This window comes from Streptomyces ortus (assembly GCF_026341275.1).
In the GTDB taxonomy this organism is placed as follows: Bacteria; Actinomycetota; Actinomycetes; order Streptomycetales; family Streptomycetaceae; genus Streptomyces; species Streptomyces ortus.
In genome coordinates this window covers 5,102,517-5,160,187 of the sequence record NZ_JAIFZO010000002.1, presented here as the reverse complement: position 1 = coordinate 5,160,187, position 57,671 = coordinate 5,102,517, and the positions used below count along the sequence as shown (strand labels likewise).

At 70.8% G+C, this 57,671-nt stretch carries 45 protein-coding genes and 1 rRNA gene (1 of these 46 only partly in view); 18 read left to right on the top strand and 28 right to left on the bottom strand.

Annotation, left to right across the window (positions count from 1 at the left end):
• Both K3769_RS26245 and K3769_RS26240 read right to left on the bottom strand, forming a co-directional pair.
• Nucleotides 1-1,367 (bottom strand): 16S ribosomal RNA (locus K3769_RS26245) (it extends 161 nt beyond the left edge of the window).
• A gap of 584 nt (nt 1,368-1,951) precedes the next feature.
• Nucleotides 1,952-2,959, bottom strand: a complete 1,008-nt coding sequence (locus K3769_RS26240) for a stage II sporulation protein M (protein WP_267028756.1) — start codon at nt 2,957-2,959, stop codon at nt 1,952-1,954.
• A 138-nt stretch (nt 2,960-3,097) separates the two neighbouring features.
• On the opposite strand from K3769_RS26240, the gene K3769_RS26235 reads away from it, so the two are divergent.
• Nucleotides 3,098-4,042 (top strand): RDD family protein, encoded by a 945-nt coding sequence (locus K3769_RS26235; RefSeq protein WP_267028755.1) that lies wholly within the window; start codon nt 3,098-3,100, stop codon nt 4,040-4,042.
• A gap of 29 nt (nt 4,043-4,071) precedes the next feature.
• Here K3769_RS26235 and K3769_RS26230 read toward each other — a convergent pair whose 3' ends face one another.
• From K3769_RS26230 to K3769_RS26190, 9 genes are all read right to left on the bottom strand, one after another.
• Nucleotides 4,072-4,728 carry a hypothetical protein gene (locus K3769_RS26230; RefSeq protein ID WP_267028754.1) on the bottom strand — a complete coding sequence of 219 codons (657 nt, stop codon included), beginning with the start codon at nt 4,726-4,728 and terminating at the stop codon, nt 4,072-4,074.
• 81 nt (nt 4,729-4,809) lie between these two features.
• Nucleotides 4,810-6,267, bottom strand: a complete 1,458-nt coding sequence (ahcY, locus tag K3769_RS26225; protein ID WP_267028753.1) for an adenosylhomocysteinase — start codon at nt 6,265-6,267, stop codon at nt 4,810-4,812.
• Nucleotides 6,268-6,640: 373 nt separating this feature from the next.
• Nucleotides 6,641-7,618 carry a cation diffusion facilitator family transporter gene (locus K3769_RS26220; protein ID WP_267028752.1) on the bottom strand — a complete coding sequence of 326 codons (978 nt, stop codon included), beginning with the start codon at nt 7,616-7,618 and terminating at the stop codon, nt 6,641-6,643.
• 189 nt (nt 7,619-7,807) lie between these two features.
• Nucleotides 7,808-8,959, bottom strand: a complete 1,152-nt coding sequence (manA, locus tag K3769_RS26215) for a mannose-6-phosphate isomerase, class I (protein ID WP_267028751.1) — start codon at nt 8,957-8,959, stop codon at nt 7,808-7,810.
• 103 nt (nt 8,960-9,062) lie between these two features.
• Nucleotides 9,063-10,190 carry an SIS domain-containing protein gene (locus tag K3769_RS26210; protein WP_267028750.1) on the bottom strand — a complete coding sequence of 376 codons (1,128 nt, stop codon included), beginning with the start codon at nt 10,188-10,190 and terminating at the stop codon, nt 9,063-9,065.
• An 88-nt stretch (nt 10,191-10,278) separates the two neighbouring features.
• Nucleotides 10,279-10,509 (bottom strand): Trm112 family protein, encoded by a 231-nt coding sequence (locus K3769_RS26205; protein WP_267028749.1) that lies wholly within the window; start codon nt 10,507-10,509, stop codon nt 10,279-10,281.
• Nucleotides 10,510-10,715: 206 nt separating this feature from the next.
• On the bottom strand, nt 10,716-12,194 hold the full coding sequence (locus K3769_RS26200) for a phosphomannomutase/phosphoglucomutase (protein WP_267028748.1): 1,479 nt from the start codon (nt 12,192-12,194) through the stop codon (nt 10,716-10,718).
• A gap of 171 nt (nt 12,195-12,365) precedes the next feature.
• Complete coding sequence (locus tag K3769_RS26195) at nt 12,366-13,982, bottom strand: L-lactate permease (RefSeq protein WP_267028747.1); 1,617 nt, start codon at nt 13,980-13,982, stop codon at nt 12,366-12,368.
• Between the two features lie 252 nt (nt 13,983-14,234).
• Entirely contained in the window at nt 14,235-14,615 is a 381-nt protein-coding gene (locus K3769_RS26190) for a DUF3499 domain-containing protein (RefSeq protein ID WP_267031551.1), read from the bottom strand.
• Nucleotides 14,616-14,980: 365 nt separating this feature from the next.
• Between K3769_RS26190 and K3769_RS26185 the strand changes: the two genes are divergently transcribed.
• Nucleotides 14,981-15,433, top strand: a complete 453-nt coding sequence (locus tag K3769_RS26185) for a metallopeptidase family protein (protein WP_267031550.1) — start codon at nt 14,981-14,983, stop codon at nt 15,431-15,433.
• 105 nt (nt 15,434-15,538) lie between these two features.
• Here the strand turns inward: K3769_RS26185 and K3769_RS26180 are convergent, their stop codons facing one another.
• From K3769_RS26180 to K3769_RS26170, 3 genes are all read right to left on the bottom strand, one after another.
• Nucleotides 15,539-17,071, bottom strand: a complete 1,533-nt coding sequence (locus tag K3769_RS26180; RefSeq protein WP_267028746.1) for a DUF5719 family protein — start codon at nt 17,069-17,071, stop codon at nt 15,539-15,541.
• On the bottom strand, nt 17,068-20,898 hold the full coding sequence (locus K3769_RS26175) for a glycosyltransferase (protein ID WP_267028745.1): 3,831 nt from the start codon (nt 20,896-20,898) through the stop codon (nt 17,068-17,070). Before K3769_RS26175 ends, K3769_RS26180 begins: the two co-directional genes overlap by 4 nt.
• 258 nt (nt 20,899-21,156) lie before the next feature.
• Nucleotides 21,157-21,420: a WhiB family transcriptional regulator gene (locus tag K3769_RS26170; protein WP_107022476.1), complete on the bottom strand. Its 264-nt coding sequence runs from the start codon at nt 21,418-21,420 to the stop codon at nt 21,157-21,159.
• Nucleotides 21,421-22,170: 750 nt separating this feature from the next.
• On the opposite strand from K3769_RS26170, the gene K3769_RS26165 reads away from it, so the two are divergent.
• The 4 genes from K3769_RS26165 to K3769_RS26150 all read left to right on the top strand — a co-directional run bounded on the left by K3769_RS26165 (nt 22,171) and on the right by K3769_RS26150 (nt 26,308).
• Entirely contained in the window at nt 22,171-22,695 is a 525-nt protein-coding gene (locus K3769_RS26165; RefSeq protein WP_267028744.1) for a cysteine dioxygenase, read from the top strand.
• Between the two features lie 126 nt (nt 22,696-22,821).
• Nucleotides 22,822-23,781 carry a 2-phospho-L-lactate transferase gene (gene cofD / locus K3769_RS26160; protein ID WP_267028743.1) on the top strand — a complete coding sequence of 320 codons (960 nt, stop codon included), beginning with the start codon at nt 22,822-22,824 and terminating at the stop codon, nt 23,779-23,781.
• The gene (locus K3769_RS26155; RefSeq protein ID WP_267028742.1) at nt 23,778-25,178 is read left to right on the top strand and encodes a coenzyme F420-0:L-glutamate ligase; all 1,401 of its coding nucleotides are present in this window, start codon (nt 23,778-23,780) and stop codon (nt 25,176-25,178) included. The genes cofD and K3769_RS26155 overlap by 4 nt, the downstream gene beginning before the upstream one ends.
• 113 nt (nt 25,179-25,291) lie before the next feature.
• A complete protein-coding gene (locus tag K3769_RS26150) occupies nt 25,292-26,308 on the top strand; it encodes a DNA-3-methyladenine glycosylase family protein (protein WP_267028741.1) in 1,017 nt (338 codons plus the stop codon).
• Nucleotides 26,309-26,434: 126 nt separating this feature from the next.
• Here K3769_RS26150 and manB read toward each other — a convergent pair whose 3' ends face one another.
• Both manB and K3769_RS26140 read right to left on the bottom strand, forming a co-directional pair.
• Nucleotides 26,435-27,517, bottom strand: coding sequence for a mannose-1-phosphate guanylyltransferase (gene manB / locus K3769_RS26145; RefSeq protein ID WP_267028740.1), 1,083 nt, complete (start codon nt 27,515-27,517; stop codon nt 26,435-26,437).
• A 165-nt stretch (nt 27,518-27,682) separates the two neighbouring features.
• Nucleotides 27,683-29,236 carry a peptidoglycan recognition protein family protein gene (locus K3769_RS26140; RefSeq protein ID WP_267028739.1) on the bottom strand — a complete coding sequence of 518 codons (1,554 nt, stop codon included), beginning with the start codon at nt 29,234-29,236 and terminating at the stop codon, nt 27,683-27,685.
• A 110-nt stretch (nt 29,237-29,346) separates the two neighbouring features.
• Here K3769_RS26140 and K3769_RS26135 point away from each other — a divergent pair, with 110 nt between their 5' ends.
• The 4 genes from K3769_RS26135 (at nt 29,347) to K3769_RS26120 (ending at nt 35,405) form a co-directional block, all read left to right on the top strand.
• Nucleotides 29,347-30,102, top strand: coding sequence for a TIGR03089 family protein (locus tag K3769_RS26135; RefSeq protein WP_267028738.1), 756 nt, complete (start codon nt 29,347-29,349; stop codon nt 30,100-30,102).
• A 229-nt stretch (nt 30,103-30,331) separates the two neighbouring features.
• Nucleotides 30,332-31,594: an LCP family protein gene (locus tag K3769_RS26130; protein WP_267031549.1), complete on the top strand. Its 1,263-nt coding sequence runs from the start codon at nt 30,332-30,334 to the stop codon at nt 31,592-31,594.
• Between the two features lie 260 nt (nt 31,595-31,854).
• Complete coding sequence (locus K3769_RS26125; RefSeq protein ID WP_267028737.1) at nt 31,855-33,600, top strand: LCP family protein; 1,746 nt, start codon at nt 31,855-31,857, stop codon at nt 33,598-33,600.
• Nucleotides 33,601-33,674: 74 nt separating this feature from the next.
• Nucleotides 33,675-35,405: an LCP family protein gene (locus K3769_RS26120; RefSeq protein WP_267028736.1), complete on the top strand. Its 1,731-nt coding sequence runs from the start codon at nt 33,675-33,677 to the stop codon at nt 35,403-35,405.
• Nucleotides 35,406-35,495: 90 nt separating this feature from the next.
• Here the strand turns inward: K3769_RS26120 and K3769_RS26115 are convergent, their stop codons facing one another.
• Nucleotides 35,496-36,524, bottom strand: a complete 1,029-nt coding sequence (locus K3769_RS26115) for a glycosyltransferase family 2 protein (protein ID WP_267028735.1) — start codon at nt 36,522-36,524, stop codon at nt 35,496-35,498.
• A 127-nt stretch (nt 36,525-36,651) separates the two neighbouring features.
• On the opposite strand from K3769_RS26115, the gene K3769_RS26110 reads away from it, so the two are divergent.
• A complete protein-coding gene (locus K3769_RS26110; protein ID WP_282566252.1) occupies nt 36,652-38,106 on the top strand; it encodes an LCP family protein in 1,455 nt (484 codons plus the stop codon).
• 245 nt (nt 38,107-38,351) lie between these two features.
• On the opposite strand, the gene K3769_RS26105 is transcribed toward K3769_RS26110, so the two are convergent.
• Nucleotides 38,352-38,897 carry an acyl-CoA thioesterase gene (locus K3769_RS26105; RefSeq protein WP_267028733.1) on the bottom strand — a complete coding sequence of 182 codons (546 nt, stop codon included), beginning with the start codon at nt 38,895-38,897 and terminating at the stop codon, nt 38,352-38,354.
• A gap of 119 nt (nt 38,898-39,016) precedes the next feature.
• Between K3769_RS26105 and K3769_RS26100 the strand changes: the two genes are divergently transcribed.
• Nucleotides 39,017-40,282, top strand: a complete 1,266-nt coding sequence (locus K3769_RS26100; protein WP_267028732.1) for an LCP family protein — start codon at nt 39,017-39,019, stop codon at nt 40,280-40,282.
• Nucleotides 40,283-40,360: 78 nt separating this feature from the next.
• Here the strand turns inward: K3769_RS26100 and K3769_RS26095 are convergent, their stop codons facing one another.
• Nucleotides 40,361-41,518 carry an acyl-CoA dehydrogenase gene (locus K3769_RS26095; protein ID WP_267028731.1) on the bottom strand — a complete coding sequence of 386 codons (1,158 nt, stop codon included), beginning with the start codon at nt 41,516-41,518 and terminating at the stop codon, nt 40,361-40,363.
• Nucleotides 41,519-41,705: 187 nt separating this feature from the next.
• On the opposite strand from K3769_RS26095, the gene K3769_RS26090 reads away from it, so the two are divergent.
• A complete protein-coding gene (locus K3769_RS26090) occupies nt 41,706-43,049 on the top strand; it encodes a UDP-glucose dehydrogenase family protein (protein WP_267028730.1) in 1,344 nt (447 codons plus the stop codon).
• Between the two features lie 58 nt (nt 43,050-43,107).
• Nucleotides 43,108-43,473 (top strand): VOC family protein, encoded by a 366-nt coding sequence (locus K3769_RS26085; RefSeq protein WP_267028729.1) that lies wholly within the window; start codon nt 43,108-43,110, stop codon nt 43,471-43,473.
• A 15-nt stretch (nt 43,474-43,488) separates the two neighbouring features.
• Here K3769_RS26085 and K3769_RS26080 read toward each other — a convergent pair whose 3' ends face one another.
• The 5 genes from K3769_RS26080 to K3769_RS26060 all read right to left on the bottom strand — a co-directional run bounded on the left by K3769_RS26080 (nt 43,489) and on the right by K3769_RS26060 (nt 49,110).
• Nucleotides 43,489-44,628 (bottom strand): dipeptidase, encoded by a 1,140-nt coding sequence (locus tag K3769_RS26080; protein WP_267028728.1) that lies wholly within the window; start codon nt 44,626-44,628, stop codon nt 43,489-43,491.
• 220 nt (nt 44,629-44,848) lie between these two features.
• Complete coding sequence (locus K3769_RS26075) at nt 44,849-46,075, bottom strand: RNA polymerase sigma factor (protein WP_267031548.1); 1,227 nt, start codon at nt 46,073-46,075, stop codon at nt 44,849-44,851.
• Between the two features lie 209 nt (nt 46,076-46,284).
• The gene (locus K3769_RS26070) at nt 46,285-46,641 is read right to left on the bottom strand and encodes a YciI family protein (protein WP_267028727.1); all 357 of its coding nucleotides are present in this window, start codon (nt 46,639-46,641) and stop codon (nt 46,285-46,287) included.
• 145 nt (nt 46,642-46,786) lie between these two features.
• Nucleotides 46,787-47,779: an LCP family protein gene (locus K3769_RS26065; RefSeq protein ID WP_267031547.1), complete on the bottom strand. Its 993-nt coding sequence runs from the start codon at nt 47,777-47,779 to the stop codon at nt 46,787-46,789.
• 299 nt (nt 47,780-48,078) lie between these two features.
• Entirely contained in the window at nt 48,079-49,110 is a 1,032-nt protein-coding gene (locus tag K3769_RS26060; RefSeq protein ID WP_267028726.1) for a LacI family DNA-binding transcriptional regulator, read from the bottom strand.
• 206 nt (nt 49,111-49,316) lie between these two features.
• Here K3769_RS26060 and K3769_RS26055 point away from each other — a divergent pair, with 206 nt between their 5' ends.
• The 4 genes from K3769_RS26055 (at nt 49,317) to K3769_RS26040 (ending at nt 54,889) form a co-directional block, all read left to right on the top strand.
• Nucleotides 49,317-50,705 carry an ABC transporter substrate-binding protein gene (locus tag K3769_RS26055; protein WP_267028725.1) on the top strand — a complete coding sequence of 463 codons (1,389 nt, stop codon included), beginning with the start codon at nt 49,317-49,319 and terminating at the stop codon, nt 50,703-50,705.
• A 125-nt stretch (nt 50,706-50,830) separates the two neighbouring features.
• The gene (locus tag K3769_RS26050; protein WP_372515170.1) at nt 50,831-51,646 is read left to right on the top strand and encodes a carbohydrate ABC transporter permease; all 816 of its coding nucleotides are present in this window, start codon (nt 50,831-50,833) and stop codon (nt 51,644-51,646) included.
• A gap of 4 nt (nt 51,647-51,650) precedes the next feature.
• Nucleotides 51,651-52,565, top strand: coding sequence for a carbohydrate ABC transporter permease (locus tag K3769_RS26045; RefSeq protein WP_372515034.1), 915 nt, complete (start codon nt 51,651-51,653; stop codon nt 52,563-52,565).
• 26 nt (nt 52,566-52,591) lie between these two features.
• Nucleotides 52,592-54,889, top strand: coding sequence for a beta-xylosidase/alpha-l-arabinosidase (locus K3769_RS26040; protein ID WP_267028724.1), 2,298 nt, complete (start codon nt 52,592-52,594; stop codon nt 54,887-54,889).
• A 110-nt stretch (nt 54,890-54,999) separates the two neighbouring features.
• Here the strand turns inward: K3769_RS26040 and K3769_RS26035 are convergent, their stop codons facing one another.
• The 4 genes from K3769_RS26035 to tsaB are packed head-to-tail and all read right to left on the bottom strand — an operon-like array spanning nt 55,000 to nt 57,545.
• Nucleotides 55,000-55,254, bottom strand: a complete 255-nt coding sequence (locus tag K3769_RS26035) for a hypothetical protein (RefSeq protein WP_267028723.1) — start codon at nt 55,252-55,254, stop codon at nt 55,000-55,002.
• A complete protein-coding gene (tsaD, locus tag K3769_RS26030; protein WP_267028722.1) occupies nt 55,251-56,378 on the bottom strand; it encodes a tRNA (adenosine(37)-N6)-threonylcarbamoyltransferase complex transferase subunit TsaD in 1,128 nt (375 codons plus the stop codon). Before tsaD ends, K3769_RS26035 begins: the two co-directional genes overlap by 4 nt.
• The gene (rimI, locus tag K3769_RS26025; RefSeq protein WP_267031544.1) at nt 56,371-56,865 is read right to left on the bottom strand and encodes a ribosomal protein S18-alanine N-acetyltransferase; all 495 of its coding nucleotides are present in this window, start codon (nt 56,863-56,865) and stop codon (nt 56,371-56,373) included. Before rimI ends, tsaD begins: the two co-directional genes overlap by 8 nt.
• 20 nt (nt 56,866-56,885) lie before the next feature.
• Nucleotides 56,886-57,545: a tRNA (adenosine(37)-N6)-threonylcarbamoyltransferase complex dimerization subunit type 1 TsaB gene (gene tsaB / locus K3769_RS26020; RefSeq protein ID WP_267028721.1), complete on the bottom strand. Its 660-nt coding sequence runs from the start codon at nt 57,543-57,545 to the stop codon at nt 56,886-56,888.
• Between the last annotated feature and the right edge of the window lie 126 nt (nt 57,546-57,671).

Sequence of the window (57,671 nt, the reverse complement as noted above, 5' to 3'; positions counted from 1 at the left end):
CCGGGAACGTATTCACCGCAGCAATGCTGATCTGCGATTACTAGCAACTCCGACTTCATGGGGTCGAGTTGCAGACCCCAATCCGAACTGAGACAGGCTTTTTGAGATTCGCTCCACCTTGCGGTATCGCAGCTCATTGTACCTGCCATTGTAGCACGTGTGCAGCCCAAGACATAAGGGGCATGATGACTTGACGTCGTCCCCACCTTCCTCCGAGTTGACCCCGGCAGTCTCCTGTGAGTCCCCATCACCCCGAAGGGCATGCTGGCAACACAGAACAAGGGTTGCGCTCGTTGCGGGACTTAACCCAACATCTCACGACACGAGCTGACGACAGCCATGCACCACCTGTCACCCGACCACAAGGGGGGCACCATCTCTGATGCTTTCCGGGCGATGTCAAGCCTTGGTAAGGTTCTTCGCGTTGCGTCGAATTAAGCCACATGCTCCGCTGCTTGTGCGGGCCCCCGTCAATTCCTTTGAGTTTTAGCCTTGCGGCCGTACTCCCCAGGCGGGGAACTTAATGCGTTAGCTGCGGCACCGACGACGTGGAATGTCGCCAACACCTAGTTCCCACCGTTTACGGCGTGGACTACCAGGGTATCTAATCCTGTTCGCTCCCCACGCTTTCGCTCCTCAGCGTCAGTAATGGCCCAGAGATCCGCCTTCGCCACCGGTGTTCCTCCTGATATCTGCGCATTTCACCGCTACACCAGGAATTCCGATCTCCCCTACCACACTCTAGTCTGCCCGTATCGAATGCAGACCCGGGGTTAAGCCCCGGGCTTTCACATCCGACGCGACAGACCGCCTACGAGCTCTTTACGCCCAATAATTCCGGACAACGCTTGCGCCCTACGTATTACCGCGGCTGCTGGCACGTAGTTAGCCGGCGCTTCTTCTGCAGGTACCGTCACTTTCGCTTCTTCCCTGCTGAAAGAGGTTTACAACCCGAAGGCCGTCATCCCTCACGCGGCGTCGCTGCATCAGGCTTTCGCCCATTGTGCAATATTCCCCACTGCTGCCTCCCGTAGGAGTCTGGGCCGTGTCTCAGTCCCAGTGTGGCCGGTCGCCCTCTCAGGCCGGCTACCCGTCGTCGCCTTGGTGAGCCACTACCTCACCAACAAGCTGATAGGCCGCAGGCTCATCCTTCACCGCCGGAGCTTTCAACCCCCACAGATGCCTGCAGAAGTATCATCCGGTATTAGACCCCGTTTCCAGGGCTTGTCCCAGAGTGAAGGGCAGATTGCCCACGTGTTACTCACCCGTTCGCCACTAATCCCCACCGAAATGGTTCATCGTTCGACTTGCATGTGTTAAGCACGCCGCCAGCGTTCGTCCTGAGCCAGGATCAAACTCTCCGTGAATGCTTACCGGTAATCCGGTTCACATCATGAGAGCGGAACGACCAACCGGAATAAGGAAGGCCGTTCACAGCGTCCTCGCTGATGCGCCTGCCGTGCTTGCGCCCGGCAGGACTTTTTCAAAGGAACCTCCACCCACCACCCTGCGGTGATGGACGGGGTATCAACATATCTGGCGTTGATTTTTGGCACGCTGTTGAGTTCTCAAGGAACGGACGCTTCCTTTGTACTCACCCTCTCGGGCTTTCCTCCGGGCTTTTCCCTTCGGTCTTGCGTTTCCGACTCTATCAGACCGTTTCCGGTCCCGATTTCCTCGGTGCTTTCAAGGTTTTCGCTTTCGCGTTTCCCTTTCTGGCGAGTCCGACTTTATCAGAAGTTTTCGACCAGCCTGACCGGCCGCTCATTTTCTGAATTATCGGGAGGTGCTCCACCGAAATCGAATTCCAGGGAGCTGACAGATGCTAACTGCCACCGCCGAGCTTGTCCAGCTCTAGGCAACTGTTCGAATCTACCTCCCCACACGTCCCGTGTCAACGGTTTTTGTGGGGCGAAGAGGAGACTAGCAGCCTGATCGGGGTGCCTGCACATCAGGCCGCGGTCGGTACCGAGGCACTGCGCTCGGCCTCCTCCAGGTCGCCCGTCTCTCCGGCCCGCACCGCACGGCCGCCCAGGATGTAGACGTAAGCGAGGAAGAGCAGTTCGGCGGCTATGCCTATGCCGATGCGGGCCCAGGTCGGGAGGCCGGAGGGGGTGACGAAGCCTTCGATGGCGCCGGAGACGAAGAGGACCAGGGCGAGGCCTATCGCCATGCCGAGGGCGGCCCGGCCTTCCTCGGCGAGGGCCGCACGACGGGTTCGCGGACCCGGGTCGATGACGGTCCAGCCGAGGCGCAGTCCCGTGCCGGCCGCCACGAAGACCGCGGTCAGCTCCAGGAGGCCGTGCGGGAGTATCAGGCCGAGGAAGGTGTCGAGTCGGCCCGCCGAGGACATCAGGCCGATGCCGACACCCACGTTGAGCATGTTCTGGAAGAGGATCCAGACGACCGGCAGGCACAGGAAGGCGCCGAGTACCAGGCACATCGCGGCCGCCTGGGCGTTGTTCGTCCATACCTGGGCGGCGAAGGACGCCGCCGGGTGACTTGAGTAGTACGTCTCGTACTGGCCGCCGGGGCGTGTGAGCTCCCGTAGTTCGGCGGGGGCCGCGATCGACGTCTGGACCTCGGGGTGCGTGCCGATCCACCAGCCCAGGAGGACCGCGAGGGCGGTGGACAGGAGCGCGGTCGGGACCCACCAGTGGCGTGATCGGTAGACCGCCGCGGGGAAGCCTTCGGTAAGGAAGCGGGTGACGTCTCGCCAGGAAGCACGGCGGGTGCCTGTCACGGCACTGCGCGCGCGGGCCACCAGCTGGCTGAGTCGGCCGGTGAGCTGGGGGTCCGGGGCGCTGGACTGGATCAGGGAGAGATGGGTCGCCGTGCGCTGGTAGAGGGCGACGAGTTCGTCAGCCTCGGCTCCGGTGAGACGGCGTCTGCGGCGGAGGAGCGTGTCGAGCCGGTCCCACTCCGCCCGGTGGGCGGAAACGAAGACATCGAGGTCCATCGGGTCGGCTGCTCCTCGGCTGCTCGTCCTGTACTTGTCTAGTACTCGTCGTGTGGTCAGCTTGTCGCACTGCGGCGCGATGTGCCTCAGCTTGGCAGACTGCCTGTTCTCAGGGCGGTTCGGGGAAGGACGGCGGGCGTGAGTGAGCTTGTGACGGGCGAGGCGGTGGCGCTGGAGTTGCGCCCCGCGAAGCTGCCGAGCCGGGTACTGGCCGTGGTGCTCGACCTGGTGGTGGCGGTGACCGCCTATGTGGTCGTGATGATCGCCCTGGCCCTGTCCACGGCCTCGCTGGACGAGGCGGCGCAGACGGCCGCGGCGATCGCCGCGTTCCTGCTTCTGCTGGTGGGCGGGCCGATCGCCGTGGAGACGCTCAGTCACGGGCGTTCACTGGGGAAGCTGGCGTGCGGGCTGCGCGTGGTGCGGGACGACGGCGGGCCCATCCGGTTCCGGCACGCGCTGGTGCGTGGGGCGGTCGGTGTGGTCGAGATCCTGATGACGTTCGGGGTCGTGGCGTGCATCGCGTCGCTCGTGTCGGCACGGGGGAGGCGGCTCGGTGACGTGTTCGCCGGAACCCTCGTCGTACGGGAGCGGATTCCCACCGGGCGTACGTCCTTCGTCCCTCCTCCGCCGCCCTGGCTGTCGGGGCGGTTCTCCGGTCTTGACCTGTCCGGAATTCCCGACGCGCTGTGGCTGGCCGTACGGCAGTACCTGACGCGGATGCAGCAGCTGGACCCGCAGGTCGGGTGGGCGATGGCGGAGCGGCTCGCGAACGATGTCGCCGAGCGCACGGGGACTCCGGCGCCGCCCGGTGTGCCGCCGGCGGCGTTTCTGGCGGCCGTGATGCAGGAGCGACAGGCGCGGGAAGCGCGGCGGGCGTTCGCCGGCGGGGCTGCCCGCGGTGGCTCTGCCGGGGTACCGGGCGGGGGCGCGCCGAACATGCCGTACGGCACGGCGCCGAGCGTGCCCTACGGCCCCAGTCAGGTTCAGGGACCTGCCGAGGCCCCCGCGAACGTGCCGGTTCGTCCGGTCCCGCAGGAGGCCGAGGCGGAGCGGCCCTCCAGCGGATTCGCCCCGCCCGCCTGAGCGACGGACGAGTTCGCCCGGCTTCGGCGTCAGGCGAAGACCGACGGCGGTGATTCGAGGTCTTCGAGCTCGATGCCGGGGGCCGAGAGCACCACGTCGCCGGAGAGGTGCACGGTGTGCTGTTCACCGGTGTCCAGGGCTGTGACCTGGTATTCCTCCACGGTCAGGGGGCCGTTGTCAGTGGCGTGTGCTTCTCTCGTCATCAGGGCCCAGGACTGGTCGAGGGTGCGCGGGGCGAGGACCGGGTCCGTGAAGGCGACGAGGCGTACACGGGTGGCGGAGGCATCGGGGGTGAGGCGCAGCAGACGTGCGGTGGCGACGAGGAAGGCGGGGGACGAGCCGGTGAAGGCGTGGGCGCGGACATTGCCTTCGGTGGCGTGATCTCCCGTGGGGTCGGTGCGGACCCAGGTGACGCCGTCGAGGGCGGCGGCGCGGACCTGCCAGCCCGACGCGTGGAGTTCGAGGCGGATGGGCCGGCCGCGGTCGTCGAGGGCGAGATCGACGGAACCGGCGGGCGTGCCTGTCCGGGTGGCACCCTCGGACGGGGTGCCGGACGAGGTGCCGGAAGGGGTGGTCAGTTGGGAGACATAGCGCCAGCCGGAGGGGCCGGGCGCGCAGTGGAATCGTTCTTCGGCGAGGGGGGTGTGGTCGTGCGGGTCATGGAGCGAATATCGGCCGCGGGGCATGGTGGCTCGGGTCCTCGTAGGGGGCAGGCCCCCGCCGGTGAGGGCGGGGGCCTGCTGACAACCGTGACGTGAGCGCCGGGCTCAGTAGCGGTAGTGGTCCGACTTGTACGGGCCGTCGACCTCGACACCGATGTACGAGGCCTGCTCGGGGCGGAGCGTCGTGAGCTTCACGCCGAGCGCGTCCAGGTGGAGGCGCGCGACCTTCTCGTCGAGGTGCTTGGGCAGCACGTAGACGTCCGTCGGGTACTCCTCGGGCTTGGTGAACAGCTCGATCTGGGCCAGCGTCTGGTCCGCGAACGAGTTGGACATCACGAACGACGGGTGGCCGGTCGCGTTGCCCAGGTTCAGCAGGCGGCCCTCGGAGAGGACGATGAGCACCTTGCCGTCGGGGAACGTCCAGGTGTGGACCTGCGGCTTGACCTCGTCCTTGACGATGCCCGGGATCTGCGCGAGGCCGGCCATGTCGATCTCGTTGTCGAAGTGGCCGATGTTGCCCACGATCGCCTGGTGCTTCATCTTGGCCATGTCCGCGGCCATGATGATGTCCTTGTTACCGGTCGTGGTGACGAAGATGTCGGCCTTGTCGACGACCTCGTCCAGGGTGGTGACCTGGTAGCCGTCCATCGCCGCCTGCAGGGCGCAGATCGGGTCGATCTCGGTGATGATCACGCGGGCGCCCTGACCGCGCAGGGACTCCGCGCAGCCCTTGCCCACGTCGCCGTAGCCGCAGACGACGGCGGTCTTGCCGCCGATCAGGACGTCGGTGGCGCGGTTGATGCCGTCGATCAGGGAGTGGCGGCAGCCGTACTTGTTGTCGAACTTCGACTTGGTGACGGCGTCGTTCACGTTGATCGCCGGGAACAGGAGGGTGCCGTCGCGGTGCATCTCGTAGAGACGGTGGACGCCGGTCGTGGTCTCCTCGGTCACGCCGCGGATCTCCGAGGCGAGCTGGGTCCACTTCTGCGAGCCGCCGGAGATCGTGCGGTTGAGGAGCTCCAGGATGACGCGGTGCTCGTCGTTCTCGGCGGTGTCGACGGACGGGACCTTGCCGTCCTTCTCGTACTGGACGCCGTTGTGGACGAGCATCGTGGCGTCGCCGCCGTCGTCCAGGATCATGTTCGGGCCGCCGGTGGGGGTGTTCGGCCAGGTCAGCGCCTGCTCCGTGCACCACCAGTACTCCTCCAGGGTCTCGCCCTTCCAGGCGAAGACCGGGATGCCCTGGGGGTTGTCGGGCGTGCCGTTCGGGCCGACCGCGATGGCGGCGGCCGCGTGGTCCTGGGTGGAGAAGATGTTGCAGGAGGCCCAGCGGACCTCGGCGCCCAGGGCGGCCAGGGTCTCGATGAGTACGGCGGTCTGCACGGTCATGTGCAGGGAGCCGGTGACGCGGGCGCCGGCGAGGGGCTGCGCCTCGGCGTACTCCTTGCGGATCGACATCAGGCCGGGCATCTCGTGCTCGGCGAGGGTGATCTCCTTGCGGCCGAAGTCGGCCAGGGAAAGGTCGGCGACCTTGAAGTCCTGTCGGTTGTCGACAGTGGTCATGCGAGCTGCTCCTCGGGTTGGGGCGAGGTCGGATTCGGCTGGTCTGCGCGGCGGCGGGCACGGTGAGCGCCCCACGGGGCACACGAATGCCCGGTGCCTTGCGCAGCGCAGTCCGTCGGAGGCCCTCTCTCCCTCGGCCGGCCCGTGGGGCCGCCCGACCGCCATCAGCAGCGACGTCTGGCTCGGTTTCGAATCTACACCGATCGGCGCAGTGGGCCCCAGTCCGCCTGCGAACAGATCGAGCGGATTTCGAGTGTCCGACGGGTCGGGGGCGGCGGTGCCGGCCCGTGCTCGTGCCCCGTGGTCGGACGTGACCGGGGCCCGCCGAATGGTTCGGCGGGCCCCGGTCACGTGTTCGGCGTTCGTACGGAGGTCAGTGTTCGGCGGTCGGGGCCGGGCCGCCCGGGGCGGCCTCCGGGTCGGCGCCCTTCCGGGCCTCGGACTCGTTGTAGATGTCGGGTTCGAGGTAGATGACGCGGGCGATCGGGACGGCCTCGCGGATGCGGGACTCGGCGGCGTTGATCGCCGAGGCGACCTCGGCGGCCGTGTCGTCGTGCTCCACGGCGATCTTGGCGGCGACCAGCAGTTCCTCGGGGCCGAGGTGGAGCGTGCGCATGTGGATGATGCCGGTGACCGTGTCGCCGTCGACGATCGCGGTCTCGATCTTCCGGACCGCCTCGATGCCGGCGGCCTCGCCCAGGAGCAGCGACTTGGTCTCGACGGCCAGGACGATCGCGATGACGATGAGCAGGATGCCGATGCAGAGGGTGCCGATGCCGTCCCAGACGCCGTCACCGGTGGCCAGGGCGATGCCCACACCGCCGAGCGCGAGGACCAGGCCGACCAGTGCGCCCAGGTCCTCCAGGAGGACGACCGGCAGCTCGGGCGCTTTGGCGTGGCGTACGAAGTCCTTCCAGGACTGCTTGCCGCGCGTCTGGTTGGACTCCTTGATGGCCGTCCGGAAGGAGAAGGACTCGGCGATGATCGCGAAGACGAGGACGCCCACCGGCCAGTACCAGTGCTCGATCTCGTGCGGGTGCTTGATCTTCTCGTAGCCCTCGTAGATCGCGAACATGCCGCCGACCGAGAAGAGGACGATCGAGACGAGGAAGGCGTAGATGTAGCGCTCGCGGCCGTAGCCGAAGGGGTGCTGCGGGGTCGCCTCGCGCTTGGCCTTCTTGCCGCCGAGGAGCAGCAGTCCCTGGTTGCCGGAGTCGGCGAGCGAGTGCACGGACTCGGCGAGCATCGATGACGAACCGCTGAAGAGGAACGCCACGAACTTCGCTGCCGCGATCGCGAGGTTGGCGGCGAGTGCCGCCACGATCGCCTTGGTTCCGCCTGACGCGCTCATGTGTTCCCGATGTCCCTTCGTCTGCCACTCGTCTGCCACCGGCCTGGCATTCGTCTGTCACCCGGCTGCCCCGGTCGGCCGCCGTCAGGCCGCCGATCCGCGCTTTGCCCGCCCTTTGCGATGGGCCATTGTTGCAGCACGGACGGGACGCGGAACGCCAGGTCGTCACAGTGCTTCCCGCAGTTTCCGTCAGACGACGACCGTGGCCCGGAAGATCGTCCCGTTTCCGGAGACTTCCACCTTTTCGCCGGCGGGTACGAACACGGATCCACCCGGCACGAGCGTGAGGTCGCCCGCCTGTACGGAGCCCGCGGTGCACAGCAGGATCTGCGGGGTGCCGCGGGTGAGGTCGCGGCCGGGGGCGCCCGCCGGAAGGACGTACCGGGAGAGGCGGAACTCATCGATGGGGGTTTCGTAGACCTCCTCGCCGTCCGGGGAGGCCTCGGGGCGCAGTACGCCCGGGTCGCCCGCCTCGAAGCGGACGATACGCAGGAGTTCGGGTACGTCGACGTGCTTGGGGGTGAGTCCGCAGCGCAGCACGTTGTCGCTGTTGGCCATGATCTCGACGCCGAGGCCGTTCAGATACGCGTGCGGCACACCGGCGCCGAGGAACAGGGCCTCACCGGGCTGCAGCTGTACGTAATTGAGCAGCATGGCGGCGATGACACCCGGGTCGCCGGGGTAGTGGTGGGCGATCGAGGCGTACGGAGCGTGGGCGCCGCCGAGCCGGGCGCAGGCAGCGGCGGCCTCGGTGACCGTGGTGGCCATCAGCTCGCGGTCGGCAGTAAGTACTGCGGTCAGCACCTCGCGCAGCGCGGCCTCTTCGGGGCGCGCGTGCAGCAGGTCGACGTACGGCTTGAGGGAGTCGACCTCCAGGGCCGAGAGCAGCTCGGCCGCCTCCAGGGGGGCGCGGAAGCCGCACAGGCCGTCGAACTCCGTGAGCGCGCAGATCAGTTCGGGCTTGTGGTTGGCGTCCTTGTAGTTGCGGTGCGGCGCGTCGACCGGGACACCGCGGCGCTCCTCGTCCTCGTACCCCTCCCTGGCCTGGGTCAGGTCGGGGTGCACCTGGAGGGAGAGGGGGGCGCCCGCGGCGAGGATCTTCAGCAGGAACGGGAGGCGCGGGCCGAATGCCGCGACCGCCTCGGTGCCCAGTTCCCGCTCGGGGGCCGCGGCGATCACCTCGGTGAGGGGGCCGCGGGGGGTGCGTGAGGGTGCGCCGGGGTGGGCGCCCATCCACATCTCGGCCTGCGGTTCGCCGGTCGGCTCGGTGCCGAGGAGGCGCGGGATGGCCGTGGTGGAGCCCCAGGCGTAGGGGCGGACGGTGTTGTCGAGGCGGTCCATGCTCTGTCTTCTTCTCCGTACGTGCGCTGGTACGCGTACGCGTGGCGGTACGCGTGCTGACCGGCGGGGGCTGCGGACGCCGGTCAGGCGGCGGGGCTCCGGGTCAGGCCGTCGAGGCGAGCGCCAGGTAGACGGCGGCGAAATCCGTGACGGCGATCAGTTCGGCGAGTGTTTCCAGGTCGCCGCCCTCCTCCGGTTCGAGTTCGCTGATCGCCGTGTCGTGGCTGAGGGCCAGCTCGCGGGCGGCCGGGGCGGCGGTTCGGCCGCCGGCCGGGCGGTCGCGCAGCAGGACCACGCGCGCGTGGACGACCTGCGCCTCCTCGACCCGGTCGCGGAAGAAGTCGTCGGGGTCCGCGCCCGCCGCCAGGGTGCCCGCGAGGAGGACGCTGTGCGCGGCCAGCGCCTCGGGCAGCTCGGCGGTGAGGGCGGGGCGGCCCGCGAGTTCGGCCAGGGCCGCGACGAAGCGGCGGCCCGCGGGGCCCGCGGAGTCGCCCTCGGTCCAGATCACCGGCAGTGCCTCGGCGAGCTCGGACGCGAGCGTCTTGGCGGGGTTGCTGTACGTCGCGATGGCCGGGCCGCAGCGCTCGGCGACCTGGTCGAGACGGTCGGCGACCCTCTCCAGGACGTCGGGCGGCGCGGACAGCATGCCGGTGCGGTCGAGCAGTGCGAGCAGCGGGGTGAGCAGCGCCCAGAGGGAGCCCGGGGCCGAGGCGGCGGCGGGGGCCTGCGGCTCGTATGGGGCGGTCGCCATCGGTACGGAGAGGCCGTGCGCGCCGGCGACCGCGTCCGTGAGCGGGGTGCGGGGCGGGCAGACGGCGACGACGGTGAGGCCGCGCCGGTAGGCCTGCTCGACGAGGAGGGAGAGGCCGGGTTCGCTGCCGTCCGGGGTGGCGATCAGGAGCAGGTCCACGGGGCCGGCCCAGCCCGGCAGTTCCCAGAGCAGGGCGCCCGCGGCGGGGGCCACACCGCGGGGGGTGAGCCGGGTGACGGGACAGGCGGCGCCGGCGAGCGTGCCGAGCAGGTCGGCGACGCAGGTGGCGGCGAGGCCGGGGCCCGCGGTCAGGATGGCGCGCGGGCGGCCGTCGGGCTTCAGCTCGCCGATTCCGGCCTCGGTGGCGTGCCGGACGGCGGTGCGTACGCGGGCGCCCGCCTCGGCGGCGCCGAGGAGCAGGTCCCGCCGGTCCGCGCGGGCCAGCGCCTCCGGGTCGTCGAGGAGTGAATCGTCGAACATGGTGGGCAGCCTCCGGACGACGTACGGCGGGCGGGGTCGCTACTGCGGGTCGCTTTCGCGGGGTCGCTTCTTTGTGTGCGGTGGGTGGTTACGCGGGGCGGCGGGCCTCGTCGACCAGGAGGACCGGGATGTCGTCTCGGACGGGGTAGGCCAGGCCGCAGTCCTGGCCTGTGCAGAGCAGTTCTTGCTGCTGCTCCGCGGCGGAGGTCTCCGTGGAGGAATGCTCCTTGGAGGAGGTCTCCTTGGACGAGGTCTCCTTCAGGGGGGCGTGGCAGGCCGGGCAGGCGAGGATTTCCAGGAGGCCGGCTTCTAGCGGCATGTCGGGGTCCTTCGTCGTGAGGGTGATCTTGTGGTGAGGGGGTGGTGCGGTGATGCGGCCTGGTCAGGGTACCGCCGGTGGGGGTGGGTGTCCGAGGCTGTTCTCGCCCCCGCCGCCCCTTCCCTTTCCCGTCCACGCATGGGGCTGCCCCTCGCCCCCCTGATCGCGCTGCGCTCGTCCTCAAACGCCGGACGGGCTGAAGTGGTTCAGCCCATCCGGGGTTTGAGGACCGGGGTTCGGGGCGGAGCCCGAGATTCAGGCTCTGATGATTTCAGGGTTTCGTCTCGGACTCTCGTCATCGTCTGTTCGTCCCTTGCCTCTGCGTTCAGGCGTAGGAGCGGTTCCGTGTTGGAGGGGCGGACGTTGAACCACCAGTCGGCGGCCGTGACCGTGAGGCCGTCGAGTTCGTCGAGGGTGACCCCCTCGCGCCCCTCGTACGCCGCCCGGATCGCGGCGAGGCGGGCCCCCTGGTCGTCGACCGTGGAGTTGATCTCGCCCGAGCCGGCATAGCGGTCGTACTGGGCGACCAGGGCGGAGAGGGTGCCCTCCTGGCCGCCGAGGGCCGCCAGGACGTGGAGGGCGGCGAGCATGCCGGTGTCCGCGTTCCAGAAGTCCTTGAAGTAGTAGTGCGCGGAGTGCTCGCCGCCGAAGATCGCCCCGGAGGCGGCCATCTCGGCCTTGATGAAGGAGTGGCCCACACGCGTGCGTACCGGTGTGCCGCCGTTCTCCCGGACGACCTCCGGGACCGACCAGGAGGTGATCAGGTTGTGGATGACCGTGCCCTTGCCGCCGTACCTGGCCAGCTCCCGGGCGGCGACCAGGGCCGTGATCGCCGACGGGGAGACCGGCTCGCCGCGCTCGTCGACGACGAAGCAGCGGTCCGCGTCCCCGTCGAAGGCGATGCCGAGGTCGGCCCCCTCCTCGCGGACGCGCTTCTGGAGGTCGACGATGTTCGCCGGGTCCAGCGGGTTCGCCTCGTGGTTCGGGAACGTGCCGTCCAGCTCGAAGTACATCGGCACGAGGGTCAGGGGCAGGCCGGCGAAGACCGTCGGGACCGTGTGGCCGCCCATGCCGTTGCCCGCGTCCACCACGACCTTCAGGGGGCGGATCGAGGTCAGGTCGACAAGGCCGCGCAGGTGCGCCGCGTAGTCCTGCAGCGTGTCGCGCCGGACCACCGTGCCCGGCGTCGCGTCCGAGATCGGGGCCTGTGCGGTCGCGGCCTGTGCGGTCGGGGCTTGTGCGGTCGGGGCTTGTGCGGTCGGGGCTTCCGCTTTCGCGTCGAGCCAGGACTCGACCAGTTCGCGGATCTCCGTGAGGCCGGTGTCCTGGCCGACGGGGGCCGCGCCCGCCCGGCACATCTTGATGCCGTTGTACCGGGCCGGGTTGTGCGAGGCCGTGAACATCGCGCCCGCGAGGCCGAACGCCCCCGACGCGTAGTAGAGCTGGTCCGTGGAGCAGAGACCGATCTCGGTGACGTCGACGCCGCGCGCCGCCGCCCCGCGTGCGAAGGCCCGGGACAGTCCCGGTGACGAGGGGCGCATGTCGTGGCCGGTCACGATCGCGTCCGCCCCCGTCACCTGTACGAAGGCGGCACCGAACAGCTCGGCCAGCGTCTCGTCCCACTGGTCCGGGACCACCCCGCGTACGTCGTACGCCTTCACGAGCTGCGACAGATCAGCGGTCACGGCCAGCCTTCCTTGAGCCTTGAGTCCTCGACGGAGTTCTCGACGGAGTTCTCGACAGAGTTCTCGATTGAGTCCTCGGTGGAGTCCTCGACTGAGGTCCCAAAAGTACCCGTACGCTCACACGGTTCTCAGCCGGACCTCGGGCGGACGCCGGGCAGACGTCTGACGGGCCTACGGAAGCATCCATTCCAGCACCGGTGAGCTCTGGCCGACGACGATCAGGCACATGACCAGCAGGAGTCCGAGGCTCCACGGGAGCACCTTGCGCAGCAGGTCGCCCTCCCGGCCCGCGAGCCCGACCGCCGCGCAGGCGATGGTGAGGTTCTGCGGCGAGATCATCTTGCCCAGGACTCCGCCCGAGCTGTTGGCCGCCGCGAGGAGTTCCGGGGACAGGCCCGACTCCCTCGCCGCGGTCACCTGGAGGGCGCCGAAGAGCGCGTTGGCGGAGGTGTCCGAGCCGGAGACGGCCACTCCGAACCAGCCGAGGACGGGTGACAGGAAGGCGAGGCCGGCGCCAGCCGCCGCCACGAAGTGGCCGATCGTGGCCGCCTGCCCGGACAGGTTCATGACGTAGGCGAGCGCCAGGACGGAGGTGACGGTGAGGATCGCGAACCGCAACTCGTGCACGGTGGCCACCCACTCCTTGAGCGCCACGCGCGCGTGCACCCCGAGAACGGCCGCCGTGCACACTCCGGCGAGCAGCACGAGCGTGCCTCCGGTGGACACGATCGGCCAGGTGAAGACGTTGCCGCCGACCGGGTCGCCGTCCGGGTTCACGACGTTCAGGAAGGGCCAGTCGAAGACCCGGGTCGCCTTCGCCAACTGGTCCTTGACGGGCGGGATCTGGGCGATGGAGAAGATCACCACGATCAGTACGTACGGGGCGTACGCGCGCAGTACCTCGCGGCGCGGGTCCTCCTCGTCCAGGTCCTCGCTGCGGGTGCCCGTCAGGACCGCGGCCCGTACGGGTTCGGCGGCGGGCCTGCGCGCGTGCGGCACCGCCATCAGCGCGCCCGCGCCGGCCAGCGCGGCCCCGATGTCGGCGAGTTGCGCGGAGACGTAGTTGGAGGCGGCGAACTGGGCGACGGCGAAGGCGACTCCGCAGGCCAACGCGGGTACCCAGGTCTCGCGCAGGCCGCGTCGGCCGTCCACCAGGAAGACGAGCACCAGGGGCACCACCAGGGCGAGCAACGGGGTCTGGCGGCCCACCACGGAGGCGACGGTGTCCAGGGGCAGGTCGGTCACCTGGGCGAGCGTCACGACCGGTGTGCCCATCGCTCCGAAGGCGACCGGCGCGGTGTTGGCGACCAGTGCGACCACCGCGGCGCGAACGGGGTCGAAGCCGAGCGCGACGAGCATCACCGAGCAGATGGCGACGGGCGCGCCGAAGCCCGCGAGCGCCTCCAGGAGCGCGCCGAAGCAGAACGCGACGACGAGCGCCTGGATGCGCGGATCGTCGGAGAGCCTTCCGAAGGAGCGGCGCAGGATGTCGAAGTGCCGGGTACGAACGGTCATCCGGTAGACCCAGAGGGCGTTGACGACGATCCACAGGATGGGGAAGAGGCCGAACACCGCTCCCTGGACGGCGCTGGAGAGGGTCTGGCCCACCGGCATGCCGTACGCAAGCGTGGCGACCAGGGCCGCCGCCGCGAGACCGATGAGGCCGGCCAGGTGCGCCTTCATGCGGACCCCGCCGAGCAGGACGAGGACGAGAACCAGGGGCAGGGTCGCGACGAGCGCGGACAGGCCGAGCGAGTCGGCCAAGGGCTCAAGTTCCTGGACGTACACGGAGCCTCCCCCGATTCCGCCATGCGGAAATCAATTTCTCACGGGTCGGGAAAATGGTCGTGTCCGCGACAAGCGCACGTCAATGGTCGTGCACCACCGGGCGAAACATGCACCGAAAACACACGGACCTCAAGCGACACAGGCGACACAGGCGACACAGGCGGCACGGGCGACACACGCGGCGCGGAGGGCGCGGAGGGCGCGGAGGGCGCGGAGGGCTTAGGGGCCAATTGCCCCTCTGAAAGAGAGGGTTCAGGACTCCGGTGACCGCAGGACCCGCAGGTGGCCGCGGCGGGCGACCTCCATCGGGTCGGCGCTGCGGGCGTTGCTGCCGCCCCCGCGGGTGGGCCGCTCCTGCGGGCGGGCCGCCTCGCGGACCGCGTTGGCGAGCGCTTCCAGGTCGTCACCACTGGGGCGGGAGGGGGCGGAGGCGTCGGCGAGCCGGACGACCTCCCAGCCACGCGGCGCGGTGAGGCGCTCGGAGTGCTCGGCGCACAGGTCGTAGCAGTGGGGTTCGGCGTAGGTGGCGAGCGGGCCGAGGACCGCGGTCGAGTCGGCGTAGACGTACGTCAGCGTCGCTACGGCGGGACGGCCGCAAGCGGTGCGCGAACAGCGACGTACAGGGCTCACGATGTTGGACGGTACCGCACTCTTGAGCGGGCCGCGACGACTCCTCCCCGCCTCACTCCCCCGTGTCGTGCTGTGACGCCTGACACAGGGGGTGTCCGGCGTGCCTGTTCGACCTGCTGGTACGGGTGTTGACGAGGTGACGGACAGACCCGGACGCGGTCCGGATACCGCTTAAAAGATGTCAATTCCCGTTATTCGTTCGATCCCTGAGGAAACGGAAACCAGCCCGATGTTGGCTGGAATGCACATCCTGCGCCATGCCGCGTGCGGGGTCCCCGGCGGCGTACGCGGCGGCGGTCCGTAGCCGCAGGCGGGACGCGTGCCGTGTGCGGGCGGTGGCAGGGCGCGGGGACTACTCTTCGTCAGTGATGGACAACCCGGTACCTCCCCCCGCCGCCGAACCCAGGCCCCGTCGTCGTGATCGACACGGGCGCGGGATGCGTGGCCCCGTGGCACCACCGCAGGTGCCCCTCTCGGCCAGTCGCGCCGAGGTGTTCGCGGATCTGGTGCAGGACTCCGTGGAACGGCTGGAGCGGCGGTGGCCGCAGCTCTCCGACATCGAGTTCATGGTGCTGGAGGTGCCCCGGTTCGAGCCGGCCGGTGACGAGGGCTGGGGCGACGAGACCGTTCCGCTGGGCGGCATCACTCCGGCGCACGAGGACCGCCCCGCGCGGGTCATCGTCTACCGGCGCCCCGTCGAGATCCGTACGAAGAGCCGCGACGAGCGGGCCGCGCTGGTGCACGAGGTCGTGGTGGAACAGGTCGCCGAGGTGCTGGGCCTGACACCGGAGACCGTCGATCCCAGGTACGGGGAGGACTGAAGCTCCGGACGGGCCGCGGTCCGGCTGGCCGGGGTCCGGCCGTCCGCGGTTCGGCCGTCCGCGGTCCGGCGGTCCAGGGCTTCCTGTCCGGGCGCCGGTGCCGCCCTACTTCTGCAGCACCGACAGGTCCTGCTCGGCGTCCGGTACCTTCACCGTCCCCCGGTCGTCCGGGAGGGTCTGCACGGTGAACATGGGCACGCCCCCCTCGGCCGCTTCGAGCATGCGCGACGCGTGGACGGGCCCGCCGGACAGCGGCTCCACCGTGAGCGCGTAGGTGCCCTTGAGACCGGCGGGCACGGGCAGGTCGACGTTCTGCGTGGTGCCGGCCTTGAGCGTGTACGTCTTCGAGGCGGCCGTGCCGCCGTCGCTGCCCGCGGAGGCCGTGACCTTGACCTTCGCGCCGCGGCCGGGGGCGACCAGGGAGAGCGTGGAGCCCTTGGCACGGTTGTCGGCGGCCGTCGCACGCGCGCCCACCGGGGCCGTGGCCGGGATGAACGCCGTCTCCTGCTTGTCGCCCTTGCCGCGGACGACTCTCAGGGCCGCGACGACGGGGGTGGACTTCCCGGTCGGCGTCAGCAGCAGGGAACCGGCCTCGCCGCGCGTGACGTCGCCGAGGTCGACGGCGGCCGTCATACCGGCCTTCACGTGCAGCGTCTCGTGCCCGGCGGGGGTGATCGTGCCGGTCGGCGAGGCGAGCCGCACCTTCAGGTCGGCGTCGGCCTCACCGGGCACGAACGCGACCAGCCGTACGGAGGTGGCGTCCTTCGGAATGCCCGGCAGGACGAGGCTGCCCGCCGGACCGGCCGAGGGGGCGAGCCAGTCGCCGCCGAGCGCGTCGTCCAGAGCCTGGACGGCGGCGGCCACCCGACCGCTGCGGACCGTGACGTGCACGGTGAGGTTGGTCTCCGGCTCGTCGATGAGGGTCGACAGGAGCACCGTCTCGCTGGAGTGCGGCGGGATCTTGATGCCCTCGCCGACCGTCGACTTCAGGACGCCGTCCTTGCCGTACAACTCGATGTCGGCGACGGCGGCGGAGTCGTCGGGGTTGGTGAGGTGCGCGTAGTCCGTGCGCTCCTTGGCGGTGCTGGCGCCCGGGAACCAGAAGTCGGTGTCCGGGGCCGAGCAGCTGGTGCCGAGCAGGCCGCGGCCGGTGCCCGCCTCGACCTGGGTGGTCTGCTGGACGGCCCAGCCGGGTGCGAACCTGCCCTCGGCCGTGCCGACCAGTGCGGGCGACTCGGCGCCGGACGCCTTGGCCGTGACCGGCTTCCCCGGCTCCTTCGGCGTCAGGACGGGCTTCTCCTTCTTGCCGCCCTTCTTGCCGTCCTGCTCGCTGTCCTGCTTCTCGTTCTCGTTCGTGTCGTCGGTCCCGTCGGCCGACTGCGCGCCCGCGGCCACCAGTTCGGCCTTGCCGCCCTCACTGGTGCCCTTGGTGACGGGGGTGAAGGACGTGTACGCGGTCTCGGCGAGGTCCGAGGTGCTGGGAGCCGGACAGAGCAGGCTGGTGCGCTCCACGGGCAGCTGGGCGGCAGCCTTGGCGGTGTCCTCCCCGGCGGCCTGCGGCTCGGACATCGAGGCGAAGCCGGTGACGGCGGCGAGCGCGGTCACGCCGGCGATCAGGGACACGGTGGTGCGGTTCACTGCTGGCTCCCGTCGGGGCGCTCACTGTCGGTGCCGTACGGCGGTTGCTGTTGTTGCGGCGGCTGCTGCTGTTGGTGCTGCTGTTGCTGCTGCTGTTGCTGCTGCTGTTGCTGTTGTGCCGGGTCGTACGCCGGGTCGTACCCCTGGCCGTACGTCTGCGACGGGTCGTAGCCCGCGTTCCCCGTGCCGTACGCCGCGTACGGGTCGTACTGGTCGGCCTGGTACGGGTCCGCCTGGTACTGCTGCTGCTGCTCGTAGGTGCCCGGGGGGTACTGCTGGGCGCCCTGGTACTGCTGCTGCTCATAGGTGCCGTACTCGGCGCCGTACGTCGTCGCGTCCCACTCGTCGTAGGAGTGCTGCTGCGGGACCGGGGCGACCGCCGGGGCCTCCCCCGGAGCGGGCGGGGCGCCGGGCGGGAACGCGTCGGGGTGCTCCGACTGCCCGGCCTGTGCAGCGTGTACAGCCTGCTCTGTCTGTACAGCCTGTTCGGACTGGGCAGCCTGCTCCGTCTGTTCGGCTTCCGCCTGGGCGCGCAGACGGCGGGCCCTGCGGCCCTCGCCGGACGCGGACTCGACGGGTGCGACGTCCTCCTCGGGGAGATCGTCGTCGACGTCGCGGCGGCGTCCCGGCAGCGCGAGCACCACGAGGACGACGGCGAGCGCGCCCTGCGCCCACAGCCAGCCGGTGTGGCCGAACGGCGCCTCGAAGGTGACGTCGAGGCGGCCTCCGGTGGCGGGCAGTTCGAAGCCCTGCGCCCAGCCGTCGACCGTGGTCCTGGTGAGCGGCTTCCCGTCGAGGGTGGCCGTCCAGCCCTCGTCGGCGGTGTCCGCGAGGCGCAGGACGCGGCCCTCGGTACCGGCGGAGATCTTGGTGTGCACTTCGACGGGTCCAGCGGCGATGGGCTGCGGGTCGCCCGACGCCGGAACGACGGCCGCGCGCGCGACCTGCCGGTCGACGCGCCACAGGGCGCTGCCGTCCTGCTGGCTCAGCCTGCTCAGGCCCGGGGTGGAGTCCAGGACCCGGCCGACCTCGCGGGGCGCGCCGTCGCGCACCAGGACGTACCGCACGGCGAAGCCGCCGAGCTGGTCGGCCTGGTCGGCGCCGGAGCCCGCCACGAGGTTGGCGACGACCTTGTCGAGCGTCTTGTTCTCGCCGTCCGCCGCCGCCAGCTCGGCGTCACCGAGGCGGGCGCCGGAACCGCGGACCAGGGTGTAGCCGACCTTGGTCGCCGCGTCGCTGCCGAGGACGAGCGTGCGGGCCTGGTCGCGGGTGCCGCTCTCCTCGGCGACGAACGCGGGCACCTGGACGGGATCGCGTCGCTCCAGCGGGCCGTCCGCGCCGCGGATCATCCAGCCGGCGGCGATGAGCAGGGGCCCGGCGGCCGAGGCGAAGGCGATGAGGACGGCGACCGGCTGACGCCAGCCGAAGCTCTGCTCGGCCACGCGCGAGCGTGCGCCGTCGGCGCCGAGCGCGGCGGCGGCGAGGAAGGCGAGGCCGTAGACGAGGGTGGCGGGTCCGGCCCAGGTGGAGCCGTTCGACAGGGCGGCGAAGACGAGGGCGACCAGGGCGGCCGTCCAGGCGGCCCAGATGCCCAGTTGCCGTTCCGCGCGCAGCAGGGCGGCCACGGCGGCGCACACGATACCGATGAGCATCAGCCCGCTGACCGTGCCGGGTCCGCCGGGGCTCGCGCCCAGCAGGTCGAGCGCGGAGGCCACCCCCGAGTCGTACTCCATGCCGGCCTCCTGGAAGAAGCCGAACGGGAGCAGGGTGAGCGACCAGGGCGCGAGGGCCAGCAGCGGGGTGCCGAGCTGGACCAGGAGGCGCAGCCCGTAGGCGGCGATGTCACCGCGGCGCACGACCGCCAGGGCCACGCCGAGCACCAGCGCGATGGGCCACACGATCGGCGTGAACGCGGTGGCCAGCGTCAGCAGGAGCGCGTACGCCCAGGTGGCACGCCAGCTGCCGCGGCCGGACTCCGAGGCGAGGCCGCTCGCCGCGATGCCCGCGCGCGCGATGAGGGGCAGCAGGACGGCGAGCACGGCGGTGCCGAGACGGCCGCCCGCGAGCGCGCCGGTGGCGGCGGGCAGGAAGGCGTACGCGACGGACGCCCACGCGCGCAGCAGGCGCGACTCGACGAGCGGCCGGGAGACGAAGTAGGCGGCGAAGCCGGCCAGCGGCACCGAGCCGATCAGCAGGACGGTGACCGCGAGTCCGGCGGAGCCGAACAGCACGCTCGACAGCATGGCGACGAGCGCGAGGTAGGGCGGCGCCGACTGCGTACCGCCGGCGCCCACGGGGTGCCAGCCGTCCAGGTAGCGCGACCACAGTTCGGAGGAGTCCGCGGGGGCGGGCAGCAGCGCGCCGCCCGCGAGCGCACCGCCGCCGAGGAGTTCACGGCAGGCGATGAGGGTGAAGAAGAGGAGCACCACGAAGACCATCGGCCCGGGCTTGCGGGCGACGCGCTTGAGCCGGGCGAACTGCTCGACCTGGAGGAAGTCGGCGTCGTCGCCACCCGGTCCGGACTCGACCGCGCTGCCGTGGCGTCCCGCCGCGTTCAGTTCGGGGTCGGAACGGCCCACGAGGTTGCCCGCGGCCTGTTCGACGGTGGCCCGGACGGTGGCGCCGGGGGGCGGGAACAGTGCGCGCAGTTCGTCCTTGTCGACCTGCGCGTTGCCCCGCCTGCGGCGGCCCGCGATGATCCGCTCGGGGCGCAGCAGGGTGCCCAGGAGGCCGCGGATCTCGTCGACCGCCTGCCCGGGGACCTTGCCGACGAGGTACGCGACCGTGCGCAGCACGGTGCCGAGGACGAGCCGCACGAGGATCCAGGGCAGGAGCGCGGTGCGGGCGTTGACGAGGAGGGTGTAGGTGGCGCCCGCCTTGTCGACCTTGTGCGGGGAGGCGGAGGTGCGGCCCACGCAGTCGACGGTGCGGCGCTCGCGGGAGGACGCCTCGGCGTGCCGGACGACCGCTTCGGGGGCGACCAGGACGCGGTGGCCCGCGGACTGGGCGCGCCAGCACAGGTCGATGTCGTCGCGCATCAGGGGCAGCCGGCGGTCGAAGCCGCCCAGCTCCTCGTAGACCTCGCGGCGGATCAGCATGCCGGCGGTGGAGACGGCCAGTACGGGCGTCACGTGGTCGTGCTGGCCCTGGTCCTGCTCGCGCCGGTCGAGGCCGGTCCAGCGGCGCCCGCTGTGGGCGATGGTCACGCCGACTTCGAGGAGCTGCCTGCGGTCGTACCAGCCGCGGAGCTTGGGGCCGATGACGGCGACGTCCTTGCCGAGCTCGCGTTCGTTCTCCACGACGCGCAGCAGCTGGGCCAGGGCGTCGGGCTCCGGGGCGCAGTCGTCGTGCAGGAGCCACAGCCACTGCTCGGGCTCGCCGTGCGGCAGCTCCGGCATGTCGTACGCGTCGTCGCGCCAGGTGCGGGTGACCGGGTCCCAGCCGCTGGGGCGCTTCAGGTACGGAAGGTCGTCCGGGGTCAGCACGCCCGCGCTGCGGACGGCCTCCTCGACGGCCTGGCCGAAGCCGGTGCGGCGGGCGAGGTGGAGCACCCGGTCGGCGCCGAGGGCGCCGGTGACCAGCTGGGCGGAGGCGTCCGCGCTGCCGGTGTCGGCCGCCACGGCGTTCTGTACGGGGCGTTCCTGGCCGAGCAGCCCGGACAGGGCGTCGGGCAGCCAGCGGGCGCCGTCGTGCGAGACGAGCACGGCGGTGACCACGTGCTTCGGGAACTCGGGCGGGCGGCCCGGGTCGGACACCATCGGGCCGGCCGGGTCGAACGCTGCGGGGGCAGTGTCGTACTGACCTGCCGAATGGCTGTGCACGGACATCGAGGTACGGGCCCCGGTTCGCTGGACTGCGGTGGACGCCTGTGTCCTTGAGGGGGTCACGGGGCGTCTCGGACGGAGGCCCACACTAACGGCTGCACAACGGCGCGGCCCGCCGCCTGTGGACAACCCACCCGCGACGGGCCGTGCGTTACGTATCACTACGTAGGGGTGTGCGCCGTTCGATCGGAACGCGATCACAGGGTGACCGGAATCCGACCGGATGCGATCAGGTCACGTCTGGTCTCCGTCGAGCCACGGTCAGACGGCGGCCTTCTTCAGGCGGCGTCGCTCACGCTCGGACAGACCGCCCCAGATACCGAAGCGCTCGTCGTTCGCGAGGGCGTATTCAAGGCATTCCGAGCGGACCTCGCAGGCGAGGCAGACCTTCTTCGCCTCGCGCGTGGAGCCGCCCTTCTCGGGGAAAAAGGACTCGGGGTCGGTCTGCGCGCAGAGCGCCCGCTCCTGCCAGCCGATCTCCTCTTCGGCCTCGTCGACCAGCAGTTCCTGAAACAGCTCGGTCATGTGCGCCCCTCGTCCGTCTCGCGTCCCCGTGATGCTGCCGCTACCGATTTCGGCTGAACGACACGAGTGAAATTACAATTGCGCTGCTCCGGCCCAGTCAAGCCGAGATCTGCTATTGGGCCCCTTATTCACTCTGCGGAACCAAGGCTTTGCGGAAAGTGTTCAAATCGGCATAAACCCTGACAGCCGAATGGGAGCCCGTGGGACGCCCTCTCCGCACCTGACGTGTACAGAGGAAGACGCCCGGGAGTTCGATGTCGTTCCGACACGATCGACGAAGCGAACCGGATCACATCTGGATCACTGGGACCACACACGGACCAAGAGGTCACTCCGAGGCTCGTGCGCCCGGTTGTGCGCCATGTGTCCCGACAACCTCGTGCACAAACCTTTCACCTCCGAGGTGGCCCGGAAGAGGTGAAAGATCTCCCACATATCGGACGTCGAGTTGACAGTGTGGGTGTAAACCGGTGTGCTGGTGGGCATGCTCGCGAACTTGGCACTCACCTCGACCCGCACCGCCGGGTCCCTCGGTGCTGTCCACGCTCGCTGTAGCTGTTGCTGTCGCGGCTGTTGAGCTCACCGCGCTCCCGCCGCCGCCGAGTCCACTGAGACCGGCCGCTGGTCCCCCTCCGCCCGTACCAGGGCCCGCCCCCACCGGGGCACACCTCACGCCCGCGATCCGGGCGGCCGGTACGTGACATCCCCGACCTCCAGCACTCTCTTCCGCCGAGGAAACCACCGCACCCCATGAACAGCGACAGCGACCTCCAGATCGCCGGCGACATCCTCGAAGTACCGCACCTCCTCCAGCCGCCGCGCGAACACCCGTCCACCGTGGCCGAGTTCGTCGGCCTCGCCCGGTCCATCGCCGCCGACCGCTCCCAGTGGGAGCACCTCGTCCGCTACGACGCGGCCTCCCGCTGGTACCACCGGCTGCGCACCGGGCCCGGCTACGAGGTGTGGCTGCTGTCCTGGGTCCCCGGGCAGGGCAGCGGACCGCACGACCACGGCCCCTCCTCCGGTGTACTCACCGTCCTGGAGGGCGCACTGACCGAGCGCACCGCCCGGGGCACGCGCGCCCTGGGCGCGGGCGCTCAGCGGGTGTTCGCGCCGGGCTACGCGCACGAGGTCCTCAACGACTCGCTCGAACCGGCCATCAGCCTGCACGTGTACCACCCGGGGTTGACGGAGATGCCGATGCTGCCCCAGTCGCACCTCCGTTCGGCCGCCGGGACACCCAACGCCCGGTGCGCGGTGGCCGAGGCCCTGTGACGGGGCGGGGCTCCGCCGTCACCCGTCGCCGTGTCGCCGTCGCCCGTCGCCGTGTCGCCGTCACGGGCTGACGTCTTGCCGTAACCGGCTGACACGTTGTCGTAGCCGCCTGCAAGACTGCATGCCATGCGCATTGTGGTTCTGGCAGGCGGCATCGGCGGTGCCCGGTTCCTGCGTGGTCTCCAGCAGGCCGCGCCGGACGCGGACATCACCGTCATCGGCAACACCGGGGACGACATCCACCTCTTCGGGCTGAAGGTCTGCCCGGACCTCGACACGGTGATGTACACGCTCGGCGGCGGTATCAACGAGGAACAGGGCTGGGGGCGGGCCGAGGAGACGTTCCACCTCAAGGAGGAGCTGGCGGCCTACGGCGCCGGCCCCTCCTGGTTCGGGCTGGGCGACCGGGACTTCGCGACGCACATCGTGCGCACGCAGATGCTGAGCGCCGGATATCCGCTCAGCGCCGTCACCGAGGCGCTGTGCGACCGGTGGAAGCCGGGTGTCCGGCTGATCCCCATGTCCGACGACCGCGTCGAGACGCATGTGGCCGTCGAGATCGACGGCGAGCGCAAGGCCGTCCACTTCCAGGAGTACTGGGTAAGACTGCGGGCCTCCGTGGACGCGCACGCGGTGGTGCCCGTGGGCGCCGACCAGGCCAAGCCGGCGCCCGGGGTGCTGGAGGACATCGCCTCCGCCGACGTCATCCTCTTCCCGCCGTCCAACCCCGTGGTGTCCGTCGGCACGATCCTCGCCGTGCCGGGCATCCGGGAGGCGATCGCGGAGGCCGGGGTGCCGGTGGTCGGCCTCTCCCCCATCGTCGGGGACGCGCCCGTGCGGGGCATGGCCGACAAGGTCCTGGCCGCCGTCGGCGTCGAGTCCACCGCGGCCGCGGTCGCGGAGCACTACGGCTCGGGACTTCTGGACGGCTGGCTGGTCGACACCGTGGACGCCGACGTCGTCGAGCGGGTCACCGGGGCGGGCATCCGGTGCCGTGCCGTCCCGCTGATGATGACCGACCTCGACGCGACGGCCGAGATGGCCCGTGAGGCGCTGACGCTGGCCGAGGAGGTGCGGGGCGCTTGAGCGGCAACGACGCGGGACGCCTGAGCGACCACGGCGGCTTCCCCGACGCGCCCGGTTATCGCGTCTGGGCGCTGCCCGGCCTGCCCGAGGTACGGCCGGGGGACGATCTCGCCAAGCTGATCGCCAGTGCCGTTGCCGGATCCGGCCCAGGCCCCGATTCCGGTTCCGGTTCCGGGCCGGGGCTCGTGGACGGTGATGTGCTGCTGGTCACCTCGAAGATCGTGTCCAAGGCCGAGGGCCGCGTCGTCGAGGCGGTGGACCGGGAGGCCGCCATCGACGCCGAGACCGTACGGGTCGTGGCCCGGCGCGGACCGCTGCGGATCGTGGAGAACCGGCAGGGGCTCGTGATGGCCGCCGCCGGGGTCGACGCCTCCAACACCCCCGCCGGGACCGTACTGCTGCTGCCCGAGGACCCCGACGCCTCCGCCCGCACGATCCGGGACGGCCTGCGGGACGCGCTCGGCGTCGAGGTCGGCGTGCTCGTCACGGACACCTTCGGCCGGCCCTGGCGGACCGGGCTCACCGATGTCGCCATCGGGGCCGCCGGAGTGCGCGTACTCGACGATCTGCGGGGTGGCACGGACGCGCACGGGAATCCGCTGGGCGCCACCGTCGTCGCCACCGCCGACGAGCTGGCCGCCGCCGGGGACCTGGTCAAGGGCAAGGCCGCCGGGCTGCCCGTCGCCGTCGTGCGCGGGCTGTCCCACGTGGTGAGCACGGACGGGGCGGACGGCGAGGACGAGGGGACCCGGGGCATGGTCCGGGGCGCGCGCGACGACATGTTCCGGCTCGGCACCTCCGAAGCCGTACGGGAAGCCGTCACCCAGCGGCGTACCGTACGGGCCTTCACCGACGAGCCCGTCGACCCCGGCGCCGTACGGCGTGCGGTGGCCGCGGCCGTCACCGCGCCGGCCCCGCATCACACGACACCGTGGCGGTTCGTGCTGCTGGAGACGGCCGAGGCGCGGACGCGGCTGCTGGACGCCATGCGGGACGCGTGGATCGCCGATCTGGAGCGGGACGGGAAGAGCGCGGAGTCCATCGCGAAGCGGGTGCGCCGCGGGGACGTGCTGCGCCGGGCCCCGTATCTCGTCGTGCCGTGTCTCGTCATGGACGGGTCCCACACGTACGGCGACGCCCGGCGCGACGGGGCCGAGCGGGAGATGTTCGTGGTGGCCACCGGCGCCGGCGTGCAGAACTTCCTGGTCGCGCTCGCCGGGGAGCGGCTCGGGTCAGCGTGGGTGTCGTCGACGATGTTCTGCCGGGACGTCGTCCGGTACGTGCTCGCGCTGCCGGCGGGCTGGGATCCCATGGGGGCCGTCGCCGTCGGGCACGCGGCGGAGGAGCCGAAGGCCCGGGCCGGGCGGGATGCGGGGGCGTTCATCGAGGTGCGGTGATCTGGGGCTCGTGGCCGGTAGCTGATGGCCTGGGGTTGAGGGCTGGGGGCGGGTGGCCGGCGCTTAGCCTTGTGCGGGCATCTTGAGCGATTTCTTACCGAAGGACCTTTTCCGTGGCCGGACGCTTCGAACAGCGGCCCACGCGTACGACCGTGCGCGGGGGGCATGCCGTGGTGCCCGTATCCGTGCCCGGCCCCCGGTCCGGGGCGGCCGGTGCCGGCGGCGGGCGTACGCGGGAGTGGGTGCCTCCATGGCCGCTCGATCTGCGGCTCGTGCTCGGGCCGTTGCGGCGGGGGCCCGCCGATCCCACCTTCCGCGCGACTCCGGACGGGTCCGTGTGGCGGGCCAGCCTCACCCCGGTCGGGCCCGGGACCCTGCGGGTGTCCGCGCGCGCGGGTGTGGTGCGGGGAGAGGCGTGGGGGCCCGGGGCCGAGTGGCTGCTCGACCGGCTCCCGCTGCTGCTCGGGGAAGCCGACGATCCCGAGGCCTTCGAGCCCCGGCACCGGCTGGTCGCGGTGACCCGGCATCGGCGGCCCGGGCTGCGGCTGACGCGTACCGGGCTGGTGCTGGAGTCGTTGATTCCGTCGATTCTGGAGCAGAAGGTCACCACCGACGAGGCGTACCGGGCGTGGCGGCTGCTCGTGCGGAAGTACGGCGTGCCCGCGCCCGGGCCCGTGGAGGGGCGCATGTTCGTGATGCCCGAGCCGCGGGTCTGGTCGCTGATTCCCTCGTGGGAGTGGCACCGGGCCGGGGTCGACAACAAGCGGGCGTCGACGATTCTGCGGGCCGTGCGGGTGGCTCGGCGGATGGAGGAGGCGGTGGCGTTCGACCCGGTCGCCGCGCAGGAGCGGCTGGAGGTGGTGGTCGGGGTGGGGCCGTGGACCTCGGCGGAGGTGGTGCAGCGGAGTCATGGGGCGGCGGATGCGGTGACCGTGGGGGATCTGCATCTGCCGGGGATCGTGGGGTTCGCGCTTGCGGGGGATCGGGATGCGGATGACTCCGTGATGCTGGCCTTGCTGGAGCCTTATGCGGGGCAGCGGCATCGGGCTGCTCGGTTGATCTTGTTGAGTGGGCGTACGCCTGCGCGGAGGCATCCGAAGATGCCTCGCGGGGATATTGGGGTGCTGTGAGGGGTGCGGTGAGGTTGGGGATTTTTTCGCCCCCGCCGCCCCTGCCCTTCCCGTCACTGCATGGGGGCTTCGCCCCCTCGCCCCCCTTTGCGCAGTTCCCCGCGCCCCTGGGAGGGCGGGGTCACCTCATTGGTCCGAGGAGAAGCGCAAGGTTGCTGGGGGGATGGTTGCGTCGCACCAGACTCGGGCTCCGGAGCGGAGTTCGTTGTCCGGGCCCACCGTTGCTCCGTCGCCTACGACCACGCCCGTGAGGATCGAGCGGGCGCCGACCCTCGCGCGGGCGCCGATCAGGGAGTCCGTGACGACCGCGCCCGGTTCGACGACCGCGTCCGCCAGGATCGCGCTGCCGAAGACGCGCGCCCCCTCCCCCACGGTCGCGCCGCTGCCGACGACCGTGCCGCCGGTGAGTTTGGCGTCGGGGGCGACCGAGGCCGTCGGCAGGACCAGGCGGTCGCCGCAGCGGCCCGGGACGGCCGGGGAGGGCGCGCGGCCCAGGACCAGGTCGGCGGAGCCGCGGACGAAGGCCTCGGGAGTGCCCAGGTCCAGCCAGTACGTGGAGTCGACCATGCCCTGGAGGTGGGCCCCGGCGGCCAGCAGGTCCGGGAACGTCTCCCGTTCGACCGAGACGGGGCGGCCGACGGGGATCGAGTCGATGACCGACCGGCGGAAGACGTACGCGCCCGCGTTGATCTGGTCGGTGACGATCTCCTCGGGGGTCTGGGGTTTCTCCAGGAACGCCTGGACTCGGCCCGAGGCATCCGTCGGCACCAGCCCGTACGCCCGCGGGTCCGTCACCCGGGTCAGGTGCAGCGAGACGTCCGCGCCCGAGGACCGGTGGGTGTCGACCAGAGCCGGGATGTCCAGGCCGGTCAGGATGTCCCCGTTGAAGATGAGTACGGGGTCGCCGGGGGCGGAACGCAGACGGGAGGCGACGTTGCGGATGGCGCCGCCGGTGCCGAGGGGCTCGTCCTCGGTGACGTACTCGATGTGGAGCCCCATCGACGAACCGTCGCCGAAGTAGGGCTCGAAGACCTCGGCCAGGTAGGACGTGGCGAGGACGATGTGCTCGACCCCCGCCGCTCTCGCCCGTGCCAGCTGATGTCTGAGGAACGGTACGCCCGCCGCCGGAACCATCGGTTTCGGCGTGTGCACCGTGAGGGGGCGCAGCCGTGTGCCCTTGCCGCCGACCAGGAGGATCGCTTCTGTCACCTGTCGTCTCTGCTTCCTGCTGGGGCCGGTCGAACGGTCATTCGGCCGGCCAGTGTATGCAGACCGTTTCGATGGCTGTGGGGCGCCTCTGGGAGGTGGCTGTGGGGAGCCGCCGGGTCCGGGCGGCCCGGCGAGCCGGGCCGCGCCGTTCCCGCCGACCGGACGTCATCGTCCCTGGTAGCGGGCCGAAGTGGTACGGGCCTTGCCGAGCTTCGCGTAGAGCCGGCCGCCCGGGCATTCGGTGGCGAATCCGTCCCGGTGACCGGAGATTACATGGAGTCGTACGTTCTTTCCTTTTCGGTACAGATTTCCGCCCCCCGACTTGAGGTAGGTCTTGCCGCGCGGGTTCGCCCCGTAGAGGCCGAGCTTCCACGCCGTGAGCTTCGCGACGGCCTTCACCGCGGCGGCGGGCGGGTTCGCGGTGCCGAAACTTCCGAGGACGGCGATCCCCATGCTCTTGCTGTTGAAACCGAGCGTGTGTGCGCCCATCACCGGCTTGGCCACGCCACCGGCCCTGCCCTCGTAGATGTTTCCGCACTTGTCGACGAGGAAGTTGTAGCCGATGTCCCGCCAGCCGCTGCTCTTCACGTGGTAGCGGTAGATACTGCGGATGACTGAAGGGGCTTGCGCGCAGCGGTAGTTGTTGCCCGAGGCGCTGTGGTGGACGAAGACGGCCTTCACCGTCTTCGTGTAGCTGAAGTTCGACTCCCGCAGCCCCTCGTCGGCGCCCCAGCCACGGCGGGTGACGATGCGCGGACGGGCTCCGATGTACGGCTTCGCGCGCTGGTTCGCGTTCGCGGCGACAGCCGTGCCCGTGGCTCCTGTCGCGGCTGTGGTGCCTGTCGCGGCCGTCGTGGCCGCAGCGCCTGTCGTGGCGGTCGCGTTCTGGTCCTCGCCGCGGGTCGCCAACAGGTCGGCCCTGGTCTCCTTCTGGCTCAGGGCCGGGATCACGGTGGCGCCGATGGGCGCCAGCTCGGCGTTGACGGCGGAGGCCGCCGCCGCGGACTCGGCGGTCAGGACGCCGGGGGGCGGGGCGTTCAGTTCGGGGCCCTGGGGCGGAGGTTCGGCGCCCGGGTCGACCAGTTCGACGTGCAGGCCCTTGGGGAGGGGCTCGGCGGTGACGGCCCTTCCGTCGGCGCCCGCCCGGCCGTCCGCCTCCCCCTGGACCCTGACCTCCACACCGTCCGAGTCGCCCACCCACAGGGGCGCCGTGGAACCCCGTACCCGGCCGGAAGCGCGCTCCGCGGTGTCCGGGTCGGCGGCGTGCTCGTGGTTGTGGGTGTCCACGTCCTGCCAGGCGGACCACTTCGTGGTGCCGGTCGCGCGGGTACGGATCTGGACCCGGCCGTGGAGTTCGCTGTCCGGGTCGTCCCAGACGACGCCCACCAGGGAGAAGTGCCGGACGTCCCGGCGGGCCAGGCCCTGGACGGGAGCGAGCGCGGGAAGCGGCAGGGTGCGGTCACTCGCAGACGGGGACGAGGACGGGGACGAGGAGTGCGGGGTACGGGGGGCGCTGGGCGTGAGAGGGGTGAGCGGGAGGGACTGGGTGCTGCCGGGGGTCGTGCCGCCCGGGGCCGATGTTCCGGGGGTCCGTCTCTCGGCCGCCGAAGGGGTGGCCGCCGCGTCCGAGGACAGGGTCAGCGGAAGGGCCAGGGCGGCCGCACAGGTGACGGCGATCGAGGAAGCTAGATGTCCGCGCATGCCCCTGATCCTGGACATAGTCAGACTTATCTGTCCATCCGGGATATGACGGACCGTCGGTCCCGCTCCGCCGAACCGGTGTCCCCGTCTCCCCCGCCCGAGCAGCCGCCCGCGTACGCTTGCGTCCCGTGACCGCCATCGACCGCACCCCTGCCGACCTGCTGCGATCCGCGCTCGCCGCCGATCCCGCGCGCCCCCTGGTGACCTTCTACGACGACGCCACGGGCGAACGCGTGGAACTGTCCGTGGCCACCTTCGCCAATTGGGTGGCCAAGACCGCCAATCTGCTCCAGGGCGAACTGGGCGCCGAGCCCGGCGAGCGGGTGGCGCTGCTGCTGCCCGCGCACTGGCAGACGGCGGTGTGGCTGCTCGCGTGTTCCTCGGCGGGGGTCGTGGCGCAGGTCGGGGGCGACGCGGCGGACGCCGATCATGTGGTCGCCGGGCCCGGGCAGTTCGAGGCGGGGCTCGCGTGCTCCGGGGAGCGGGTGGCGCTGTCGCTCGCGCCGCTGGGGCGTCGCTTCGCGCAGGTGCCGGGGGGATACGTCGACTACGCGGTCGAGGTGCCCGGGCAGGGGGACGTGTTCCGGCCGTACGGGCCTGTGGACCCCGAGGCCGCGGCGTTGGTCGTCGCGGGGGCGGAGTTTTCGGGGGCGGAGGTTGTGGCGCGGGCTGGGGGGGACGGGGGTGGGTTTGGGCTGGTGGGGGCTGGGGGGCGGGTGTTGTCCGCGTTGTCCTTTGACACGTGGGAAGGGGTCAGTGCGGGGTTGTACGCGCCGTTGGCTGTGGGGGGGTCCGTGGTGTTGTGCCGGAACCTTGAGCGGTTGGGGGAGGATGCGGTTGCCAAGCGGGTCGAGGATGAGCGGGTCACATCGATGGCTCGGTAAGCGTTCTCTCGCCCCCGCCGCCCCTGCCCTCCCCCACCGTCACCGCATGGGGGCTTCGCCCCCTCGCCCCCCTTTGCGCAGTTCCCCGCGCCCCTGACCGCCGCGTCCCCCGTTCGGCTCATCAGCCAGGGGCCCCTCGCCCCGACCCGCGTCATGGTCGTAGAGGGCATGGGTGGTGGGAGGAGGTGGCGGCGTGGTCAGTGGGCGTGGTGACGGGGTGGTCGGTGGGATGCGGCGGCGCAGGCGGTGGGTGCGGTGGGTGGGGGTCGGTGTCGGCGTGACCCTCGTGGGCGCCGCGGGAACCGGCTGGGCGGTGTACGAGAAGCTGAACGCCAACATCACCTCGGACGACGACACGGCCGCCGAACTCGCCCGCTACGAGAAGGAACGGCCCACCGCGCTGGTGCACGCCGCGCAGAACATCCTGCTGATCGGGTCGGACTCGCGGTCCGGGGACGGCAACAGCGAGTACGGCAGGGACTCCGGCACCGAGCGCTCCGACACCACGATCCTGCTGCACCTCGCGGCGAACCGGCGCAGCACCACCGCCGTATCGCTGCCGCGCGACCTCATGGTCCGCATACCGGGCTGCCGCCGGCCGGGCGGCGCCCGCACCGCGCCGGTGTTCTCGATGTTCAACAACGCCTTCCAGAAGGGCGGTCCGGCCTGCACGATCCGTACCGTCGAGAAGCTGACCGGCGTGCGCGTGGACCATCACATGGTGGTGGACTTCCACGGGTTCAAGGACATGGTCGAGGCGGTCGACGGCGTCGAGGTGTGCCTGAAGGAGCCGATCGACGACCCCGCCGCGAAACTGCGGCTGCCCGCGGGCAAGGTGCGGCTGAACGGCGAGCAGGCCCTCGGTTACGTACGGGCCCGGAAGACCATCGGCGACGGCAGCGACACCGACCGGATGGACCGCCAGCAGCGTTTCCTGGGCGCGCTCGTCAACAAGGTGCGCAGCAACGACGTACTGCTGAATCCCGCGAAGCTCTATCCCGTGCTGGACGCGGCCACGTCGTCCCTCACGACCGACCCCGGCCTTGCGAACCTGCGGGGGTTGTACGACCTGGTGCGCGGCATGCGCGACATCCCCACCGAACGGGTGCAATTCCTTACCGTGCCGAGGGAGTCGTACGCTCTCGACGCCAATCGCGACCAGCTCGTGGAACCCGATGCGCAGAAACTCTTCGAGCGGTTGCGCAGGGACGCTCCGCTGGAGGTCGCGACGGAAGTTCCGGAGGATTCCGGCGCAAAGAGGAGTACACCGGAACCCGTCGACGACCCGGACCGGCACGGTTATTCGTACGACTTCGAGCGCTATCGGCCGGGCAACGGGGCCGAAAAGGGTCGTTCCGGGTCCGGTTCGGGTGCGGACCACGGCACATCGGGCGAAAAGCGTGCCGACGGGACCTCGGCCAGGCCGGACGCCACACCGAGTCCCGCGCCGACTTTCCGGGGAAACACGGCCGCCGAGGATGTGTGCGGTTAGTGCCCGAACAGGCCTCTGGGTAAAGGGCACACCAAGAGCGGGAACGTACGTTCAAAGAATTGGGCGGATTGCCCGGTTGTAGGGACGTGGAATTCGTCACCGTCGTCGCTCGACGCTGATCCGGCCGGATAGTGTGAGCGATCCGGTGCACCCCGTCCGAGGTCAGTCCTGGGAGTCGCGCACTGGTTGGACCGACTGACCGAGCGTCTTTACGAGGGGGAAAAGACGCCGCGTGGCCCCGACGGAGGACTCAAGCAACCGTGGACGCGCAAGGCCGTGGGCGGGCGGACGATATCGACCCCGCAGACCAGTGGGTACTCAATCCGGACACCGGCGACTACGAACTGCGACTGCAGAATTCCGCACCGCAGTCGTCGACCGTTCCGGGCCCCCGTTCCCGCAGAGCGGCGGGCGCCGCGGCGCCCCCGCGCGGGCGCGCCGTTCCCGGCCGGGAACGGAAGGGAACACCGGAGGAGGCGCCGGAGCCCGGCGTGCCCGGGCCGCGCAGGCGCCGTGCGCCCGAGGCTCCGCCTCCGGGCAGGCGGAAGGGCCGGCCGAAGAAGTCGCGGGGCAAGAAGATACTGCTCTGGACCGGCGGCACGATGGCCTTCCTGCTGGTGGGGACGAGTACCGCCGGGTACCTCTACTGGAAGCATCTAAACGGCAACATCACGTCCGTCTCCGACGACGGCGCGGGAACCGGCGGCTTCAGCAAGGACCGGGCGATCAACGTCCTCCTGGTGGGCACGGACAAGCGCACCGGTGACGGCAACAACGGGTACGGCGACTCGGACAGCCCCGGCCATGCCGACACCACGGTGTTGCTGCATGTCTCCAAGGACCGTACGAACGCCACCGCGATGAGCATCCCGCGTGACCTGATCACCGACATCCCGGACTGCCCGACGGAGCAGGAGGACGGTTCCACCAAGGTCATCCCGGGCACGCCGAACACGCGCTTCAACGAGAGCCTGGGCCAGGAGGGCCGGACGCCGAGCTGCACGATGCGGACCGTCACCGCGCTCACCGGCGTCACGATGGACCACTTCATGATCGCCGACTTCAACGCGGTCAAGACGCTGACCGCGGCGGTCGACGGCGTGGACGTGTGTCTCGCCAAGGACATCGACGATCCGGACTCCCATCTGAAGCTGTCCAAGGGCGAGCACAGCATCCAGGGCGAGGAGGCGCTCGCCTTCGTCCGTACGCGCCACTCCGTGGGCTTCGGCGGCGACCTCAGCCGGATCGAGATCCAGCAGCAGTTCCTCAGCTCCCTGATGCGCAAGCTGAAGTCGAACGACACACTCACCAGTCCGACCAAGATGCTGAAGCTGGCGGAGGCGGGCACCAAGGCGCTGACCGTCGACTCGAAGATCAGCAGCATCACCAAGTTGCGTGACCTGGGTACCGAGTTGGGCAAGTTCCCCACCAAGAACCTGTCCTTCACCACCGTGCCGGTGGCCGACAACCCTGCCGAGAAGGTCAAGGCCACGGTGGTCCTCCAGGAGGCCAAGGCCAAGGAGATGTTCGCCCTGATCAAGGACGACGTCTCGCTGACCGCGGTCAAGCAGGAGAAGAAGAAGGAGAAGGCCGCCGAGGCCGCCCGCCTCAAGGGCAGCAAGGCCGATCCGGCCGACGTCCGTGTGCGGGTCCTCAACGGCGGCGCGGTCGCCGGTTCCGCGCAGGAGACCCTCAACTGGCTGCAGCTCGAAGAGGGCATCACGAAGTCCGAGAACGCGGGCAACGCCGGGGCGACGCTGAAGAAGACAACCGTCGAGTACGCTCCCGACCAGGCCGATCAGGCACGCAGGCTCGCCGATCTCATGGGTCTGTCCGGATCGGCCATGAAGCCGGGCAAGAGCGTGACCAACTCCCAGGGTCTCCCTGCGATCACGCTGACCCTCGGTGAGGACTTCAAGGGGGCCGGGGTCTCTCTGACCACTCCGTCGACGGCGCCGGAGGACGTCGAGAAGTCCACGGCGGACAAGGTCGAGTGCGCCAAGTGACCTAACAGGTCCGTCCTACGTCTCACAGGGCGTAGGACGGACCTGTGTCAGGCGCAGGGTGGGGAGGCAGGGACATGGCGCAGAGCAGTGTGCGTGGGGAGGGGGCTCCTCCACGCGCCTCGCATGCGGGAGAGCGGAGCCGCAGTGACGGTTCCCCGGATACGGGGGAATCGAGCGGCGGCTCCTCGCAGGCGCGGCGGGTACCGCGGGCGCGGACCGCGTCGGGCGGGAACGGCGACGACGGCGGGGACGGCGGCAGACGGGCGAGACGGCCGGGCGGCAAACCCCGGCGCGTACTCCGGTGGTTCGCGCTGGTCCTCGCGGTGCTGATACTCGGGACGGCCGGCGCCGGATACCTCTACTACCGCCATCTGAACGGCAACATAGAAAAGGGCAAGCGCAACAACGGCGAGTCGGACGTCAAGAAGGCGGAGCCCAACGCGGCCGGCCAGACACCGCTGAACGTCCTGTTGCTCGGCTCCGACAGCCGCAACTCCAAAGAGAACGTGAAGCTCGGCGGCAGCAAGGACCAGGTGGGCAGCAAGCCGCTGGCCGACGTCCAGATGCTGGTGCACGTCTCCGCGGACCGTAAGAGCGCCTCCGTGGTGAGCATCCCCCGGGACACCCGGGTGAAGATCCCAGAGTGCGAGGACCCCGAGACCGGGGACACGTACCCGGAGACGACCAACATCATCAACATGTCGCTGCAGCGCGGCGGTGCCGGCTGCACCCTGGCCACCTGGCAGAACCTCACCGGTGTCTACATCGACCACTGGATGATGGTCGACTTCGGCGGCGTGGTGAAGATGGCGGACGCCGTCGGCGGCGTCGAGGTGTGCGTGGAGCAGAACGTGTGGGACCGTCCGCTGCCGGGCGTCCCGGGCGGTTCCGGTCTGAAGCTGAAGGCGGGCAGCCACAAGGTCAAGGGGAAGCAGGCCCTGCAGTGGCTGCGCACCCGGCACGCCTTCGAGAGCGACCTGGGCCGTGCCAAGGCCCAGCACATGTACATGAACTCGATGATCCGCACGCTGAAGGGCCAGAACGCCTTCACCGACAGCGGCAGGCTGATGGGTCTGGCCGAGGCGGCCACCGATTCCCTGGAGGTCTCCGAGGAGATCGGTACGGTCAAGAAGCTGTACGACCTGGGGATGAAGCTCAAGTCCGTGCCGACGGACCGGTTCACGATGACGACGATGCCCACCGTGACGGACCCGCTGAACGCGAACCACCTGATCCCCAAGCCCACGGACGCGGACAAGGTGTGGTCGATGATCCGCAACGACGTGTCCTTCGACAAGGGCGGCAAGAGCGGGAAGAACGGGAAGGGCAAGGACGGCGCGTCCGGGAGCCCGGCGGCGACCGGGCCGGCCGCGGCGCCCGCCGAGGGGCTGGCCGTCACGGTCGTCAACGGCACCGCGGGCGACGACAGCGAGCAGGCGCCGGTGGGCAGCCGGGCCACGGCGATCGCGGGCGCCCTGCAGGGCAAGGGGTTCACCAAGGCCACCGCGAGCGCGCAGGCCGATCCCAGCTCGCGGACGCAGATCACGTACCCGAAGAGCGCGGGGGCGCAGGGCAGGGCCAACGCGCTGTCCGTGGCCAAGGCGGTCGGGGTGCCGAGCGGTCAGGTGCGTGCCACGGCCGACGCGGTCACCACCACGCTGACGATCGGCAGCGACTGGCGGGAGGGCACGGCCTATCCGAAGCAGGACACTCCCGACGCGGGTGACCTGCCCGAGAGCGCGGACGCCCTCAACGGCTCGGAGAAGGACGCCTGTATGCCGGTGTACAAGCCGTACCAGTACTGAGGCGGCGGTACCGGGCACAGCGGCGAGGGGCCGCGGCCACTGTCTTGACGACAGCGGTCGCGGCCCCTCGGCAGTTCGGGTGTGCGGCGCTCAGGTCTCGCTCAGTACCGCCGGGCGGCGGGACGCGATGACCTTGCGGGCCAGCGCCTTCGGGCTGGTGAGGAAGCCCCAGCCCCACGACATGTGCATGGTCGCCAGCGCCACCGGGATCCGCAGCCGCGCCTTCAGGGGCAGTCCCTTGCCCGCGGGCAGCGAGCCCAGCGCGATCGCGACGAGGTAGCCGAGGGGGACCAGGAAGCCCCAGGGGGTCACCGCCGCGCCCACCACGAGGCCGAGGACGATCGCGACGACCGCCGTCGGCGGTGCCAGATAGCGCAGGTTGATGGAGCCGGAGTGGTAGCGCGCCACGACATGGCGCCAACGGCCGTAGTCCTTGTACTGCTTGGCCAGCGCCTGCATCGAGGGGCGCGGACGGTACGAGACCCGCAGCTCGGGCGAGAACCAGATGAGGCCGCCCGCCTCCCTGATCCGGAAGTTCAGCTCCCAGTCCTGGGCGCGGATGAACTCCTCGTTGTAGCCGCCCTGTTGCTCCAGCGCCGCCCGCCGGAAGACGCCCAGGTAGACCGTGTCCGCGGGACCGGCCTGGCCGCCCGTGTGGAAGGCCGCGTTGCCCACGCCGATCTTCGAGGTCATGGCGGCGGCGACCGCGTGCTCCCAGTCGTTCTCGCCCTCGGCGTGCATGATGCCGCCGACGTTCTGCGCGCCGGTCTCCTCCAGGAGGCGCACGGCGGTCGCGATGTAGTTCGGCGAGAGCATGCCGTGCCCGTCGACGCGGACGACGACCGGGTGGCGGGAGGCCTTGATCGCGGCGTTCAGGGCGGCGGGGGTGCGGCCGGTCGGGTTCGGGACCGTGTGCACCCGGGGGTCCTCGCGCACCAGTTCGGCCGCGATCTCCTCCGTACGGTCCGTGGAGGGACCGATGGCGATCACGACCTCCATCTCGCCCGCGTACTGCTGGGCGAGGATCGCTTGGACGGCTCCGCGCAGATGCCGTTCCTCGTTGAGGACGGGCATGATCACGGACACGGCGGGAAGCTGCACGGCGGGTTCGGCGTTCATCGCGGATTACGTTACCGCGAATGGGGGACACGGACGCGCGCCGCCCGGTCCCTGCACCGGGCAGCAGATCGTATGGGCCTACGGTGCTCACGGACCCCCACACCCGGCCTACGCGGAGGTGTCCGCCTTGTCCACCCCGCCCAGCTCCCCCGCTCCTCCCCCACGACAGCGCCCGGTGCGGCAGCCCGTACGGGGCGGCCGGCCGCAGTGGGCCATGCGGGCGGCGACCGCGCTGTCCGTGGCGGTGCTCGCGGCGGCCGGCGTCGGACACGCGGTGGTCACCGGCCTCGACTCCGACATCAACCGGATCGACCCCTTCAAGGACATGAAGAACCGGCCCGCCCGCGGCCACGGCATGAACGTGCTCCTGGTCGGCACCGACGGACGGGACCGGATCACCCCGGCGGAGAAGGAGAAGTACCGGCTCGGCGGCGCCCCCTGCCACTGCACGGACACGGTCATGATCGTGCACCTCTCCGAGGACCGGCGGCGGGCCAGCGTGGTGAGTCTGCCGCGCGACTCGTACGCCGAGACGCCCCCGCACATCGACCGGACCACCGGCGAGCGGCACCGGGCGCACCCGGTCAAGCTGAACGCCGCGTACGCGGAGGGCGGGCCGCAACTGACCGTGCGCACGGTCGAGAAGATGACGGACGTGAAGATCGACCACTACCTGGAGGTCGACTTCATCAGCTTCATGAAGACCGTGGACGTGCTCGGCGGGGTACGGATCTGCACGGTCCGGCCGCTGAAGGACACGGTCACCGGGCTCGACCTCGCGACCGGGACGCACGACCTGGACGGCGGCCAGGCGCTGCAGTACGTGCGTTCACGGCACGTCGACGGGGCCTCCGACCTCGGCCGGATGCAGCGTCAGCAACGGTTCCTGGCGGCGCTGATCGCGCGGGCCACGTCGTCCGGGGTGCTGCTCAACCCGATCAGGTTCCGTGAGGTGACGCAGTCCGTGCTGGGCTCGGTGCGGGCGGACCGGGGTTTCGGGACGAACGAACTCGTCGACCTGGGGCGGGCGATGCGGGGCTTCTCGCCGTCGTCCTCGGAGTTCACGACGGTCCCGATCGGACAGATGGGGTACGCCGTCAAGGGCATCGGCTCGACGCTGAAGTGGGATCCGAAGAAGGCGGGGCGGCTCTTCAGGACCCTGCGCGACGACAAGCCGCTCGCTCCGCACCGGGTGCGGTCCAAGGCCCGCAGCGTCGATGTGGCTCCGCAGCAGATCCGGGTGCAGGTCGAGAACGGGACCATGACCGCGGGGCTGGGGCGGCGGGTCGACAGCGGGCTGGCGGGGACGGGGTTCCGTACGTCGCGGGCGCCGGTGAACGCGCAGGACCGGACGTTGCGGCGGACCGTCGTGCGGTACGACCCGCGGTGGGACCGGTCCGCGAAGTCGCTCGCGGCGGCGTTGCCTGGGAGTGAGCTGCACGCGGTCACCGGGCAGGGGCCCGTGATGAAGGTGCTGGTGGGGGCGGACTTCTCGGGAGTTCGCAAGGTGCGGGCGGAGGATCCGACGCAGGGGGAGTTCGGGGCGGTCACCGGCGACCAGGTGACCTGCCCCCCGACGTAGCCCCGGCGCGACCCGGCGGGGTCTGTCCGCGCAGTTCCCCGCGCCCCTGAAAAGATTGCGCCGTTCCCCGCGCCCCTAGGGGGCTGCGCCCCATCAGGGGCGCGGGGAACGGCGCAGGCTTTTGGCTTTTTGGGGGCGCGGGGAACTACGCAGGCTTTTGGTCTTTGGGGGCGCGGGGAACGGCGCAATCTTTTGGCTTTTTAGGGGCGCGGGGAACTGCGCAGGCTTTTGGTGGGGGCGGACGGCTAGTCCAGGCCCTCTGCCGCGCGGCGTTCGCGGAGGTCCAGAATCGCCCGCCGACGCGCAAGCCGGTGCCGGCGCCGGATCTGCGCCTCCTGGTACCGCCGCTCGTCCCGCTCGGTCTCCGGGCACACAGCCGGCACCCGCCGCGGCTTCCCGTCCGCGTCCACCGCCGTGAAGACGAGATACGCCGACCCCACCTGCTGCGGCGGCGTCGACTCGTTCCACCGCTCGGCGAGGACCCGGACCCCGACCTCCATGGACGTCCGCCCGGTCCAGTTGACCTGCGCCTTCACATGGACCAGGTCACCCACCCGCACCGGTTCCAGGAACGCCATCTCGTCCATCGAGGCCGTGACGGCAGGCCCTCCGGAGTGCCGACCCGCCACCGCGCCGGCCGCGTCGTCGACCAGCTTCATGATCACTCCACCGTGCACCGTCCCCAGCAGGTTGGTGTCGTTGTGGCTCATGATGTGGCTGAGCGTGGTGCGGGACGCCGAAGTCGGCTTGCCCGGAATATCGGATTCCGGGGTGGTGGCCTGGTCTGTCATGCCGCCCACCCTATGCCGGGGCGCGCCGGACGCGCTTTGCATCAGCTTGGCAACAGCCCTGATCCGATTTTCCGAAGACCCTTGTATGCCACACCCTCGGGCACTGCACACTGGGTCGCATGAACGATTGGCCCCAGGGGCGATCCGGAGACCACGGTGGCGAGCGCCACGGCTACGGCAGTGCGAGCACCCAGCCGGAGGGCGCCCGCGTGATGCGTCAGGTGCAGCGCGGCCCGGCCGGCGCCCCGCACTCCTCGGCGCCTCCTCACGGGGTCCCGCCGCAGCAGTCGTACACCGACGGTCACGGTGACGACGGCTACGGCGGTTACAACACGGGGCAGGTCTACGGGGGCGGCGGCGGTCCGCAGGGCCCCGACGGCCGGGCCGGCCGCCCCGCGCCGAACTGGCGCAAGCGGATCAAGTGGATCTCGATCACCGTGGTCACGCTGTTCGTCGTGGTGACCGTGGGCACGTACTTCTGGGCCGACTCCAAGCTCAACCGGGACGTCGACCTGTCGAAGGTCATCGACCGTCCCGACGCGGGCGAGGGCACGAACTACCTGATCGTCGGCTCCGACAGCCGCGAGGGCATGTCCGCCGAGGAGAAGAAGAAGCTCCACACGGGCTCGGCCGACGGCAAGCGCACCGACTCGATGATGATCCTGCACGTCGGGGACAACGGGAACACGATGATCTCGCTGCCCCGCGACTCGAACGTCACGATCCCCACCTTCAAGGGCTCCGAGTCCGGCAAGACCTTCCAGGGCACCGGCCGCCAGGTGAAGCTGAACGCGGCGTACGCGGAGGACGGCCCCGAGCTGCTCGTGCGGACCGTCGAGGCCAACACCGGACTGCGCATCGACCACTACGCGGAGATCGGCTTCGCCGGTTTCGCCAAGATCGTCGACTCCGTCGGCGGCGTGGAGATCGAGATCCCCAAGGGCGGCATGAAGGACACCAAGTCCGGCGCCGACTTCGAGGCGGGCAAGCAGACCCTCAACGGCGAGCAGTCCCTGGCCTTCGTCCGGACCCGGTACGCGCTCGCGGGCAGCGACCTGGACCGTACGAAGAACCAGCAGAAGTTCCTCTCGGCGCTCGCCAACCAGACGGCGACCCCGTCCACGGTCCTGAACCCCTTCAAGCTCTACCCGACGCTCAGCTCCGGCCTCGACACCCTCACCGTCGACAAGGACATGTCCCTGTGGGACCTCGGCTCGATGTTCCTGGCCATGAAGGGCGTGACCAGCGGTGACGGCAAGTCCATGAACATGCCGATCTCGGGCAACACCGGCAACGGCAACCTCCAGTGGGACACCGCCAAGGTCAAGCAGCTGGTCGAGCAGCTGAAGAACGACGAGAAGGTCACGGTGACGAGCGACCGGTAGGACGCACGAGACCCGGAACATGTGTGAGGGCCCCGGCAGCAACTGGCTGCCGGGGCCTCACACATGTTCCGGAACCGCCTACGGCAGGTTGCGGGCCATCACGATCCGCTGGACCTGGTTCGTGCCCTCGTAGATCTGCGTGATCTTGGCGTCGCGCATCATGCGCTCGACCGGGTAGTCACGGGTGTAGCCGTAGCCGCCGAGGAGCTGGACGGCGTCCGTGGTGACCTCCATGGCGACGTCGGAGGCGAAGCACTTGGCCGCCGCGCCCTGGAAGGTGAGGTCCTTGTCGCCGCGCTCGGACTTGGCGGCAGCCGCGTACGTGAGCTGGCGGGCGGCCTCGATCTTCATGGCCATGTCGGCGAGCATGAACTGGATGCCCTGGAAGTCGGCGATCGGCTTGCCGAACTGCTTGCGCTCCTGGACGTAACCCTTCGCGTAGTCGAGGGCGCCCTGCGCGATGCCGAGCGCTTGCGCGGCGATCGTGATGCGGGTGTGGTCCAGGGTCTTCATCGCGGTGGCGAAGCCCGTGCCCTCCTCGCCGATCATGCGGTCGGCGGGGATGCGGACGTTGTCGAGGTAGACCTCGCGGGTCGGGCTGCCCTTGATGCCGAGCTTGCGCTCCGGGGCGCCGAAGGAGACGCCCGGGTCGGACTTCTCGACGACGAAGGCGGAGATGCCCTTCGAGCGCTTGGTGGGGTCGGTCACGGCCATCACCGTGTAGTACTCGGACTCGCCGGCGTTGGTGATCCAGCGCTTCACGCCGTCCAGGACGTAGAAGTCGCCGTCCCGGACCGCCTTCGTCTTCATACCGGCCGCGTCCGAGCCCGCGTCGGGCTCGGAGAGGCAGTACGAGAACATGCCGTCGCCCTTGGCCAGCGGCGTCATGTACTTCTTCTTCAGGTCCTCGGAGCCCGAGAGGATGACGGGCAGCGAGCCGAGCTTGTTGACCGCGGGGATCAGGGACGAGGACGCGCAGACCCGCGCCACCTCCTCGATCACGATGACCGTGGCCAGCGCGTCCGCGCCCGCGCCGCCGTACGACTCCGGTACGTGCACGGCGTGCAGGTCGGCCGCGACCAGCGCGTCCAGGGCCTCCCGGGGGAAGCGGGCCTCCTCGTCCACCGCCGCGGCATGCGGCGCGATCTTCGCCTCGGCCAGGGAGCGGATCGCGTCCCGGAGCATGTCGTGCTCCTCGGACGGGCGGTACAGGTCGAAATCAGCCGATCCGGCCAAGGTGTCTCACGCTCCAAAGATGCAGTGACGCTGACGCTAACTACCGTTAAGTAACCCAAATTTTATGCGCCTGCCCACGCGAGTGATACGTGAGCTTGCCGACAGGGAGGATCTGCCCGGTCAAGGGCTCCGGCACGCCCCGACTATGCTCTGTCCGCGCACCTGACGGCTACCTCCTGGAGCACCCATGGCCCTCAAGATCACGGTGATCGGCACCGGCTACCTCGGCGCCACCCACGCCGCCGCCATGGCCGAGCTCGGTTTCGAGGTGCTGGGCCTGGACGTGGTGCCCGAGAAGATCGAGATGCTGCAGCGGGGCGAGGTCCCGATGTACGAGCCCGGTCTGGAGGAGCTGCTGCGCAAGCACGTCGCCGGGATCGAGGGGTCCAGCGGGCGGCTGCGGTTCACCATGGACTTCGCCGAGGCCGCGGCGTTCGGGGACGTCCACTTCGTCTGTGTGAACACCCCGCAGAAGCACGGCGAGTACGCCTGCGACATGTCGTACGTCGACGCCGCCTTCGCCTCCCTCGCCCCGCACCTCACCGGGCCCGCCCTGGTCGTCGGCAAGTCCACCGTGCCCGTCGGGTCGGCGGACCGGCTGGCCCGTACGCTCACCGAACTCGCTCCGGCGGGCGAGGAGGTCGAGCTGGCGTGGAACCCGGAGTTCCTGCGCGAGGGCTTCGCCGTCCAGGACACCCTGCACCCCGACCGGATCGTCGCCGGTATCCGCAGCGAGCGCGCCGAGAAGCTGCTGCGCGAGGTGTACGCGACGCCGCTGTCCGAGGGCACGCCCTTCGTGGTGACCGACTTCCCGACCGCCGAGCTGGTGAAGACCGCCGCGAACTCCTTCCTCGCCACCAAGATCTCCTTCATCAACGCGATGGCCGAGGTCTGCGAGGCGGGCGGCGGCGATGTCGTGAAACTCGCCGAGGCGATCGGGCACGACGACCGGATCGGGAAGAAGTTCCTGCGCGCGGGCATCGGCTTCGGCGGCGGCTGCCTGCCCAAGGACATCCGCGCGTTCATGGCCCGCGCGGGCGAGCTGGGCGCCGACCAGGCGCTCACCTTCCTGCGCGAGATCGACTCGATCAACATGCGGCGGCGCGGCCAGATGGTCGAGATGACGCGCGAGGCGCTGGGCGGCAGCTCCTTCCTCGGCAAGCGGATCGCGGTGCTCGGCGCGACCTTCAAGCCCGACTCCGACGACGTCCGGGACTCCCCCGCGCTGAACGTCGCGGGCCAGATCCACCTCCAGGGCGGCCAGGTCACCGTCTACGACCCCAAGGGCATGGAGAACGCCCGCCGCCTCTTCCCGACGCTCGGGTACGCGGAGACGGCCGTGGACGCCGTCCGCGGGGCGCACGCCGTCCTGCACCTCACCGAGTGGCGCGAGTTCCGCGAGCTGGACCCGGCGGCGCTGGGCGAGGTCGCCACGGACCGCGTGGTGCTGGACGGCCGCAACGCGCTCGACCCGGCCGTGTGGCGGGCCGCGGGCTGGACGTACCGCGCGATGGGCCGCCCGACCGCCTGAACCCCTCGGCCCCGTCCCGGAACCCGCGTCCCGAAACCCCCGTCCAGAGGAGAAGATCATGGCTCTCGCCAGGCTGGGCTCCGTCGTCCTGGACTGTCCCGACCCGCACGCGCTCGCCGCGTTCTACGCCGGGATCCTCGGCGGCACGGTCGAGGACAACGGTGACTGGCTCGACCTGCGGCTGCCGGGACCGGCCGGCGGAACGCTGGCGTTCCAGGCCGCCCCCGGGCACGTACCGCCGAAGTGGCCCTCGCCGGAGGCCTCGCAGCAGTTCCATCTGGACCTGACGGTCGAGGACCTGGACGCGGCGGAGGCGGAGGTCCTGGCGCTGGGCGCGAAGGTGCTGGACGCGGCGGACCGCACGCGCACCTGGCGGACGTACGCAGACCCGGCGGGCCACCCGTTCTGCCTCTGCGCCTGCTGAGCCGGAAACGCGCGGCTATCCGTCGAGTTCGGCGATGCGTGCCATGGACGGCTCGCGGCGCTGCCGGGCGGCGCGGGAGGTGAAGTCCGCGGTGCGCAGGACGCGTTGCACGTTGCCCCAGGTGAGCAGGGCGAGGTCGGTCTCGGACCAGCCGCGGCCGAGGAGTTCGGCGATCAGCCGCGGGTAGCCCGAGGCGTCGGACAGGTCCTGCGGGTGCGCGGCCCCCGAGTCGTACGTCCCCGAGAGGCCGACGGACCCGGGTCCGGCGAGTTCCCGTACGTGGTCGAGGTGGTCGGCGACGTCACGGACCGTGGGGCCCGTCTGCTCGGCGGTCAGCGGGACCAGGCACAGGCCCTGGGCGGCGCCGAGTTCGACGAGGACGTCGTCGGGGAGGTTCGCCGGGTGCGGACGCAGGGCGCGGGCGGCGGAGCGGGTGCACATCAGCGGGGCCTTGGAGATGGTCAGGGCGCGGCGGACGGTGGCGTCCGAGGCGCCGGAGAGGTCGGCGAGGACGCCGAGGCGGTTCAGCTCGCGCACGACCTCCTCGCCGAACCGGGTCAGCCCGTTCTCGCCGGCCCAGGAGGCGCCGGAGAGGGTGAGTACGCGCAGGCCGAGGGCGTGCAGCGCGCGCAGGATGCCCAGGGAGTCGTCCAGTGCCGCCGCGCCCGCCGGGCCGAGCAGCACGGCGACCCGCCCGCAGTTCCTGGCGTCCGTGACCTGGGCCGCGCTGTGGGCCATGCGCAGGCCTTCCGGATGGGCGGCGACCACGGTCTTCACGAGGTCGAGCTGCTCCAGCGTGGCGCCGACGGCCCGTTCGCCGGCCAGGCCGCCGGGCAGGTGCAGCGACCAGAAGAGCGCCCCCACGTGCCCTTCACGGAGCCGGGGCACGTCCGTGTCGACGGCGCTCTCGCCGAGTTCCAGGTCGTACCAGGACAGGCGCCGCAGGGCCCAGGCCAGGCCGCTGTAGCCGTCCGCGACGGGGTGGTCGGCGAGGAGGGCGTGGGCGCGGGCCAGCGGGTCGGTGTCGGTCTCACCGCCGAGTACGGCGACGGGCTCGGCGGCAGGCGGCGCGAGCCCGGTCAGCTGCTCGGGGTGATCCAGGTCCAGTTCCCCGACCTCTGCGGTGGAGTGCAGTTCGTCCTGCAGATCAGCCATACGAGGCTCCGGGGTCCGGTGGTGCCGACAGGTGGCTCCACCGTGCCATGGCGTCGGGACACCTTCACGGCGGAAGAGCCGTTCGGGCGACGCCACAGTCCTGCCGGGCCTTCAACGGGTGCGGGCACGCCGTAGTGGGCCGCGCAGTTCCCCGCGCCCCTTGAAGGCTCGGCTGCGCCATCGCCCCCTCGCCTTCAGGGGCGCGGGGAAGTGCGCACTCTCAGCGAAGCCACCCGCACTCCTCGGCCCGCCTCCACAGCAGCTCCCTCTCCCGCTCGTTGCGCGTGAGGTCGGCCGCCCGGGCGAACTCGCGCGCCGCCTCCTCCGTACGGCCGAGGCGCACCAGCAGGTCCCCCCGGACACTCGGCAGCAAGTGGTACTCCCGCAGGGCGGGTTCACCGGCGAGCGCGTCCACCAGGGGCAGCGCCGCCCCCGGCCCCTCGGCCATGGAGACGGCGACGGCCCGGTTCAGCTCGACCACCGGCGACGGAGCCCGCACGGCGAGCATCCCGTACAGCGTGACGATCCGCCCCCAGTCGGTCTCCGCGTACGTCAGCGCGTGAGCGTGACACGCGGCGATGGCCGCCTGCAGCACGTACGGCCCCGGCCCGCCCCCCGAGGACACCGCCTCCGCCCGGCCCAGCGCGGCGAACCCCCGCCGGACGAGCACCCGGTTCCACCGCGCCCGGCTCTGGTCCTTCAGCAGCACGGGCTCCCCGTCGGGCCCGGTCCGCGCGGCCGACCGCGACGCCTGCAGCTCCAACAGCGCGGCGAGCCCGTGCACTTCGGGCTCTTTGGGCATCAGCTCGGCCAGCACCCGCGCGAGCCGCAGCGCGTCCTCGCAGAGCGCGGGCCGCAGCCAGTCGTCCCCGGCCGTGGCCGCGTACCCCTCGTTGAAGATCAGGTAGATGACCTCCAGTACGGAACCGAGCCGGGCCTCGCGCTCGGGCCCGTACGGCACCTCGAAGGGAACGCCCTTCGCGGCGAGGGTCCGCTTGGCGCGCACGATGCGCTGGGCGAGGGTCTTCTCCGGTGTGAGGAAGGCGCGGGCGATCTCGGCGGTGGTCAGTCCGCCGAGCAGCCGCAGGGTGAGGGCGATCCGGGCCTCGGCGGACAGCACGGGATGGCAGGCCGTGAAGACCAGCCGCAGCAGATCGTCGTCGATGCCGTCGGGATCGGCGGGCTCGTCGAGATGGTTCCGCGGCCCGGACGTCTCCAGGTCGCGCCCCATCTCCGCCAGCTTGCGCGCGTACCGCTCGCGCCGCCGTACGAGGTCGATCGCCCGGTGCTTGGCGGTGGCCGTGAGCCAGGCCCCGGGATTGCCCGGCACCCCGTCCCTCGGCCACTGTTCCAGCGCCGCGACCAGCGCGTCCTGCGCCAGTTCCTCCGCTATCCCGACGTCCCGCACGATGCGTGCGACCCCGGCGATGATGCGGGGCGACTCCATACGGAAGACCGTCTCGATGGCGTGGTCGGGGTCCTGGGCGGGGCTGTCTGGTGTCACGGCACACCATCAGACACCCCGGGCCCCGTACGGCCAAGGCCGACGCAAGAGCAGAAGCCGGAGCCGGAGCCGGAGCCGGAGCCAGGCCACAGCGGCTCAGCGGCTCGTCGGCTCAGCGGCTCAGCGGCTCAGCGGCTCAGCGGCTCAGCGGCCTAGCCTTCGACGATCTCCCGCACCTCGCAGGTCACCGTCCAGTGCGCCTCGTGGATCTGCAGGAACCGCTTGGTCCACTCGATCGCCTCGGCCCGGTCCTTGGCCTGGAGCATCGCGTACCCGCCGACGACCTCCTTGGCCTCGGTGAACGGCCCGTCGGTGACGGACAGTTCGCCGCCCTCCCAGCGCACCCGGGCGCCCTGCGCGGTCGGCGTCAGCCCGGAGGTGTCCAGCAGCACGCCGGCCTTAGTCATCTCCTCGATCAGCTCACCCATCCGCTCCATGAGCGCGTCGCTCGGCCCCTCGGCGGGGGCGTTCTGCTCGTCGATACGGATCATCGACAGGTAGCGCGGCATGGTGACTCCCTGAGTCCTCGGCGCGGAGCCGGGGCCGTTCCCCGCCTCTCTTCGCCTCTCACCCGTGCGTCGAACGACCGACGCCGGGATCGACACACCCGCCGGACTTCATCGGAGTTTCTTCATCGGAGTCTCTTCGAGGAGGTCACTTCAGCGACTCCCACAGCTTCCCCGCCTCCGGCTCCTCCGCCACCACCCGGTTGGGGTCGGACGGGGCCGGGACCACCGGCATCGTCACGGTCTCGGTGTAGGTGGAGGTGAGGGACTTCAGGCTCTGGCCGAGGCTCATGAGCTCGGTCAGCGAGTTCAGGCCCGTGTCCGTGGTGAGGCTGCCGGTGAGCGCGTCGGCGACGCTGTACAGCCGGGTGGGGTTGGTGAGGAGGTTGCTGGTGGAGACCTGGTCGAGGAGCCCCTTCACCAGTTTCTGCTGGAGGCCTATCCGGCCGAGGTCGCTGCCGTCGCCTATGCCGTGCCGGGTACGGGCCAGGGCCAGCGCGTCCGCACCGTCGAGGTGGTGGGTGCCCGCCTCCAGTTCAAGGTGGCTGTCCTCGTCGGAGATGTCGTCGTCCGTCGTCACCGTGACCCCGCCGAGCGCGTCCACCAGATCGGCGAAGCCGGCGAAGTCGATCTCGATGTAGTGGTCCATGCGGACGTCGGTCAGGGTCTCCACCGTCTTGACCGCGCAGACGGGCCCGCCGAGCGAGTACGCGCTGTTGAACATCACGCCGTACGCCTGGGCCGTCGAGCCGCCCGAGTCCAGCGGGCAGGAGGGGCGGGTGACGAGGGTGTCGCGCGGGATGCTCACGACGGTCGCCTCCGAGCGGCCCTCGTCGACATGGATGATCATCGCCGTGTCGGAGCGGGCGCCCTCGCTGCTGCCGCCGCCGAGCGCCTTGTTGCGCTTGCCGCTGCGCGAGTCCGAGCCGAGGACCAGGATGTTGAGCGCGCCGCTGGGCAGCGGGGTGGCGGACTCGGGGCCCGTCGGGGTCGTCACGGCCCTGGCCGGCCGGTTGTCGCCGAGCGCGCTGTCGATGTCGACGCTCTTGATGTTGTGGTTCAGATGCCAGTACACCCACGCGGAGCCGGCCACCGAGGCGACGAGCGCGCAACTGAGCGCGATGCCCGCCACCTTGAACAGCCGTGACCGGCCGGACCACCACGACCGTCCCTCACCGCCCCCGACACCGCCCCCGTCGGCGCCCTTGCCCCCGACGGCACCGCGGTCACCGCCGTCGGGTATCGCGACGCCGTCGCCCCCGGACCCGTCTTCTCCGCTCACGCCCACGCTCCTGCTCCCCGCCCCGCGCCGCTCACACGAAGAACATAAGTCCGAATTATTTCAACAAGGAACCACTTCCCGGCTTTACTTCGGAAACTCTCAGGTTTCGTTGAGTTTTCTCAGATCAGGCGTCGAAACTTTCGACGCGCCGATACCGCTCACGGCGCCGGCGGCGGCGCCGTACTGCTCCGGACCACGAGACTCGTCGCCAGTTCGACCCTCGTGGCGGTCGAGGGCCGCTCCGAGCGGCCGAGATCCAGTACGAGCCGGGCCGCCGCCTCGGCCATCTCCGTGAGCGGCTGGCGCACGGTGGTGAGCGGCGGACCGACCCAGCGGGCCACCGGCAGGTCGTCGAAGCCGACGATGCTGAGGTCCTCCGGTACGCGCAGACCCAGCTCGCGGGCGGCCTCGTACAGGCCGAGGGCCTGGAGGTCGTTGCCCGCGAAGACGGCCGTCGGGCGGTCGGGGAGCCTCAGCAGTTCGAGCCCGGCACGGTAGCCGCTGTCGTGGTGGAAGTCGCCGGAGCGCACGAGCGCCGGGTCGACCGGCAGCCCGGCCGTGTCCAGCGCGGCCCGGTACCCGTCGAGCCGGGCCCGGCTGCACATCATCCGCGAGGGCCCGCTGATCACGCCGATGCGCCGGTGGCCGAGGTCCGCCAGATGCCGGGTCGCGGCCAGCCCGCCCTGCCAGTTGGTGGCACCCACGGACGGCGCGTCGTCACCGGGGTCGCCGGCCGGGTCGACCACCACGAACGGGATGGAGCGGCTGGTCAGCAGCGCCCGCTGGGACTCGTCGAGCCCGCTGAGGACGAGCACGACCCCGTGCGGGCGGCGGGCGGCGACCTGGTCGGCCCAGGTGCGCCCCGGGGTGAGCCGCCCGGCGCTCTCGGAGAGGACCACGCTCAGCCCCTCGTCCCGCGCCACGTTCTCCACGCCCCGGATGACCTCCATCGCCCACGCGCTCTCCAGTTCGTGGAAGACGAGGTCGATCAGCGGCGACCGGGACGCCTCGGCCCGGCGGCGCCGGTAACCGTGCTGACGCAGCAGGTCCTCGACCCGGGTGCGGGTGGAGGGGGCCACATCGGCGCGGCCGTTGAGCACCTTCGAAACAGTCGGGGCCGAGACTCCCGCCTCGCGGGCGATCTCGGCGAGCGTCGCTGACTGGGCTACGGCGGGATTCGGGCGAGTCATGAACGCGATCGTATCCCTGCGCAACCCCTTGACGAAGACCCTCGACCACCATACGTTCCCGGAACATTCGAAGTGTTACTCGAAACATTCGCGCGAATGCGCTGCTCGTGAGCTGGCCACGTGCTGCTCACGAGCTGCTGTGCGCCGCGTATTCGTGCCGCGAGCGCGCTGGTGAGCGGGCGAGCCGGACAAGAAGAGGTGCTGTCATGGAGTCGATCAACGGGCGGTCCAACAGCGGGCGGCCCACGGGCGAGGGCCCGGGCAGAAACACGGGCGGCGGCCTCGGCAGCCGCGCGTTCAGCAGGCGCTGGGTCCTGGGCGCCGGCGCCACCACCCTGCTCACCACCGGCCTCACCGCCTGCGGCTCCGACAGCGACTCCGGCGGGGGCGGCGGCACCCTGACCGCCTTCGTCTACGGGGACGACGCGGTGAAGGTCCAGCAGGCTGCCGTGGACCGCTTCAACAAGTCCGCCGCGGCCAAGAAGGCCAAGGGCAAGGTGAAGCTGGAGCGGATCCCGGGCGCGGAGTACCCGGCCAAGCTGCGCACCGCCATGGGCTCCCCGAGTGCCCCCGACATCTTCTTCAACTGGGGCGGCGGGTCCATCAAGGACTACCAGGAGGCGAAGCAGGTCGTCGACCTGACCGACACCATCGAGAACGACCCGACCCTCAAGTCGGGCTTCCTGCCCGCGGTGCTGGCGGCGGGCGGACTCGGTGGCCGCAACTACGGGATACCGATGCGCGGCATGCAGCCGGTCATCCTCTTCTACAACAAGGCCCTGTTCGCCGAGCACAAGCTCCAGCCGCCCACCACCTGGGCGCAGTTGCAGGACATCAACGGCAAGCTGAAGAAGGCGGGGATCACCCCGTTCGCGCTCGGCGGCGCCGACACCTGGACCGAGCTGATGTGGCTGGAGTACCTCGTCGACCGCATCGGCGGCCCGGAGGTCTTCGCGAAGATCCAGGAGGGCGACGCGTCCGGCTGGGGCGACCCGGCCGTCCTGAAGGCCGCCGAGACGGTCAAGGAACTCATCGACGACGGTGCCTTCGGCTCGAAGTACAGCTCGGTCGCCTACACCAACGGCGGTGCCCCCGCGGTCTTCGCCAAGGGCAAGGCGGCGATGCACCTGATGGGTTCGTGGGAGTACTCGACGCAGCTCGGCAAGTTCCCCTCCTTCGCGAAGAACAACCTCGGCTGGTGCGCGTTCCCCACGGTCGAGGGCGGCAAGGGTGACATCCGCAACGTCGTCGGCAACCCCACCAACTACTGGTCCATCAACACCCGGGCGGGCAACAAGGACGCCGCGATCGCCTTCCTCAGGGACTGCGCCTCCGAGACGTACGCCAAGGCGCTGATCGCCAACGGCGACATCCCGACGACCGCGAACGCGGCCAAACTCCTGGAGGCCTCGCCCAACCCGGAGTTCGCGAAGTTCCAGTACGAGATGGTCGAGAAGGCGCCCGCCTTCACCCTCTCCTGGGACCAGGCGGTCGGCTCGAAGACCGCGACCCCGATGCTCACCGAGATCAACAAGCTGTTCGTGGGGAAGTCCTCGCCGAGCGAGTTCGTGTCGGCGCTCAAGGAGCTGAAGTGAGCGCACCGACCCCCACGAAGGCACCGGCGGACCGCCTGGTCCCGGAGCCCGGGCCGGCCGAGGCGGCGGGGCGGCCACGCCGGTCCGGGGCCGCCCGGGCGGGCCGGCCGCACGCCGCCTGGGCGCTGCCCGGCGTCCTGTTCTTCGGCTTCTTCGCCGTGGTCCCGATGGGCCTGGCCTTCTACCTCTCCTTCACCAGCTGGGACGGCCTCGGCGACCCGAAGCCCGTCGGCCTGGCCAACTGGCAGAAGCTGATCGAGGACGACCGGATGGTGCAGTCCCTGTGGCTCACCGTCCTGCTGACGGCGGTGAGCTGGGCCTTCCAGACGGTGATCGCACTGCTGCTCGGCGTCTGGGCGGCGGGCCGCCAGCGCAACCGGGCGGTGCTGTCCGCGATCTTCTTCGTGCCGTTCCTGCTGTCCTCGACGGCGATCGCGCTGCTGTTCTACGCCCTGCTCGACCCGAACTTCGGCATCATCCAGCAGAACATCCTCGGCTCCTCCAGCGGCGCGTTCCTCGCGATCGTCTTCGTCGGCGGCTGGCAGTTCATCCCGTTCCACACGCTGATCTACCAGGGCGGCGCGCGTCAGATACCCGAGGTCCTCTACCAGGCCGCGGCGATCGACGGGGCGGGCCGCTACCGCCAGTTCTTCTCGATCACGCTCCCGCAGCTGCGCCACACCATCACGACGTCCACGGTCCTGATGGTCGTCGGCTCGCTCACGTACTTCGAGACCGTGCTGATCCTCACCAAGGGCGGTCCGGGCACAGACACCGCGATCCTGCCGTACCTGATGTACGAGGCGGGCTTCAAGAGCTACGACTTCGGGTACGCGAGCGCCATCGCGTCCTTCCTGGTGCTGGTCGCCACCGTCCTGTCCCTGATCCTCGTGCGGCTGACCGGCTTCGGCGGCATGCGCAGTACCCGCGAAGGGATGTGACGGTGTGTCACACGACACCTTGCCGCGTCCGCGTCCACGTCCGGTGAAGGCCGGGAAGAGCCCGGCGGGACCGCCCCCGGCCGGCCGCGCTCGCCGGCACTGGACGAAGCGCGCCAACCCGGTCGCGGGACTGGGCTCGCTCCTGTGGCTCGTGGTCGTGATCATCCCGATCTACGCGATGATCTCGGCCTCCCTCACCGGTCAGGACAAGGCGCTCACCGGCAACCCGCTGAGCCCGCCGACGGACCCGACGCTCGACAACTACAACACCGTGCTGCACAGCGGGTTCGGCCATCTGCTCGCCAACACGGTGATCGTGGCCGTCGCGGTCGTGGGCATCGTCCTCGCGCTCTGCGTCCCGCTCGCGTACGTCGCCGTCCGCACCCGCGACCGCTGGTCGGGGATGGCCTTCCGGCTGTTCCTGCTGGGTGTGGCGATCCCGGCCCAGGCGGTCGTGGTCCCCCTCTACCTGCTGATCGCCAAACTCGACCTGTACGACAGCCTGCTCGCGGTCATCCTGCCGACGGCGGCCTTCGCGATGCCGGTCTCGGTGCTCGTCCTGGTGGGCACCCTGCGGGACGTCTCCGAGGAGCTGTACGAGGCGATGGCCCTGGACGGCGCCTCACCGCAGCGCATGCTGTTCCAGCTGGCGGTCCCGATGGCCAAGGGCGGTATCAGCACGGTCGTCATCTACGCGGCGCTGCAGGCCTGGAACGGCTTCCTCTTCCCGCTGATCTTCACCCAGTCCGACGAGCCGCGCGTCCTGACCCTCGGCCTCTTCAACTACGTCAGCCAGTTCGGCGTCAACATCCCGGCGCTGCTGGCCTCGGTCGTCCTCTCCGGCGTCCCGATCTTCGCCGTCTACCTGGTGGCCCGCCGTGCACTGGTCGGCGGCCTGATGGGCGTGGGCGGAAAGTGAACCCACTCGACTCTGACAGGAGTTCCATGTCCAACCCCCCGTGGCGTGATCCCGCCCTGCCCGCCGAGGCCCGGGTCGACGACCTGCTCGCCCGGATGACCCTGGAGGAGAAGACCGCCCAGTTGTACGGCGTGTGGGTGGGAGCCGCCACGGACGGCGACGGAGTCGCCCCGCACCAGGACGAGATGACCTCGGACTTCGACTGGGACGAGCTGATCACCCACGGTCTCGGCCAGCTCACCCGCTCGTTCGGCACGGCCCCCGTGGACCCCGCGCTGGGCGCGCAGGCACTGGCCCGCGCCCAGCGCCGGATCAGTGAGGCGGGCCGCTTCGGCATCCCGGCCGTCGCCCACGAGGAGTGCCTGGCGGGCTTCACGGCCTGGGGCGCCACCGCGTATCCGGTGCCGCTCGCCTGGGGGGCCTCGTTCGACGCGGCGCTGGTCGAGGAGATGGCCCACCGGATCGGCCGGGACCTCGCCTCCGTCGGCGTCCACCAGGGTCTCGCCCCGGTCCTGGACGTCGTACGGGATCCGCGGTGGGGCAGGGTCGAGGAGACGATCGGCGAGGACCCGTACCTCGTCGGCACGATCGGCGCGGCCTACGTCCGCGGGCTCGAATCCGCGGGGATCGTCGCCACGCTCAAGCATTTCGCGGGGTACGCGTCCTCGGCGGGCGCCCGCAACCTCGCTCCGGTACGGGCCGGTGTGCGCGAGTTCGCCGACATCACCCTGCCGCCGTTCGAGTTCGCGCTGCGCGAGGGCGGGGCGCGGTCGGTGATGGCCGCGTACACGGACACGGACGGCGTGCCCGCCTCCGCGGACACGTATCTGCTGAGCGAACTCCTGCGGGAGCAGTGGGGCTTCACCGGCACGGTCGTCAGCGACTACTTCGGCGTCGGCTTCCTGAAGACCCTGCACCGGGTCGCGGGCACCGACGCCGAGGCCGCCCACGCGGCCCTCGCGGCAGGCGTGGACGTCGAACTGCCGACGGTCCACTGCAACGGCGACCCGCTGGTCGAGGCGGTACGCGCCGGGGACGTCCCGGAATCCCTGGTGGACCGGGCGGCGGCACGGGTGCTCCGCCAGAAGTGCGAGCTGGGCCTGCTGGACGAGGCCTGGTCCCCGGAGCCGGCCGGCCCCGTCGACCTCGACTCGACGGCGAACCGCGTCCTGGCCCGCCGGCTGGCCGAGGAATCCGTGGTCCTGCTCTCCAACCCGCAGGGCCTGCTCCCGCTGGCCCCCGACACCCGCATCGCCGTGGTCGGCCCGAGGGCGGCCGACGCGCTGGCGATGCTGGGCTGCTACTCGTTCCCGTCCCACGTGGGCGTCAACCACCCGGCCCTGCCGATGGGCATCGAGATCCCCACGCTCCTGGAGTCCCTGCGCACGGAACTCCCCGACGCGAAGATCACCTTCACCGAGGGCTGCGACACGACCGACCCGGACACGTCCGGCTTCGAGGAGGCCGTCGCCCGCTCCACGGAGGCGGACGTCTGCGTGGCGGTGCTCGGCGACCGGGCGGGCCTCTTCGGCCGGGGCACGTCGGGCGAGGGCTGCGACGTGGCGGACCTGCAACTCCCGGGAGTCCAGGCACAGTTGCTGGACGCCCTGACCGCCGCGGACACCCCCGTGATCCTGATCCTGCTCACCGGCCGGCCGTACGCGCTGGGCCGCTGGCACGACCGGCTGGCCGCCACGGTCCAGGCGTTCTTCCCGGGCGAGGAGGGCGGCCCCGCGGTGGCGGGCGTCCTGTCGGGCCGGGTGAACCCCTCGGGCAGGCTCCCGGTCAGCGTCCCGCAGACCCCGGGCGGCCAGCCGTGGACCTACCTCCAGCCTCCGCTGGGCCTGGCGGGCGAGGTCAGCAACCTGGACCCGACCCCGCTGCACCCCTTCGGCCACGGCCTGGGCTACACGGACTTCACCTGGGAGGACACGGAGGACGTCCACGCGGAGACGACCACGGACGAGGGGCACGACGTCTCGGTCACGGTCCGCAACACGGGCGCGCGAGAGGGCACGGAGGTCGTGCAGCTGTACCTGCACGACCCGGTGGCGTCCGTGACCCGCCCGGACGTACGCCTGATCGGCTACCACCGTCTGACCCTGGCCCCCGGGGAGGCCCGTCAGGTCACTTTCCACTTCCACCCGGACCTGTCGGCCTTCACGAACGCCAGGGGCCAACGAGTGGTGGAACCAGGAGCCCTCGAACTACGGCTCTCCAGGTCGAGCACCACACCCGTCCACACAACCCACCTGACCTTGACGGGCCCAGAACGCCACCTCCCCGCAACCCGCCAACTGACATGCAGGACGACGGCCCTTTAAGGGGCGCGGGGAACGGCGCAGTCGGTTGCCTTTGCCCTCAGGGGCGCGGGGAACGGCGCAATCTTTTCGGGGGCGCAGCCCCCAAGGGGCGCGGGGAACGGCGCGATCGCTCACCCGTCGACGGACTCGAACCGCCACCGATGAACGGCCCGAGCGACCAACCCCCCAGCCGGCTCCGGAAGCTCAGGAAGCGAGTCGTCATACGCGGCATCCCACCACGTGATGACAAGCACCCGCTCCCCCGGAGCCCGCAGGACCTCCCGCCGCAGGGGCCGCGCCGGGAGGTCCTGCTCCCGCACCCACGCGAGCAGTTCCTCCCCGCGCCCCTCGGCGGCCCGCGCCTCCCACATCAACGCCACACTCATGAGTACAGATTGCCCTTGCTGACCTCATGCACATGATCATGCGAGTGAGCATGAGCATCGGCATGATCATGATCGTGGGCGCGCCCCGGCACATGCGGATCGGTCACGGGAAGCGACGAGTCCGCCGACAGGTCCCAGTCGGAGGCGGCCCGCCCCCGAGCCACCATCTCCGCCCCCAGCGCGGCGACCATCGCCCCGTTGTCCGTGCACAGCTTCGGCCGGGGCACCCGCAAGGTGATCCCGGCGGCCTCGCACCGCTCCTGCGCGAGCACCCGCAACCGCGAGTTCGCCGCGACGCCGCCACCGATCATCAGATGGTCGACGCCCTCGTCACGACAGGCCCGTACGGCCTTGCGCGTCAGCACGTCCACCACCGCCTCCTGGAAGGACGCGGCCACGTCCCGCACGGGCACGTCCTCGCCGGCCGCCTGCTTGGCCTCGATCCACCGTGCCACGGCGGTCTTCAGCCCGGAGAAGGAGAAGTCGTACGCGGCGTCGCGCGGCCCGGTGAGCCCGCGCGGGAAGGAGATCGCGTTCGGGTCGCCCTCCTTCGCGTACCGGTCAATGACGGGCCCGCCCGGGAACCCGAGATTGAGAACCCGGGCGATCTTGTCGAAGGCCTCGCCCGCCGCGTCGTCGATCGTCGCGCCCATCGGCCGTACGTCACTCGTGATGTCCGAGGACAGCAGCAGCGAGGAGTGGCCGCCGGAGACGAGCAGGGCCATCGTCGGCTCGGGCAGCGGCCCGTGCTCCAGCTGGTCCACACAGATGTGGGACGCGAGGTGGTTCACCCCGTACAACGGCTTGCCCAGCGCGTACGCGTACGCCTTCGCCGCCGAGACCCCCACCAGCAGCGCGCCCGCGAGTCCGGGTCCGGCGGTGACGGAGATGCCGTCGAGGTCGCGCGCGCTGACCCCGGCCTCCTTCAGCGCCCGCTCGATGGTCGGCACCATCGCCTCCAGGTGCGCGCGGGAGGCGACCTCGGGCACGACCCCGCCGAAGCGGGCGTGCTCGTCGACACTGGAGGCGATCGCGTCCGCGAGGAGGGTCGTGCCGCGGACGATGCCGACGCCGGTCTCGTCGCAGGAGGTCTCGATGCCGAGGACGAGAGGTTCGTCAGCCATTGATCTCGGTTCCCTCGGTTCCTTGTACGGAGGTTGACGGGTCGTTCAGGCGCATCACGAGGGCGTCCACGTTCCCCGGCTGGTAGTAGCCGCGCCGGAAGCCGATCGGCGCGAAGCCGAAGCGCTCGTAGAGCTTCTGGGCGCGGATGTTGTCGACCCGGCATTCGAGCAGCACCTCGGCGCACTCGAAGGCGGTCGCGGCCCGCAGCAGTTCGGTCAGGATCAGCGCGCCGAGCCCGGTGCCCCAGTGCTCCCGGGCGACGGCGATGGTCTGTACGTCACCGACGTCACCGGCGGCGGCCAGCCCCCCGTATCCGACGATCACCCCGCCGTCCTCGTCCTCGACCTCCGCCACCACGTACCGCCGGGTCGCCTCGGGTCCCCGCGCGTGGGCGAGGTCGGACCAGAACATGCCCCGCGACCAGGCGTCCTCGGGGAAGAGGTCCTTCTCCAGTTCCAGTACGGGCTCGATGTCCCACCAGCGCATCTCACGCAGCACCGCGGTCGTCACTTGGGGGTGACCACCTTGTAGTTCTTGGGCACCTGGGCGTCGGGCCGGCGCAGATAGAGGGGCCGGGGCGCTTCCAGTTCCTCGCCGGCCGCCAGCCGCTCCGCCGCCAGGGACACGAGCGAGGCCGCCGACACGTGCTCGGGCTCGCGGGCGTCCGGGAAGGTGTCGGGGTAGAGCAGCGCGCCCGCGCCCACGGCGGGCAGCCCGCCGGTGTCCAGCTCTCCGGGCCGGTCCACGGCGGGCTCGGTGAGCCGCGTACGGGAGTCGGCGTACCGCGCCCAGTAGACCTCTTTGCGCCGGGCGTCGGTGGCGACGAGGAAGGGTCCCTCGATCCCCGCCTCGCCTCCGGCGGCGTACGCGAGGCCGTCGAGGGTGCACAGTCCGTACACGGGGACGCCGAGCGCGAGCCCGAAGGTGTCGGCGGTCATCAGACCGACTCTGAGCCCGGTGTACGGGCCGGGGCCCACGCCGACGACGATGCCGGTGACGGCGTCGAGCCGCAGCCCGGCCTCGGTGAGGACCCGGTCGACGGCCGGCAGGAGCAGTTCCCCGTGCCGACGCGCGTCCACCTGGCTGTGGGCGGCGACGACGGACGTGCCGTCGTGCAGCGCGGCGGTGACGGCGGGGGTGGCGGTATCCAGAGCGAGCAAGAGCACGCGAACAGCCTACGGCGCCCGGACCCGGCGTACGGCCGCCTCAATACGGCGGGTGGCTGCTGCTAACGTCACACCGTCACAACACGGACAAATACCGTACAAGATCGAAGATCGTACGAGAGGTGG

What these genes read in the sequence shown, in the direction of transcription:
- K3769_RS26220 (WP_267028752.1), bottom strand. Translation starts at nt 7,618, where the DNA reads ATGAGCGCGTCAGGCGGAACCAAGGCGATCGTGGCGGCACTCGCCGCC.
- K3769_RS26035 (WP_267028723.1), bottom strand. Translation starts at nt 55,254, where the DNA reads ATGAGTGTGGCGTTGATGTGGGAGGCGCGGGCCGCCGAGGGGCGCGGG.
- K3769_RS26175 (WP_267028745.1), bottom strand. Translation starts at nt 20,898, where the DNA reads ATGTCCGTGCACAGCCATTCGGCAGGTCAGTACGACACTGCCCCCGCA.
- K3769_RS26080 (WP_267028728.1), bottom strand. Translation starts at nt 44,628, where the DNA reads ATGGCTGATCTGCAGGACGAACTGCACTCCACCGCAGAGGTCGGGGAA.
- K3769_RS26055 (WP_267028725.1), top strand. Translation starts at nt 49,317, where the DNA reads ATGGAGTCGATCAACGGGCGGTCCAACAGCGGGCGGCCCACGGGCGAG.
- K3769_RS26140 (WP_267028739.1), bottom strand. Translation starts at nt 29,236, where the DNA reads ATGTCCAGGATCAGGGGCATGCGCGGACATCTAGCTTCCTCGATCGCC.
- K3769_RS26130 (WP_267031549.1), top strand. Translation starts at nt 30,332, where the DNA reads ATGCGGCGGCGCAGGCGGTGGGTGCGGTGGGTGGGGGTCGGTGTCGGC.
- K3769_RS26085 (WP_267028729.1), top strand. Translation starts at nt 43,108, where the DNA reads ATGGCTCTCGCCAGGCTGGGCTCCGTCGTCCTGGACTGTCCCGACCCG.
- K3769_RS26205 (WP_267028749.1), bottom strand. Translation starts at nt 10,509, where the DNA reads ATGCCGCTAGAAGCCGGCCTCCTGGAAATCCTCGCCTGCCCGGCCTGC.
- K3769_RS26240 (WP_267028756.1), bottom strand. Translation starts at nt 2,959, where the DNA reads ATGGACCTCGATGTCTTCGTTTCCGCCCACCGGGCGGAGTGGGACCGG.
- K3769_RS26210 (WP_267028750.1), bottom strand. Translation starts at nt 10,190, where the DNA reads ATGTTCGACGATTCACTCCTCGACGACCCGGAGGCGCTGGCCCGCGCG.
- cofD (WP_267028743.1), top strand. Translation starts at nt 22,822, where the DNA reads ATGCGCATTGTGGTTCTGGCAGGCGGCATCGGCGGTGCCCGGTTCCTG.
- K3769_RS26120 (WP_267028736.1), top strand. Translation starts at nt 33,675, where the DNA reads ATGGCGCAGAGCAGTGTGCGTGGGGAGGGGGCTCCTCCACGCGCCTCG.
- K3769_RS26105 (WP_267028733.1), bottom strand. Translation starts at nt 38,897, where the DNA reads ATGACAGACCAGGCCACCACCCCGGAATCCGATATTCCGGGCAAGCCG.
- K3769_RS26165 (WP_267028744.1), top strand. Translation starts at nt 22,171, where the DNA reads ATGAACAGCGACAGCGACCTCCAGATCGCCGGCGACATCCTCGAAGTA.
- K3769_RS26230 (WP_267028754.1), bottom strand. Translation starts at nt 4,728, where the DNA reads ATGCCCCGCGGCCGATATTCGCTCCATGACCCGCACGACCACACCCCC.
- K3769_RS26185 (WP_267031550.1), top strand. Translation starts at nt 14,981, where the DNA reads ATGGACAACCCGGTACCTCCCCCCGCCGCCGAACCCAGGCCCCGTCGT.
- K3769_RS26115 (WP_267028735.1), bottom strand. Translation starts at nt 36,524, where the DNA reads ATGAACGCCGAACCCGCCGTGCAGCTTCCCGCCGTGTCCGTGATCATG.
- rimI (WP_267031544.1), bottom strand. Translation starts at nt 56,865, where the DNA reads ATGCGCTGGTGGGACATCGAGCCCGTACTGGAACTGGAGAAGGACCTC.
- tsaD (WP_267028722.1), bottom strand. Translation starts at nt 56,378, where the DNA reads ATGGCTGACGAACCTCTCGTCCTCGGCATCGAGACCTCCTGCGACGAG.
- K3769_RS26060 (WP_267028726.1), bottom strand. Translation starts at nt 49,110, where the DNA reads ATGACTCGCCCGAATCCCGCCGTAGCCCAGTCAGCGACGCTCGCCGAG.
- K3769_RS26090 (WP_267028730.1), top strand. Translation starts at nt 41,706, where the DNA reads ATGGCCCTCAAGATCACGGTGATCGGCACCGGCTACCTCGGCGCCACC.
- manA (WP_267028751.1), bottom strand. Translation starts at nt 8,959, where the DNA reads ATGGACCGCCTCGACAACACCGTCCGCCCCTACGCCTGGGGCTCCACC.
- K3769_RS26040 (WP_267028724.1), top strand. Translation starts at nt 52,592, where the DNA reads ATGTCCAACCCCCCGTGGCGTGATCCCGCCCTGCCCGCCGAGGCCCGG.
- K3769_RS26075 (WP_267031548.1), bottom strand. Translation starts at nt 46,075, where the DNA reads ATGGAGTCGCCCCGCATCATCGCCGGGGTCGCACGCATCGTGCGGGAC.
- K3769_RS26100 (WP_267028732.1), top strand. Translation starts at nt 39,017, where the DNA reads ATGAACGATTGGCCCCAGGGGCGATCCGGAGACCACGGTGGCGAGCGC.
- ahcY (WP_267028753.1), bottom strand. Translation starts at nt 6,267, where the DNA reads ATGACCACTGTCGACAACCGACAGGACTTCAAGGTCGCCGACCTTTCC.
- K3769_RS26070 (WP_267028727.1), bottom strand. Translation starts at nt 46,641, where the DNA reads ATGCCGCGCTACCTGTCGATGATCCGTATCGACGAGCAGAACGCCCCC.
- K3769_RS26170 (WP_107022476.1), bottom strand. Translation starts at nt 21,420, where the DNA reads ATGACCGAGCTGTTTCAGGAACTGCTGGTCGACGAGGCCGAAGAGGAG.